Source organism: Olivibacter ginsenosidimutans, assembly GCF_039542865.1.
Taxonomy (GTDB): domain Bacteria; phylum Bacteroidota; class Bacteroidia; order Sphingobacteriales; family Sphingobacteriaceae; genus Olivibacter; species Olivibacter ginsenosidimutans.
Genome location: NZ_BAABIQ010000008.1, coordinates 230686 through 288356, shown reverse-complemented (window position 1 = coordinate 288356; position 57671 = coordinate 230686). Strand labels below are relative to the sequence as shown.

The following is a 57671-nucleotide window of genomic DNA, read 5'->3' as shown; positions in this document are numbered from 1 at the left end:
GTTTTTCCGGCTCCGTTAGGGCCTAGCAAGCCAAAAATTGTTCCCTTATCAACAGTTAACGATACATGATCTAACGCGCAATGAGCCGCATATTGTTTGACAATATTGTTAATTTTTAGCATGTAGGTTATTCTTTCACATTAGATGGTCTTTGAAATGTTTTGTTACATCTGATTTAAGATTATCCCATAAAAAAGAAAGGCCCGCCAATTCGGCAGGCCTTTCTTATAAAATAGATATGGATAAATTTTAGAAATAAAACTGAACACCAAGTTGGGGTGCGAAGAAATCGCTAGCCAACCCGAAAGAATTCGTAATGACTTTATGGCCAGTAGCTTCATCTTTTACGCGGTCATTTCCATAGTATAGACCACGAACACTAAGTTCAATTCCTACATTTCTGTGTGGGAAGAAAGCTAATCCGGGAGATAATTGTACCCCATAATGGGCTACTGATTGTGTTTTCGTTCCATCTTCTTTTTCACTGCTCCAGGCCATAGGTACAGAGAGCTGTCCGAAGAATTTAAATAGTTCGTTGCCTTTATACGCACGGGCGAAAGGAGATACAACAAAAGCATTATCTTTTATCTTAACATCAGATCCGGTATAGTGTTGGCTATATTGATAACCTATGCCTGTACCAATCGCTACGTTATCACTTATAAAATAACCAATATTAGGTACTACATTGAAGCTTTGGGCAGCATGATCGGTACCATTCACTTTTTCATAGTTGTATCCTACGGAACCTCCTAAAAATAATCGTCCTTGTTCAGTTTGGGCTTGTGCGGCAAAGGTTAAGGCTAGGGCTGCGGTAAGGGTTAAAAATAATTTTTTCATGTTTAATAGTGTAATAAAGTTAACATTTTTCTGTCAGTTATGATGCTGACTTTTTTAACTATTTAGTCAATATATGTGCCGTTGTTGATCAAGTGGCAATTAAAAAGAGTAAAAACCAATCAATATGGAATTTGCATGACATTTAAAAAATAAAGGATATTGTGCTTTAAATGGTATAAAATGTAACAATTTAAGTAGATGAGTGAAATAGATTCTTGATGACCGAGGTTTAGGTTTATTAGTATGCTGACTATTTGTCTAATAATGTCAGTTTTAGACAAATAGTCATGACGAAAAAAAGCATCGATACCCTATAGGTCGATGCTTTTTATCTATTGCTATCGTTTTTTATGTTATTCAAAAAATTCCTTTACACGTTCAAAGAAACTTTTTTCATGTTTGCCGGGTTGCGGTTTAAAATTAGGAGATTCTCGCAATGCTTCTAATTGATCCCTTTCTGTTTGTGAAACAGCTTTTGGAGTCCATACATTGACATAAACCAATTGATCTCCCTTGTGGTAAGAATTAATTTCAGGGATACCCTTTCCTTTCAAACGGAGGATTTTTCCACCTTGTGTTCCAGGATCTATTTTGATTTTGGCTTTACCATCAATGGTAGGCACTTCGATACTGGCACCTAAAACAGCGTCGATAAAGCTTATGTATAAATCATATATAACATTATTTCCATCGCGCTTTAATACTTCATGGGGGAGTTCTTCAACGAGAATAATTAGATCGCCGGGAACGCCACCCCTAGGTGCGGCATTTCCTTTGCCACTCATTGAAAGTTGCATCCCTTCGCTCACGCCAGCAGGAATGTTGATGCTAATGGTTTCTTCACCACGTACTAATCCTTCTCCATGGCATGTAGTACACTTAGCCGTAATTTCAACACCTTCACCGTTACAAGTAGGGCAAGTACTCGTCGTTTGCATTTGTCCTAATATCGTATTGGTAACCCGCCTTACACTTCCCGTTCCGCCACAGGTGCGGCAAGTAGATGTCGAAGAGCGATCTTTAGCCCCGGTACCGTCGCAGGTTTTACAAATGACTTGTTTATTGACCTTTATCTTTTTCTCTGTACCGTTGGCTATTTCATCTAGGGTTAATTTTACCTTGATCCTTAAGTTTGTGCCTTTAGATTGGCGCCTTCCACCTCTGGATTGACCACCTCCGCCAAAGAAACTTTCAAAGGGATTCCCTCCTCCAAAGATATCACCAAAGTTGCTGAAGATGTCTTCCATATTCATGCCACCGCCAAAACCGCCGCCGGCACTGTTACCCGCATGGCCGAATCGGTCATAACGTTGGCGTTTTTCCGGATTACTCAATATCTCATAAGCTTCGGCTGCTTCTTTAAATTTTTCTTCCGCTTCTTTATTATTCGGATTTTTATCCGGGTGATATTTAATCGCAAGCTTCCGGTAAGCAGATTTAATTTCTACCTGTTCCGCATTTCTTGATACACCTAATATATCGTAATAATCTCTTTTTGCCATTTTTATACAGATTCGCTTCCTACAACTACTTTTGCATAACGCAATACTTTGTCATGCAGAAAATAACCCTTTTCCACTTCATCAATAACTTTTCCTGCAAGTTCTGGCGTAGGTGCCGGAATACGGGTGATCGCTTCATGTAAATCCGGATTAAAATCTTGCCCAATAGATTCCATTTCTTTTAAACCTTTTTTAGAAAGGATAGATTTTAGTTTTTGATAAACGAGCTCTATACCTTCTTTTATAGAAGCGACATCTTGCGTATTTTCCATAGCCTTGCGCGCACGCTCAAAATCATCGAGAACGGTTAATAAATCGCTGATCACTTCTTTTCCAGCCGTTTGTAAAAATTCTACACGTTCTTTCGATGTGCGACGTTTATAATTATCGAACTCAGCATACAAACGAAGATATTTATTATTGGCTTCGGTTAATTCTTGCTGTAATTTTTCCTCTGCCGTGGCTGTTTCATCAACAGCCGTTTCATCTGCATCATCGCTTAAACCGGTCTTGTTATGTATGCGCGCTTCATTTACAGATTCAAGCTCTTCCGCGATATCCTTGTTTTCCAAATTTTGGTTTTCTTCGGTATTTTCGTTCTTGTGTTGTTCTTCCATAACTCTAAAAGCAATTCAAAATAATCATGCCACCTCAAATTTTTTGCCAAGGCATAATTAACGCCACTATGTCAGTGTTTATCAGAAACGACTAACATAATGACGGTTCAATAGTTGCTTTGTCAGAAAACGAGACTTCCTTCTTAAGCAATAGTTACATTATCATGTAGAATGCCTGATTCGGTTTTTACGATCCGGGAAGGCATATTGCGGATAATTTGATAATCGTGCGTAGCCATTAATACGGCTGTGCCTGCACGGCTAATTTCTTTCAGCAATAAGACAATTTCTTCTGAAGTATTTGGATCAAGGTTTCCGGTTGGCTCATCAGCTAAAATAACTTCTGGATCGTTTAATAAGGCCCTGGCAATAACAACACGTTGTTGTTCGCCTCCAGACAATTCATGGGGCATTTTTTTTAGTTTAGATCGCAATCCCACTTTATCTAATACGTCAAACATTCGTTCTCTAATCAGGCTCTTATCCTTCCAACCCGTTGCACGCATAACAAACTCTAGGTTTTTCTCAACCGTACGGTCTGTCAGCAGATGAAAATCTTGAAAAACAATGCCTAACTTTCTGCGCAAATAAGGGATATCCCGATCGTGTAGTTTCTTTAGGTCAAAACCAGCAACCAACCCATCGCCTGTGGCAATAGGCAAATCTCCATAAATGACTTTTAATAAACTACTTTTTCCTGAACCTGTTTGGCCAATCATAAAAACAAATTCTCCCGAATCGATCTGTAAATTTACATTAGAAAGTACGAGATGTTTTTGTTGATAGATGTCTATATTCTTAAGTTTAATGACGGTACTTGCAATCATGTTAAATGCTTATTTTTTTTATTTGTCCAAACGGTAGCTCATTTACGATACCCATAATATGTTCTTGTAGGTGGCCTAGCCCAATTTTCTCTAAAGATTTATCCGGTCTATCCACTCTAAAATAGGCCAATAGCGTAAAGTTTTCATCACGCAATTGTACGTAATCTGGAATTTTAGCTACGCCCTTAACCTTTATAATGTACATATATGCCAAAGTTAGTACATTCTGCGAAATATTATCTTTTTCAACGTAGATTTTCCCGTTATCGTATGTTATATCGTTTATTGCGTTTCCCCTTTCTTTGTAAATAGTAGTCAATCGATAGTTTTCCTGCACCGCTAAAAAATAGGGAAAGAGATGAAGCTAACATAAAGAGGGCAGGGAAGGTGTTCGCATATACGTCTCCTATATGTACAAATAAAATGGCAAAAATAAAATTGATGATCATTAAGAGGGCGGCAATCCGCTGATAATAGCCTGCTATAAATAAACAGCCGCAGATAAACTGTGTATATACAGATAGATAAGCTAAAGTAGGATAAGGCAGTTGATGCTCACGTAAAAATGAAATAAATTCTTGCATATGGAGCCGATAGAGGATGTTATCCATTACCCCTTGTATGAGATGGTAACCGGCAACAAGTCTTATAAAAAGAGGGCCCCACTGCCCGTATTTTTTTGAGAAGATATTAGGTCTATTCTCGAACATAATCATTATGTTGCTAGTGGTAACAAGAACCAAACATACTGAAAATTATGCTTTTATGAAAACGAACGCAGCAAACCCTTTGCCTTCATCTGTTGTCAGGAGAAGTTCGGACCCCTGGCCGCGCTTCGGTTCTCATCCCTTCTAAAAAAAGAAAAACCTTTCGAAAGAAAGGTTTATTTGTTCACCCGAAGGGATTGTTGGCGTCCCACTTACCACTTACACCAAGCTGCCAAGAAAAAGTTCGAACCCCTGGCCGCGCTTCGGTTCTCATCCCTTCTAAAAAAAGAAAAACCTTTCGAAAGAAAGGTTTATTTGTTCACCCGAAGGGATTCGAACCCCCATCATCAGAACCGGAATCTGACATTCTATCCATTGAACTACGGGTGAGAAATCTTCGGCAAAGATAACATTAATATTCGCCTTAGCAATACCTAAACGTTAAATCTGAAATGCATGATGTCCCCATCTTCCACCAGATAGGTTTTACCCTCGACGTTTAATTTGCCTGCCTCTTTGCATGCATTTTCCGATCCATACGTAATGAAGTCTTGGTATTTGATGACTTCCGCCCGTATAAACCCTTTTTCAAAATCGGTATGTATTACCCCGGCTGCTTGTGGAGCAGTGAAACCCTTATTGATTGTCCATGCCCTTACCTCTTGCACACCCGCTGTAAAATAGGTGGCCAGGTTAAGTAATTTATAGGCAGCACGGATCAATTTGTGTACCCCTGATTCAGTAAGACCCAAATCCTCTAAAAATAACTGCCGTTCTTCATAGCGCTCTAGTTGACTGATTTCGGATTCAATTTGTGCAGAAATAACCAGCACTTCTGCATTTTCATCTTTAACAGCATCCTTTACGCGAGCTACATAATCATTGCCATTTATGACAGATGCCTCGTCAACATTGCATACATATAAAACAGGTTTTACGGTGAGTAGACTTAAGTCACTGATATACTGAAAGTCTTCCTCTGATATTGGGGCGGTTCGTGCGGATTTGCCGGATTCGAGATGATTTTTTACAATAGATAACAGATCAAAAGTTTTTTTGGCATCCTTATCTCCTCCTGTTTTCGCCATCTTTTCAACCTTTTGGATACGCTTGGTTACTGTATCTAAATCTTTTAGTTGTAATTCCGTGTCGATGATTTCCTTATCCCGTATAGGATCAACGGAGCCATCTACATGGATGACATTTCCGTTATCAAAACATCGAAGTACATGGATAATAGCGTTGGTGGTACGAATATTACCTAAAAATTGATTACCTAAGCCCTCACCTTTACTTGCTCCTTTTACTAGCCCCGCTATATCAACGATTTCAATGGTGTTGGGTACCACTCGTTGCGGTTTTACCAACTCTGCTAATTTATTCAACCGTTCGTCGGGTACTGAAATAACACCCACATTGGGTTCAATCGTACAGAAAGGAAAGTTAGCCGCTTGTGCTTTGGCATTTGATAAACAGTTAAATAAGGTAGATTTTCCTACGTTGGGTAAACCAACGATCCCACATTGAAGTGCCATTAATTTTGTTTTATTCGTTTTGTTACAATTGCCGCAAAGATAGGAAATAAAAAGATTTTGTAGTACACGAGTTTTTATTACTGAAAAAGCTTTTGTCGAGTAAAAAATAAAAAATATTTCAAAACTTTTTAAAAAAATATAATAAGTATATTGATTTTATTAAAATAGTTTTTATGTTTGCTCAAATAGTCTAAATTATTGTGGAAGAAAAACCTAATAAGCAAAACTTGCTCCAACTGGATGTTTTGAGGTATCTCTATTATAAGGAAGCGCTTTCCATTAATGAGCTCAGTAAGCTTACGGGTAAAAGTTTACCATTAGTTACTTCAGTTATCAATAATTTGAAAGAGGCATCTATCATTGTAAGCAATCATCTTGCACCTTCTACCGGAGGGCGAAGAGCACTCGAATATCAATTAAATAAAGCATCGGAGCGTTATATTATTGCTGTTGCGGTTGATCAACTGGTTACTCGAATAGTTGCCTTTAATTTGGCAAACGAACCAATTTTACAGCCTGAAGAACGGACTATTGACCTGACAAAGGGTATGATAGCCTTAGACCAATTAATAGATTTCATTAGCAGTTACTTATGCAATCCTATACTACCCGTAATGGGAGTTATAGGTATCGGAATTGCCATGCCTGGCTTTGTGAACGCTGAAAAAGGAATGAATAGAACCTATTTTGGAAATCAACATATCGCACAGTATATCAAATCAAAGTTAGATTATGACGTATTCATTGACAACGATTCCAGCACCATAGCATTGGCTGAATTAAATTTTGGCGCTGCTAAGGGTATGGAAGATGTAATGGTTGTCAATGTGGGATGGGGTATTGGTTTGGGAATGATCGTAAATGGTAAGCTGTTTAGGGGGCATAATGGTTACGCAGGAGAATTTAGCCATATTCCTTTAGCGGATAGCAATAACCTTTGTTCCTGTGGGAAAAGAGGATGTCTGGAAGTAGATGCATCTTTATTAGTACTTACTCAGAAAGCGCAGTGTGAAATGAAAAATGGTTTTGCTTCTAAAATGACTGAAATGCTTTCGGATGACGGTGCTCTTTCAAGTGAAGCGATGCTAGATGCCGCTAATATGGGTGATCAATTAGCCATTAATCAACTATCGAAAGCGGGCTTCTTAATTGGGAAAGGGATTGCAACCCTCATTCATATCATGAACCCGCAGGGAGTGGTCATCAGTGGAAGGGGCGCTATTGCATCTAAAATATTGATGGCGCCAATACAGCAGGCTGTCAACGAGTTCAGCATCCCAATGCTGGCCGAACAATGTGTCATTTTACCTTCTGAATTAAATAAGGATGCCGAATTACTGGGTGCGGCAACCTTAGTTATGGAGCGGACACAGAAATTCTTTTGAGCAGATGAAATTATGTTTAACCTAAATTGTTCGCCTATGAAGTAAAGAAAATAACGAAAACGAACAGATACTAAATCTCAAATCGAATCAATTCAAACAACTTAGTAAATTTTATTAAACCAAACTAATCATGAAAGAAATGTATTCACGGGCATTAGCTGTGCTGTTATTTTGCATGATAACCATCAGCAGCTTTGCTCAAAAGACGGTTTCTGGAGTTATTTCCGATGCGAAAGGACCATTACCAGGAGTCAGCATCTTAATTAAGGGAAGTAACCGAGGGACGACCACGGATGTCCAGGGGAGATTTTCTATTGCTGCGGCATCATCCGATGTGTTGGTGTTTTCTATGATCGGCTATACAGCACAAGAGATACCAGTAGGTGATCAAGCAACGATAAAAATTACGTTGCAAGAAGACGCGGCTCAGTTGGATGAAGTTGTGGTAACTTCCTTTGGTATTCAAAGACAACAACGTTCGTTGGGTTATGCGTCAAGTACCGTTACCGCGAAAGAAATTACCCAAGCTGGTGCAACCAATTTTGCTTCTGCTTTGTATGGAAAGGCTGCAGGTGTTAAAATTACGACCGCACCAGGCGGTGCAACCAGTGCCGTAAATGTGCAAATACGTGGTATCAACTCCATTAACTATCAGTCCCAACCCCTTTACGTTGTTGATGGGGTAATTATCAGAAACAACGGTGAGGCTGGCGCTACAGGAGCAAATAATGATGGCTTTTGGAGTGATCAGCGTATCCGTGGAAATGGTATCTTGGATATCAACCCATCAGACATTGAAAGTCTAACGGTTTTGAAAGGAGCTAGCGCAACCGCTCTTTATGGTTCAGATGCAGCAAGTGGTGCTATTGTCATTACTACCAAAAAAGGTTCGAAAGCAAAGGGTTTAGGGGTAGATTTCAATTATGTTGGAACGATTGAAAACGTAGCCTTTACGCCCAAATTTCAAAATGTATACGGTCCTGGATATGATCGGGAAACAAATTTATCTGTAGGAGCTACTGGCGAGGGTTGGATTCCCGACGAAAATTCACCAAGCGGATATCGCCCCAATTTCCGCGCTTATGCAAACTTTGGACCAAGAATGGACGGACAACAAGTGCGATGGTGGGATGGCTCTATCCGCTCTTTTGTCGCACAACCCGATAACTATAAAACAATTTTTCGCACCGGTTTGAGTTCCAATGCCAACGTTGCTATTTCGAATCAGACAGAAAAAGTAAATTACCGTCTATCCTATACTCGATTAGATTATAATGGCATCCAACGTGGTAGTAATCTGCAGAAGAACACCTTTAATCTGAACAGTTCGGTGAAATTAAATGATAAGGTTAGTACGGATATCGTAGTTAACTATATTAACACCAAAACAAAAAATAGACCCTATCAGATGAATCGTATTTTATCGGGCTATGATGGCTTTTTTAGCAGAGCAGAGGATATGAATCTTATCTTGGACAAGTATGAGACAAGTGAAGGGTTCAAATGGGTGCCTTATGATCAAACTGTGAGAAATCCTGACGAAGCACTTGTTTATAATGTGCGACCTGACTTACTCAATTACTTTTGGAGCACCATAAAAAATCAGGAATTGGAAAACGAGAATCGTTTAATCACTAGCGCATCACTAAACTGGGATATCGTTAAAAATCTTAAATTTAAAGGGCGATTCGGAAACGATTTGACATCCAGAAATGTCGACGGTATGGAATATAGTGAATACCCAGTCGAATTTAACGGACAAACAAGTACGGGCGGATATCGAACAAGTAAAGGAATTTATGCTATTGTTTATGGGGATGCCTTATTAAGTTATAGTAATACGATAGGAGAAGACTTCGGTTTGACATTAAGTGGCGGATTTACCGGTCGCTCTGAAAACTATAAAGATCAATCAACCAGCACTTTTCAAGGCCTCGTTAGTGAGAATTGGTTCTCTTTGAATAATTCTTATGGCACATTAACCGCTTCGGCAACTCGTAAAGAGTTATTAAAATATGGTTTTATGGGGATTTTAAATCTCTCCTATAAAGATTATCTGTTTTTAGAAGGGACAGCCCGTCAGGAATATGCATCGTCATTACCTCCTAAAAATAACAGCTATTTTTATCCATCGGTTAATACGAGTTTCGTGTTTTCGGAATTGATGGCTAATAAACCTGCTTTTTTTGATTTCGGGAAATTGAGGGCTTCTTATGGTGTTGTAGGGAATGCACCCCCAGCATATGAAGCCAATATTCTTTATGCACAAAAATCCTTACAGGCCATTACGGGATCGGTTCCTGCATTATCGATTGGAAGTAAGTATGGTAATCTTGAGCTGAAACCAGAGATGAAATACGAAATGGAATTTGGTCTTGAAGCCCGATTTTTGAATGGTCGTTTAGGTTTTGATGCTAGCTATTATAATAATCGCATCGAAAACGTTATCTTAAATCTTGACGTCGCTCCATCCAATGGCGCTGTTAACCAAATCATGAATATCGGTGAATTGAGAAATACGGGCTTTGAACTGGCTTTAGATGGAACACCGGTAGTAGGGGCATTTAGGTGGGATGCACGTGTTAATTTTGCAATAAATCGGTCTAAACTGGAAAGTCTTAGTACAGGTTCACCTCAGCTTACTTTCTATAATGGTGAAGCAAGTGCCATCCGGCTCACTGCCGAACCTGGAGAAAGCTTAGGTAATATCTATATCTACGACCGCCAAAAAGATGAAAATGGTAATTTTTTGGTGAACGATGATGGTTATTATATTATCGATAAGACTCAGTATGTAAAAGCGGGTAACATACTTCCTAAAATAATAGGCGGATTGTCCAATACATTCTCTTATAAAAATTTCTCATTGGATGTGTTAACTGATTTTCGGTTTGGCGGACAGTTGGTGTCAACGCCTTTGAAATATGGAATTGGCGCCGGTTTGTACGAAAGTACCATGCAATACCGCGATGCAGAGCATGGAGGTTTAACCTATCAGGTAGGTGACGTCACTTATCATGATGGTGTGATTCTCCCTGGTGTTAATGTAAACACAGGTGAAGCAAACGATAAAATTTTATCTGCAGGTGCTTATTATTTTAACAGCTATCAATGGGGTGCTGATGCGTTGAATGGAAAAGATGCAGCAATTTTTGACAATAGCTATATTAAAGTAAGGGAAGTAGCTTTAAGCTACCGTATTCCAGATTCATTTACCAAACGTCTGAAATTGAACAATTTACGTTTGGGCATCGTCGGAAGAAACTTATTTTACATTTGGAGAACGTTAGAAAATCTGGATCCGGAAGCTCCTGTTGGTGCGATGTGGTACCGTCAAGGCATCGATGAAGGTACTTCGGCCGCCACCAGAAGTTTTGGTTTTTCCCTAAATGCTAATTTTTAATCTTCGTTTAGTGATGGATATGAAAAGAAAATATGTATATATTACACTGACGATCTGCAGTGTAATTTTTGCTTCCTGTAAAAAAGAACTGGAAGAAAAGTTTAATAATCCTGAAAACACCAGTGAAACAAGTATTGCTGGTTTTTTTACCTCCATGTTGAATAATGAAAAAGTAAGACCATCTTATTACAATGTCCGTACTTTTTTGTTACAAGAACCCGGTAAGTTTAGCCAGACGAACTTCTTTTATAATGCAAATGATATATATCGACATGATGATGGCTATATAGGAACGTATTGGAAAGAATTCTATCATACATCTTATGACAATGACAGACAAATTACCTTAAATGGCGTAATGGCTCTTTACAGATTGATGGAAAAGGCTTATCGTGAAACGAGTGAAGCTGATCAAGCCAAATACGATCTATTTATGCAAGCCGGCCGTATTATTCTGATTTATCATGCTTCTCAATTGGTTGATTTATGGGGTGACATTCCTTATTCGGAAACGGGTAGCTTGGAAACGAGTAGTACCGTAAATAACGCCAAATTTGACGATCAGAAGGAGCTTTATATGGAGTTTATAAGTGATCTTACCGCCGCGGCAACTTATTTTTCGGACGCTACGGCTACAGCTCAATTTAATAGTTACGATATCATGTTGGGTGGAGATACACATAAATGGAGAAAATTTGCTAATGCACTAAAATTACGTCTATTGATGCGGATATCTTTTTATGATGAAAGTTCTGCGAAGCAAAGTGTTATGGAGATGTTGAGTAACGCAGCACAATATCCTCTGGTTGATGGAGATAATGTAGGTAGTTACAATCCGCAAACTGAAGATATTATCATTCAGCCATTGACAGACTATACCGGCAATTTAAATAATGCCATTATGGAAGGTGGTACTTATGCTGCACCCGACTATCTATTAAATAAGGTATTATTGCCCGTAAATGATCCCAGAATTCCTGTATTGTTCGATCGTTATGGCAAAACGGAAAATGGCGTGTTTAAACCTAATAAAGAATATAAAGCGCTTGCAGTGAACGCTACTGTCAATGATCAGGAAACAAATTGGAGCTCTTATTCTACTTGGGATTCGGTTACATTTCTGGTGAATTCAAAATTACCTGGAATTATGATAACGGCCTCTGAGGTTAATTTTTTAAAGGCAGAAGCAGAACAACGCTGGGGTAACGAATCAAATGCAAAAACCGATTATGAAACGGCATTGAGGCAATCCATTGTTTTTTATTATTATCTGAATAGTACCAATACTGCTTATGCAAACAGAAGAGAGACAGTACCTACCGATGCTGCCATTACGGCGTTTATCCGTAATGAACAAGTTGCTTATACAGGTTCTTCTAATGATAAATTGGCTAAAATTTGGACTCAAAAATGGGCTCACTTCGGTTTTCTTCAATCACCACAAGCGTGGGCAGAATACCGTAGAACCAAATATCCTCTATTGAATTTCCCGACGGAAGGTAAGCTGCAAGGATATCGTACACCTCCTAATCGCTTGGTATATCCGAGCTCCGAAACAGGCTATAACCCGAATTATCAAGCCGTTCAGAGTAAAGATACTCGAGATAACAAGATCTTTTGGGATGTGAAATAAGTTGATTGTAATCAAGAGCAAATTAAAAGGCGACCGATTGCCCCCGATTTGATCATTTCGGGGGCAATTTAGGTGCTAATGAATAGGATGATAGTCTTTCTGAAGAACGACTTCACTATGGAGCTGTATATGATCTGAAGAGGATCCAACGAGAATACTAAATTTACCTTTTTCGGTCAGCCATTTCATGTTTGCATCCATCAGCTTGAGGTCGCTTGCACGGAGCACAAAGTTGACCGTGGTCTCTTCATCCTTCTTCAAATGAACACGCCGAAAATCTTTTAACTGTTTAATAGGAGTAACCACGCTGGATACTTCATCTCGTACGTAAAGTTGTACAACTTCATCACCGGCATAGGCGCCGGTATTTTTGATTTTAAAGCTGACTGTTAGCTTGAAATCCTCTGCCTCTTCGTTTAATTGAATATTTAGATCGGCATAAGCAAAAGTGGTATAACTTAATCCGTAACCAAAAGGATAGAGGGGTTTGGCATCCACTTCGACATAATCGTGCTTAGTAGGATTTTTATAATTGTAGTAAACTGGAAGTTGCCCAATAGCCTTAGGTACGGACACGGTTAATCGACCTGCGGGATTATAATCGCCAAATAATACGTCTGCAATAGCATTTCCGCCTTCTTGCCCTGGATACCAGGCATCGACGATAGCGTCTATATGCGCTTGTGCCCAGTTGAGATCGAGCGGCCTACCTTTGATGGCGACAAGCACAATTGGTTTGCCCGTTTGTTGTATTGCTTTTAATAGTTCCAGCTGTTTGCCAAGCATGTTTAGTGTAGAACGATCAAACCCTTCCCCACTTTCCATATCACTGACAACGCCCTCAGCAGCTTTTACTTCGGCCGCACCGGTTTCTTGATAGGACGTTTTGAAATCGCGGGCACTGGATCCACCAAGCACTACAATAACGGCTTCCGCTTTTTCGGCAGCAGCTACTGCACCTTTGATATCGGCATTGCTGGTGTCACGTATAGCACAACCTTTTACATAATGAATATTGCTGGAAGTGCCTAACTTAGCCTTTATTCCCTCTAAAACGGTGACAATATTGTCTTCCGACTGTGGAGCGGTATAATCTCCTAATTGGTTGTATAGGTTATCTGCATTCGGACCGATCACAGCAATATTTTTTAAAGATTTGGAAAGGGGAAGAAGCTGGTTCTGATTTTTTAGCAGTATAATAGATTCTTGGGCCACTTTACGTGCTAGCGCAATGTGTGTTGGTGTCCGTACGATGCTTTTTATTTTTTTTTCATCAACATAAGGATTTTCAAATAAACCTAATGCAAATTTTTGATACAAAACTCTGCTAACAGCCGTGTCTATCGTTGATTCGGTTACCCATCCGTCTTTTAGCGCCTTCAATAGGGAAGGTCCGTAACCATAACCACTTAAATCTGCATCTAACCCTGCATGAATTGCTTGGGCAGCGGCTTGAACAGCCGTTTCGGCAGTATGGTGACTATCCTTTAAACCAGAAATGCTGCCTAGATCGGACACAACGAACCCTTTAAAATGCCACTGATTTCGAAGAATTTCTTTTAATAATAAGGGATTGGCAGAACATGGAATGCCATCAATAGAATTATAGGCAGTCATTACGGATAGCGCTCCGGCTTGAATCGCTGCCTGAAATGGTGGGAGATAAGATTGGTATAATTCTCTTAAACCAATGCTTACACTGCTACCATTATGCCCTCCTTCCGGCATACCATAAGCAGTAAAATGTTTTAAGGTGGATAGAATATTTTTTCCACTCTTCAAATCCGTTCCTTGAAAGCCTCTTACCATGGCAGCTCCCATTTTGGCGCTGAGCACAGGATCTTCGCCGTAGGTTTCTTCGAGTCGCGACCAACGGGGTTCCCGCGCGAGGTCTAAAATGGGACCATAACCGATATGGCCTCCTACGGCACGAGTTTCTAAGGCTATTGTTTGTGCCATTTGCTGAATAAGCATAGGATTCCAAGTGCTCGACTGACCAATGGCAGTGGGAAATACCGTAGTACCAATAGCCATATGACCATGAGGACACTCTTCAGCAAGTAGTAAAGGAATGCCCAAGCGCGTACTATCCAACATATACCGTTGCAAAGCATTGGTGGCTTTTGCTGCTTCTTCAGGTGATAGCCCTGTTTCGAGTGTTTTCTTTGTCCAAGGATCGGCTCTTAAGGTAGCCCACAACATACCGATATGTCCGGTTTTTACAGCGTTTTTAAAACGATCGCTGGCGGTAATGTGTCCCGATTCTTTCGCATACATCTCCCAGCCTAATAACGTAGAGAGTTGCCCAACCTTCTCTTCAATGGTCATTCTACTTAACAAGTCTCTTACACGTTTATCGATAGGTTGTTTAGGGTTTTTGTAAAGTGGCGGGAAGTATGAAGGGTTAAAAGCGAATAGGAGAGAGGTGATAAATAATCCTAAAATATGGTAGAAAAAGTAACGCATAAGCTTGAATAGAAGAATCTTTTATAATGGATTAAAGATACTAAAATGTGTTTAAAAGTGTTCATATGACTTTTATAAATAGCAAGCATAAAAAATGCCGCCCTTTAGGGGGGCGGCACGCTAATTATTTAAGAAAGAAAGAGGGCTATTATTTAGATTTCTTCGCGCCTTCTTCGCCTTCCATTTGCTCTTTTAATTGAGCTAATACATCTAAATCTCCTAAAGTAGATTTTTCAACAGAATCTTTCACTTTCTTCACCGCATTGGAAGCTGCTTTAGCTTCTTTTTTACGGTTATTGAATTCTTCAACCCGTGCTTCTGCCCGTTGGTCTTCCCAAATGCGAGAATGTGAAATAACGATGCGTTTAGCCTCTTTGTTAAATTCAATGATTTTGAATTCTGCAGATTCTTCTGCTTTTAATGGTTTACCATCTTCCTTAATACTGTGTTTGCTAGGGCAGAAGCCTTCAACACCGTAAGGAAGGGCGACGATATCACCTTTATCGGTTACTTTTAGCACCGTACCATCATGAATAGAATCAACCGTGAAAATGGTTTCGAAAGTATCCCATGGATTTTCTTCTAATTGTTTGTGACCTAAGCTTAATTTGCGATTCTCTTCGTCAAGCTCTAAAACAACCACATCTAATTCTTCACCAACTTTAGTAAATTCATTTGGATGATTGATTTTCTTAGACCAAGATAAATCAGAAATGTGGATTAAGCCGTCAACGCCTTCTTCAATTTCAACAAACACACCAAAGTTGGTCATATTTTTAACAATGGCTTTGTGTTTACTTCCGATCGGATAGCGCTCAGCAATATTTTTCCATGGATCTGGAGTCAATTGTTTGATACCCAAGCTCATTTTACGCTCATCGCGATCCAAGGTTAATACTTCAGCCTCAATTTCATCACCCACTTTCAAGAATTCCTGAGGGCTACGTAAATTTTGAGACCAAGACATTTCCGATACGTGAATCAAACCTTCTACACCAGGTGTAATTTCTAAGAACGCACCATAATCAGCAACGGTTACGATCTTACCTTTTACTTTAGAACCAACCGCTAAGTTCGGATCTAATGATTCCCATGGATGAGGAGTTAATTGTTTCAAGCCCAATGCAATCCGTTTTTTCTCATCATCAAAATCAAGAACAACAACATTGATCTTTTCATCTAGTGACAATACTTCTTTTGGATGCTCAATGCGGCCCCATGAAATATCGGTAATGTGTAATAAACCGTCAACGCCACCAAGATCGATAAATACACCAAAATCGGTGATGTTTTTAACCGTACCTTCAAGTACCTGACCTTTTTCAAGCTTGGCAACGATTTCTGATTTTTGGTTTTCTAAGTCGTCTTCGATTAATACTTTATGGGAAACAACTACATTCTTGAATTCATGGTTGATTTTAACCACCTTAAATTCCATTGTTTTGCCCACATAAATATCGTAATCACGAATAGGTTTGATGTCAATTTGTGAACCAGGTAAGAAAGCTTCAACTCCTTTAATGTCAACGATTAAACCACCTTTAGTACGGCTCTTGACAAAACCATTTATGATCGTGTCGTTTTCTAGCGCTTCATTGATAGCTTCCCATGATTTTTGGGTTTTGGCACGTTTACGGGAAAGAACCAATTGTCCGTTCTCGTCTTCACGTGACTCAACAAATACGTCTACCTTATCGCCTACTTTCAAGTCGGGTAGATCGCGGAATTCAGAAAGAGATACCAAGCCATCTGATTTAAAACCGATGTTAAGTACCACATCTTTGTTGTTGATAGAAACAACCGTTCCTTCAACGATTTCTCCTTTGTTAACGGAGTTAAACGTACCAGCGTACTGCTCTTCTAATTTAGCACGCTCGTCTGCGCTGTAGTTTCCGAAACCTTTATCATCTTGGTCCCAATCAAAGTCACCTTCGGGAGTGATCCAAGTGTTCGATTTGATTTCGTCAATAAACTTCGAATCAGCTTCTGATTCTATGTTTTCTTTTTCCTTAACCGATTTGATATCAGTGTCTTGGATTTCAGCTTGCTTAGCTTTTAATTCTTTTTCTGCTTCTTGTTTTTTTGCCATTAATTAATTTGTCTCCTTTGTCCTGAAATTTATCAGGACTGCAAAGGTGCAAAAATTATTTTTAAATAAAGCAAGAAAGGCTAGTTTTTTGATAAAAAGTGGTGATTATCAGGTGTAAAGGCAATAAGGTGTAAGGTATGAGGTGTGAGGTTTAAGGGGTAAGTTGTGCGTTATGAGTTGCGGGTTGTGAGTATGCACTGTAAAGTGTCGTGCATAAGTTTTGAGCGTGGTGATATACGTTTGTTAAGGAAGTAACAATCATCCTATTCGGTTGTTAGTTGTCGGTTATAGCTTATAGCATACAGCTTATAGCATACAGCTTATAGCATACAGCTTATAGCATACAGCTTATAGCATACAGCTTATAGCATACAGCTTATAGCATACAGCTTATAGCATACAGCTTATAGCATACAGCTTATAGCATACAGCTTATAGCATACAGCTTATAGCATACAGCTTATAGCATACAGCCTTTACCGTCTACCTTTTCCACTTTAGCCAGTACAAAATTTAGCTGTTCTGCCTCATTCATTTCGGTGTTATCTAAGATAATGGCATCTTCGGCTCTTACCAACGGACTTTCTTTCCGAGTGGTGTCTTGGTAATCACGATGAGCAATGTTTTCGAAAACTTCTTCTAGGGTGATGTTTTGTCCCTTATTTGTTAATTCCAAATAACGACGCTCAGCACGAACCTTTGGGTCGGCCGTCATAAATATTTTTACCGCTGCTTCCGGAAACACCGCTGTACCAATATCACGTCCATCCATGACAAGGTTTTTACGTTCGCCCATTTTCTGCTGTTGGGCCACCATGGCCTGTCTAACAGCTTTCAGTGCACTTACGGCACTTACCTGCTCTGATACAGGCATTTGTCGGATTTCCTCCGAAACATCTTCATCATTGAGCAATACTCTAGTACTTCCCTGTTCTTTGTGAAAATCAATATAGATATGTTTTAACGCCTCATTAACCGCCTGTTCGTCATCTAAACGGATTCCATTTCTTAAAAAATAAAGGGTTACAGCTCTATACATTGCCCCACTATCTACATATACATAATGCAATTGATTGGCTAAGGCTTTGGCTACCGTACTCTTTCCGCAGGAAGAATATCCGTCAATGGCAACAATAATATTTTTCTTTGTCATGAAGGTACAAACATAGCGAAACAATCCCATTCCCACAATTTCATGCCCTCCTTATCCCTGTGTCGCTATTGTCGGCTACCTTCTTATTACCAAAACATATCCTAAATCTTATGTGATTCTATACTACTTCTACATTTGATCGTCTTTTTATCGTCTTATGACCGTCTTTTCATCGTCTTTAAGACGATGAAAAGACAACTAAATGACTAATAAATGATCTTAAAAGCTAATGTTAAATAATAATTAAATAAAACTTTTGTAAATTTTAAGAGATAAATTGATACCTTGCAGGTGATAAGCAGGTATAGCGCGATGGCCTTCACTTATAAACGAATAACCATATGGGTACATTTAAAAAAGGAATAAACGGATCGTTCAGTGGCAAAACGGGAAGTATAATTGGTAGCAAATGGAAGAGCATTCCTTATATGAAGGGCTTACCCCGTTTAAAAAAACATGCAACATTTTCCGAAGCCCAGTTGAAACAGCAGGAAAAGTTCAAATTACTGCTCGATTTTTTAATGCCCATCCATCGCCTTTTAGCGATAGGGTTCCGGCAATACCTGAATCGGCAAACCCAGCTGAATGCTGCCATGAAAGGCAACTATGATCTGGCGCTGTATGAGGAAGAGGGAAAAACCTATGTCAACTTTCGCAAAGTGCAATTCAGTCAAGGAGTGCTTTTTACGCCAGGTAATGAGCAAGCCAAATATACCCCCGAAGGGATAGAAGTGAGCTGGCATACCAAGACTTATGGTGTTCGAGGGGATAATGATGATCAGGTATATATCGTTTTTTATCAGGAGGATGAGGCACGTCTCTACATGCCTGGGTCTGCTATACGTAGTGATGGTCATTACCTGATCAAGATTGACAAGCAATGGGGACCGATACAGCATGTATGGCTTTTTTTATGCAGTACCCGTGGAAAAGAGGTTTCGCGAACGGTCTATGTGCCGATAACAGATAGCAGACAGTAAAAAGGAATAACGATATGGAATATTTTTACGACGGAACGAAACCTAAAAAGAAAGAAAAATCGCATGGCAAACTGGTTGTCCAGCAGCGCATGCGGCTGGCAATGGGCTTTTTGCATCCTTTACGACCCATCATCGCCGAAACCTGGTTGCTGCAGGGCGATGGAAATAAAAGTAAAGCTTTTGGGCGGGCGCTGAAGAAGCTGATGCAAGATGGTATTGAAGGGCAGTACCCTGAACAATACATTCTGCCCGATCGGGTTGCCATCAGCTTAGGGCTTTTACCCGGAGTGACTATTGAAGAGGTGGCTATATCCGAGCAGCTGGTTGAGGTTTATTTTTCGAGCAATGAGAATCCCTTAAGCCGAAATACGGATGAAGTTGTGCTCATTGCCTATAGTCCGGAACTGCAAATGGCCGGTAAGAATGAGCGGACCTATTACCGTAAGGAAGAGTATCTGGCGATGGAACTGCCGGTTCATTTTGCGGATGGCTTTTTTCATCTTTACCTCTATGTGCGAAGCGCTAAAGGAAATCAATATAGTAAAAGCATTTACTTAGGAGGTTTTGAAGGGTATCGGGGGAGTAATAGGCAATAGGCAATAGGCAGTAAGCTATATGCGTTAAGCTGAATTTTTACTTTTTACTTTTGAATTTGAAATGTATAACATAGACGACTTAAAACCTTTTATTCATTATAAGACATCACGTAGCGGAGGTAGCGGCGGACAACATGTCAATAAAGTTGCCACGAAAGTGGAGTTATTGTTTGATATTTCTGCCAGCACGCTAAATGAACAGGAAAAACAACTGGTGAAAACTCGTTTGACTAAACGCATACAACGCGATGGAGCATTACAAATTATCTGCCAGCAAGATCGATCCCAATTGAAAAATAAGGAATTAGCGCAACAAAAATTATTATCATTAATTAATCAGGCATTAAAAATCCCTAAAATACGTAGGAAAACGAAACCAAGTAAAAAATCTAATGAAAAACGGTTGGCAGATAAAAGACACCAAGCACTTTTGAAAATAGGAAGAAGCGTATCTGAATAATTAATTAGAATGTTTCTTAATAATAAGTGTCGCTTGTATTTTACATCGCGACTGTACAGTATTTTGTATTTTTGTACCAAATTTATAAAAAATTGCCTTTTATATGCATTATAATCTGGTTACATATAAAAGCATTTTATCGGTTTCTCCTCTGCCATTGAAAATTTATTTTATAGAGGAACCGCCCATGTTTAAAATTTCATTTTAGTCGCATGAGGCAATGTAAATTTTAAAGCATGATAAGCTCCATCCGGCCAATAGAAAAATTATTTACGGATGAAATGTATTAAACTTATGGTGCCAGGGGTTTTACTTGGTAACCACTATCGAGGAGATAAAACGTATTATAGATGAAGAAGGGAGCTATACTGGGTATCATTATTATCGCCATAGCGATCGCCATGATTATCAGTATCTATACAGATTCAAGTACCTATGCTACATTTACGGACGCGCAAAAGACGACCGCTGAAATCCATGTAGTGGGTGAGTTGAATAAAACGAAGGCGCTCTACTATAAACCTACCGAGAACGCAAATTACTTTGCGTTTTATATGATTGATAAAGAGGGTAAAGAATGTAAGGTTGTCTTCAGTGGCTCAAAACCGCAGGATTTTGAGCGTTCTGAACAAATTGTACTAACTGGTAAAATGATAGGAAAGGAATTCCACGCTTCTAAAATATTAATGAAATGTCCTTCAAAATACAATAAGGATCAAGTAGAAGTAACAGAAACAAAGGCTACCTAGGGATGAGTTTAAACCCCCAAGCTTCATCATAAATTTTAGAAAATCTAATGGAGATTCAATTTCAAGGCGAACATCTTCTTCCGGGCCAGCTTGGTCAATTTTTTATCATTCTATCTTTCGGTACTGCTTTGTTGGCTTGCATCAGCTATTTTTTTGCCACCAAACATAAAGAAGATACTTCTTGGCATAAACTAGCGCGAATCAGCTTCTTCCTGAATATCATTGCGGTAATCGGCATTGGTAGTAGCCTTTTCTATATTATATATAATCATTTATTCGAATACCATTACGCATGGTCGCATTCATCACGTACCTTGCCAGTCTATTATATTATTTCTAGTTTTTGGGAAGGACAAGAAGGAAGCTTTTGGTTATGGATGTTTTGGCAAGCCATGTTATCCATTGTTGTTGTTTGGCGAAGTAAAAATTGGGAAAATCCAGTAATGACATCTATTATGCTTTGTCAAACTGTTTTGGCTTCCATGTTATTGGGTATAGAGGTTTTGGGTGAGCGTGTAGGAAGTTCTCCTTTTATTCTTCTTCGGCAAGCACTAGAGGCCCCCATTTTTTCTAATCCCAATTACCTCAGCATGATCGCCGACGGTAATGGATTAAATCCTTTATTGCAGAATTATTGGATGGTTATTCATCCGCCTACTTTGTTCTTAGGCTTTGCATCGATGGTTGTACCATTTGCGTATGGGATAGCCGGTTTATGGCAACGCCGATACCAAGAATGGTTACGGCCTGCACTTCCATGGTCGCTTTTTGCAGTGATGGTTTTAGGTGCTGGGATTATAATGGGTTCCTTTTGGGCTTATGAGGCCTTGAATTTTGGTGGTTTCTGGGCCTGGGATCCGGTAGAAAATGCATCCATTATTCCATGGTTTACTTTGATTGCTGCGGTACATGTGATCATTGCCTATAAAAATTCTGGGCACTCCTATTTTACGGCTACTTTCTTAGTATTGATCAGTTTTGTATTGGTTATTTATGCTTCTTTCTTAACACGAAGCGGGGTCTTAGGAGAAACATCTGTCCATGCTTTTACCGATTTAGGGATGTACTGGCAGTTGGTGGCTTTTAATGTCTTGTTTCTAGTGATGATGATTTACTTTTTGGCTTCTCGCTGGAAAGAACTTCCGATAACTAAAAAAGATGAAGACACCTATTCCAGAGAGTTTTGGCTGTTTATAGGTGCATTGATTTTAGTGGTGGCCTGTGTGCAGATTATTGCTACGACATCTATTCCCGTATTTAATGCCTTGTTTGGAACGAAAGTAGCTCCTCCTGTGGATGTAATAGCACATTACAATAAATGGCAGGCAGCCTTTGCTATCGTTGTATTAGTTCTTTCAGCTATCGCGCAGTTTTTAAAATATAAGAAAACGACTCCAAAAGTATTTTATGCTAATTTATTGGTTTCCTTCATACTTTCCATTGTGCTAACAGCGGTTTTGGTTTATGTTACGAAAGTGTATACCCAAGTGATGTTTATTGTTTTGTCTTTTGCCGCTATTTTTTCGTTGGTGGCAAATGCTAGGGTTCTTGGAGACGCACTTAAAGGCAAATGGAAATTGGCGGGGTCGTCCATCGCACATATCGGATTTGCTTTGTTGATTATTGGTGCTTTAGTGGCAGCAGCTACGAATAAAGTGGTATCCTTAAATGCCGGAGGCTCTATTCCGATTGCAGGTTTTGAAGAACAGGAAAAGCCTGGTGAAAACTTATTCCTTTATATGAATCAACCCGTAGAAATGGGAGGCTATACCATAACTTATGTGGGAGATAGTATGGTAAGTCCGAATATTTACTATAAGGTAAATTACGAGAAAAAAGACAATACCGGAAAAATAACAGAACGTTTTCAACTCCAGCCAAATGCGCAACAAAACCCTAAGATGGGCCTTATTGGTACGCCAAGTACTCGGCATTATCTGACTAAAGATATTTACACCATCGTCACATCAGCTCCTAAAATGGATGATCCGATGGGGGAAGAACATACTCATGAAGGCGGTGACACAGCTGATGGCTATGAAGAACCTACCACTCAATTGGTTAATATCGGCGATACACTTCGTTATAAAAATGGATTCATCGTGGTTAAAGGAGTTGATCGGAATGCAAAGCTTCAAAATATCCCACTGGCCAATGGCGATTTGTTATTTGCCCTGCAATTGGAAGTCCATGCGGTTACGGGCGAAGTGTTTACAGCTGATCCGAAATATTTAATTAAGAATGGTAATAGTTTTGACTTTGCCAAAGATGTTGAAGAGCAGGGCTTACGCATGCGTTTTACACGGATTGTTCCTAATGAAGGGATGGAGCTCATGCTTTATCAGAAACCGTTGCCAGAAAAGAAATGGATTGTAATGAAGGCTATTGAATTTCCATATATTAATTTCTTTTGGTGTGGAACAATCATTATGACGATTGGCTTCCTGTTGTCTATCTTCAGAAGGAATAAAGACCTTAAAAGGAGAGTCACTTAAACTTTTTCGTCCTTTTATTGTTAATTTTACAGCACGGGGCTATGGTGCTCACCATTAGTTTCCGTGTTTTTTTATGAATTTATGAATATTGTACTATTAGGAAGCGGAAATGTAGCTACACATCTAGCCTATGCTTTAAAGAAAGCAGGTTATCATATCAAACAGGTATTTAGCCGGAATATAGCCCATGCTAAGCATTTAGCGGAGGGAATAGGAGCAGAGCCTATTGATAATTTATTTTATATTACGACCGAAGCTGATGTTTATATTATTGCGGTAAAAGATGAGGCAATAGAGGAAGTGGCCGGCGCGCTGCGGTTGAGAAACAAGATTTTACTCCACACGTCAGGCAGTACGGATATTGCTGTTTTACAGCCTTATTCTACCGCTTATGGAGTGATTTATCCCTTACAGACCATTTCCAAAGAAGTGGCTTTAGACTTTTCAAAGGTTCCATTAATTTTGGAGTTTTCCGATGCCCAGACGAAAGCCGAAATCTTAAATCTAGCATTTAAATTATCACCGTTGATTCATGAATATAATTCTGAACAGCGTAAATGTCTGCATCTAGGAGCAGTATTAGCTTGTAACTTCAGTAATTACCTATATGCGGTTGCCCATGATTTTTTACAAGAAAAGAAGGTCGATTTTGGCTTATTAAAACCGTTAATTGCTGAAACAGCCAACAAAATACAAACGCATAATCCAAATGATGTGCAAACTGGCCCGGCAATTCGCAATGACGGCGTTATTCTGGACAGGCATCTTGCTTTACTGGATGCTCACCCCGATTGGCAACAAGTGTATCGCATATTAAGCGAGGGTATTGCCCGTCGCCATCTGGAAAATGGAAAGAAGATGTAAAACAAAATGACCAAAGAGTGTTATTAGAAAAGTTGAAAGCGGTAAAAGCATTTGCATTTGATGTAGATGGGGTGCTTACCAACGGAACGGTAATGGTTACCGAAGAAGGGCATCAATTGCGGACGTTTAACATTAAAGATGGTTATGCCATTCAATTAGCCATTAAAAAAGGTTACCCTATGATCGTATTGACGGGCGGCAAATCACAAGGGGTGCAACGGCGGATGGAAGGTTTGGGGGTAAAAGCTGTTCATTTAGGTGTTCAAGATAAGTTAAGTGTTTTTAATCGTTGGTTAGAGAACTTGGGTATAACAGCTAAAGAGGTGCTATATATGGGCGATGATATTCCAGATTTGGCTATCATGCAAAGGGTTGGAATGCCCGTATGTCCAGCGGATGCCGTTGAAGAAATTAAAGCCATTGCCGCCTATATCAGTCCGAAAAAAGGAGGCGATGGTGCGGTAAGGGATGTATTGGAGAAGGTGTTAAAATTGCAACAGGTGTGGGATAATGATACGAGCGTTAGGAGTGGTTAGTGGTTATTAGGTATCAAGACATCAGTATCAAGTATAAAGTATAAAGATATTCTTAGAGGCTCTTGGTTTTAGCTTTTCGCTTAAGGTCTTGTGTCTTGTTACTTGTTTCTTATGTCGTGTTTAGGTTGATGGTTAATTGGGAATAAGCTATAAGCTATAAGCCATAAAGACAACTAAGAACGCACAACTAACAACCAACAACTAAGAACTCGCAACGCGTAACCGGTAACGCACAACTTATTTATAATGTCATGGAAAATTTAGCAAATAAAAACATCATTCTTGCTTCTCAGTCGCCAAGGCGAAAAGAATTGCTGGCTTCATTGGGCTTAAATTTTAAAGTGGAAGTGAAAGAAGTTGATGAAAGCTATCCGGTTTCTATGCGGGGAGCTGCCGTAGCCCTATATATTGCTACAAAAAAGGCCGAAGCATTTCCTATTCATGCTGATAATGATTTGGTTATTACTGCAGATACCGTGGTTAGCATTGATGATATGATTTTAGGAAAGCCAGCAGACTATGAGGAAGCATTTAAGATGTTAAAGCAATTGTCTGATAAACGGCATGAAGTCATAACAGGTGTAGCTTTAAAAACTAAAGATAAGGTGCGGTCTTTTTACGAAGTTACAGCGGTTTATTTTAATAAGTTGAATGATGAGCAAATTGCTTATTACTTGAATACCTATAAACCTTTTGATAAAGCTGGCGCTTATGGAATCCAAGAGTGGATAGGCGCTGTTGCGGTAGACCATATTGAGGGATCTTATACAAATGTGATGGGCTTGCCTACCGCTAAACTCTATAAGGAACTTATCAAACTTTAATTACTATAATCCGCTAATCAAATGAAAATTGGCCTCCTTGCCGATACCCATGGTTATTTAGATCAGTCAATATTTAAACATTTTGCCGCATGTGACGAGATTTGGCATGCCGGAGATTTTGGAACATTGGAACTGGTTAATGAGCTGTCAGCGTTTAAACCGCTACGTGGGGTTTATGGAAATATTGACGACCAGCATATTCGAGCACTTTATCCGGAAGATTTGAGGTTCACTTGCGAATCAGTCGATGTTTGGATGACTCATATCGGTGGATATCCTGGAAAATATGCACCACGCATACGCCAACAACTTTATGCTGCTCCACCTAAGCTTTTCATTTCAGGTCATTCGCATATATTGAAGGTGATGTATGATAAAAAAATCAATTGTTTGCACCTTAATCCTGGAGCAGCGGGTAAACAAGGGTGGCATAAGGTAAGGACGCTTATGCGACTGGAAATTAACGGAACGGAAATTAAAAATTTAGAAGTCATTGAGTTACTTGGGAGGGGCTAATATCGCATAGGAAATTTGCTGTTGGCAGGTTGATGCACTACCTTGATAGCGAAGTTCCAAGTGATGAGCCTTTGGTTAATTTTTCATAATAGGTTTGTTTTTAAAGGTGTTCAAGCTAATTGCGGTCTGCGGAAAAAAGTAACATAAAAATTTACACTTAAAACTAATTTTGTTTCATTTTTAAATTTGCTAAATTGTTTTAATTCAGTATTATATAAAAATATTTGTGTGCGTTTTACACAATTGTATTTTTTGTTACTTTACACTAAGTATGTTTTTTATGTTATCTTTGCCGCCATCTAAACGAAATGGCTGTGAATGAACAAACCGATTTAAAAACAAAAAACATGCAAGCTGTAAAAACCCTTGGTCAATTTATTATTGAGAAGCAGGCTGATTTTCCTTATGCAAAGGGAGAGTTAAGCAGATTATTACGAGATATTGGCATTGCCGCTAAGATTGTTAACCGGGAAGTTAACAAAGCAGGACTTGTGGACATTCTAGGTGATGCCGGTACGATAAACATACAAGGTGAAGGGCAGAAGAAGTTGGATGTTTATGCAAATGAGCAATTTATTTCTGCACTAAGAAGTGGTGGGGAATGTTGTGTAGTGGCTTCTGAAGAACATGATGAATGTGTGTACATACAATCCGAAATTTCTAAAAACGCAAAATATATTGTGGCGATTGATCCATTAGATGGCTCCTCTAATATTGATGTTAACGTTGCGATTGGTACTATCTTTTCTATTTACCGTAGGCAAAGCTTGGAAGGCAAACCATTAATTGGCGATGTTTTGCAACGGGGGCGTTATCAGGTAGCAGCTGGATATGTTATTTATGGTTCGTCTACCATGTTAGTTTATACGACCGGTAAAGGAGTTAATGGTTTTACACTCGACCCTTCCATTGGCGAATTTTGTCTCTCACATCCGGATATGCGCATTCCTAAAGAGGGAAATATCTATTCCATCAACGAAGGTAATTATGTCCATTTCCCACAAGGTGTTAAAGACTACATCAAGTACTGTCAAGCAGAAGACTCTAATACTAACCGACCCTATACATCACGGTATATTGGATCCATGGTAGCAGACATCCATCGAAATTTAATTAAAGGTGGTATTTTTCTTTATCCGGTATCTGCTGCCTATCCTCAAGGAAAATTGAGGCTCGTATATGAATGCAATCCAATGGCCTTTATTTTGGAGCAGGCTGGCGGCGTCGCTACTAACGGTACCGATCGGATCTTAGATATCGTTCCAAGCCATTTACATCAGCGATCGGCAATTTTCCTGGGTTCAGAAAATATGGTTCATACATTAGTAGAATTTCTAAACCTAACGGGGAATCAAACGACTGCTGAACAGGCGACTATAAGCGTTCCTTAACTTCTATTAAAAATTGCTTCAGTCTTTCAAGAGAATCAATCACCCGTTGGTTCTCTTTCGCTTGGTTTTTATTGGCTTTTAAATAATCACGTGCTCCTTGTAAGGTATAACCTTTATCTTTTACTAAATTGAAAATGATTTTCAGATGCTCGATATCCTCAGGGGTAAATAGTCGATTTCCCTTTTTGTTTTTCTTGGGTTGAATGATATCAAATTCACGCTCATAAAATCTGATCTGAGAGGCATTTACGCCAAACATTTCCGTAACTTCACCCATGGTGTAGTAAAGCTTATTTATTTCTCGTTCTTTATACGGCATGTTTTTAGCTATTTGGATGTTAGCATTGTGGCCATTATATCCTTCAAAACTAACAGAAATACCTGATATGTTCAATAGTTAATTCTTTTTTTCATGAAGTGTTTGTTTTATAGGCATTCAAGCTATCTCGTAGTTGCCAAAGAAAGTTTAATTTTTAATGCGTGTTTTCAGGAAAAAAACTATATTTAGGATCATTCGTTTATTGATAGATTTCCTCTATAAAATAGCCCTTGATGGCTGAGGGGAATTGAATTTATCTAAGTTTGCGGTAAAGATATTTTATGAATAAAAGTTTTTTTGAACATATAGCCCACGCTTTTGATACTCCTTTAACTAATGCTGTACTGATCTTTTCGCTGATATTATTTATCATTCTACTTGCACCCATGCTATTGCGGAAAATAAAAATTCCCGGAATTATTGGTTTAATACTTTCTGGGGTACTTATTGGTCCGCATGGATTAAATATTCTAGCACAGAGCGATGCGGTAAAGTTATTTTCTACCATTGGCTTGCTATATATCATGTTCATTGCTGGTCTAGAATTGGATATGAACGAGTTTAGAAAAACCCGTCATAAAAGCATTGTATTTGGTATATATACATTTTTGGTCCCCATCATGATTGGGTATCCCGTGTGTTATTACCTCTTGGGCTTTGATGTTTGGGCAAGTATTTTGGTTTCCAGTATGTTTGCCACCCATACCTTAGTTGCCTATCCCGTAGTAAACAGCTATGGGATTTCCAAAAATCAAGCCGTTGCCATTACCATTGGTGGTACAATCTTAACCGATACAGCAGTATTGATTATTTTGGCGGTGATTGTTGGATCTTCCCAAGGGCATTTAGATCAGCAATTTTGGATGAGATTGGCTCTTTCATTTGCTATATTTTTAGGTATCATGTTCGGTATTGTTCCGAGGATTGCCAAGTGGTTTTTTCAGAAGGTGGAAAGTGAAAAAACGTCGCACTACATTTTCGTATTATTAATTGTGTTTTTCGCAGCCTTCATGGCAGAAATTGCTGGATTGGAGCCTATTATTGGAGCTTTTGTGGCCGGGTTAGCACTGAATAAATTTATTCCCCATTCGTCTGCCTTGATGAATAGGATCGAATTTATCGGTAATGCCATTTTTATTCCCTTCTTTTTAATCAGTGTAGGGATGATTGTGGATATAAACGTGTTATTTAAGGGGCCTGAAGCGCTCATTGTTGCAGGTACATTGACATTGGTAGCCGTTTGTGGAAAATGGATCGCCGCTTGGTTTACACAGCATACCTTTAAATATAGTACCGCACAAAGGCAGGTCATTTTTGGCCTTAGTAGCGCACATGCTGCAGCAACCCTAGCTATTGTGATGGTCGGTTACGAAAATGAAATAATAGATGAGGCCGTATTAAATGGAACGATTCTGCTGATCTTGGTTACCTGCATTATAGCTTCTATAGCCACGGAGAATGCTTCAAAGAAAGTGGTTTTGTCGGGAGAACAGGACGTGATTGTTGAAGAAAAAGATGTCATTCGTGATGAACATTTGCTGGTACCTATAGCCAATTTAAACAATATGGAAATGTTGTTGGATTTTGCCACAATGATCAAAAACAAAAAGTCGCCCCATCCGGTTACTATATTGTCTGTTGTGCCAAATAACGAATTGGCGGAGGCCAATTTAAAGAAGGCACGGAAAAATCTTGATTCCACGGCAAAATATGCGTCGGGTAGTGAAATTGAAGTGAATATGATGGCTACAATTGACTATAACATTGCAGGCGGCATTAGTCGGGCATCCAGGGAAGTATTGGCCGATAGCATCTTGTTGGGTTGGCCAAGTCAAACGGGTATCATCGAAAAAATGGTGGGCGAAAAGACGGAAAGTATATTGAATAGAACAGACATCAATATTTTCATGTGCCACTTTGGCAAACCTTTTATTAGTGATAATCGCATTACACTGATTTGCCCACCTATGGCGGAAGACGAGAAAGGTTTTTCTTATTGGTTGAATAAGGTTGGGCAGCTGGCAGTAGAGCTTACCTTACCTATACAGGGGATCGCCAATCACCGTTCTATGGAAGCGATTAAAAACTACCTGAAAAAGAACAAGATCAATTGCACCATTAAATTCGTCGAATGGAACGATTGGGATGAATTGGCGAATTTAACTGCTTATGTTAAAGATAATGATTTGTTAATCTTTATTTCAGCTAGGGTAGGAGAGGTCTCTTATCATCGAGCATTTAATGGCATTCCGAAAAAGTTAGCACGCCAATATACGCGTAACAATCGGATACTCATTTATCCAAGCAGGCGACCTACCAGTGTTTTTGATAATTATGATGAGGTAAGCGCGATGTCTGCCAATGGCGGATACACCCGTTTACAAAGAGTAGGGAAGAGCCTGGGAAGCGTGTTAACCATGAAGAATAAAAAATTTTCTAACGTAAAAAGGGAAAAATAGTTATGGCAGATAAAATAAGAACGAATGCAGCAGGTGGACTCCTTGTTCCTGATCAACCGATCATTCCTTTTATTATTGGGGATGGTATTGGACCAGACATATGGCATGCCGCTGTCAGGGTTTTTGATGAAGCGATCCGTAATGCTTACCATGGGAAAAGAGCCATTGTTTGGAAGGAAATTTTAGCGGGACAAAAGGCTTTTGATGAGGTTGGCGAATGGTTACCACAAGAAAGTATTGATGCCATGCGGGATTATATCGTTTCGATTAAAGGGCCCCTTACTACACCTGTTGGCGGAGGTATTCGTTCGTTGAATGTGACCATCCGACAAACACTTGATCTCTTTGTCTGCCAACGCCCACTTTCATGGATCGAAGGGGTACCATCACCGGTTAAACGCCCGGCAGATGTTGATATGGTTATCTTTCGGGAAAACACGGAAGATATCTATGCCGGAATTGAGTTTGAAGCCAACAGTGAGGCGGCACAATCCCTAAAACGCATTCTTGTTGATCAATTTCAGGTAGATTATCCTTTTCGGGAATTAACGGCCCTAGGAATTAAACCGGTATCAAAGGAAGGGTCGGTTCGATTAATTCGGGCAGCTATCCAATATGCGTTGGATCACAAGCGACCATCCGTTAGTCTGGTACACAAGGGGAATATTATGAAGTTTACAGAAGGCGCCTTTAAGAATTGGGGCTATGCCTTGGCAGAAACCGAATTTGCTGATCAGGTATTTACGTGGAATCAATGGGAGAAATGGAAGGCTGATCATAGCGAAGAAGAAGCAAATAGACAATTAAAGCAAGCGCAAGATGCCGGGAAAGTCATTATTAAAGACGTTATTGCAGATAATTTTCTGCAACAGATTCTTCTTAATCCTAAAGATTACTCGGTAATAGCAACATTGAATCTAAATGGTGATTATATTTCAGACGCACTAGCAGCAATCGTTGGCGGTATCGGTATAGCACCAGGTGCAAATATTAATTATCATACCGGGCACGCTGTCTTTGAAGCAACGCACGGTACTGCTCCACGTTTTGCTAATACCGACACGATGAACCCATCTTCGGTCATCTTGAGCGGCGTAATGCTATTCGATTATATTGGATGGCATGAAGTGTCGGCAATGATAACGAAGGCTTTGCAAAAGACCATCGCATCGAAAAGGGTAACCATAGATTTTTATAATCAAATGGAAAACGCCACCTTATTGAAAACAAGTGCATTTGGCGATGCGATTATCGGGTATATGGCAGATTAAAATGGCTAGTAAATAGTGAAGTCGCAAAGCGGATAGTCAATCTCCGCCAGAAAAATACTATTTTTGTAGACTAAAGAATATCGTATTCCAAAATAGCATGTCTATTTTGGAGGATAAAGAAAGATAATATATGGCTAAGATACTGCTTGTAGAAGATGATACTACGTTTTCCGCTATTCTAGAAGGTTTTTTAAAAAAGAATGGTCATGAGGTTGAAGTGCGTTATAACGTAAAGAGTAGTATCAAATCGCTAGACGACTCTATTCAGTTGATTTTATTAGATTATCGTTTAGGGGATGGCACCGGATTGGACGTGCTCCAAGAGGTACGTATAAGAGATTTACACATGCCGGTGATTATCATGACTAGTTTTAATGATGTACGTACCGCAGTTAAGGCCATGCGTTTGGGGGTATTTGATTATATCACCAAACCAGTGAATCCGGATGAGTTGCTCATGATTTTAAAGGATGCGCTCAGCGGCGATAAACAGGAAGTGGCAACTACTGGTAAAATAAAGAAAACAAATAAAAACGAAACGGTAGCCTTTGTTAAAGGCACAAGCCAGCCTTCCAAGAAATTACACGAATATATTGATTTGGTGGCACCAACCGATATGTCGGTGTTGGTTAGGGGAGAAAGTGGAACAGGTAAAGAATATGTGGCGCGGTCAATCCACTTGAAAAGTAAAAGGGCAGATAAACCTTTCGTTTCGATTGATTGTGGCACCTTGTCAAAGGAATTAGCCGCAAGTGAGCTTTTCGGCCATATTAAAGGTTCTTTTACGGGTGCTTTAACCGATAAGAAAGGCCAATTTGAAGAAGCTGATGGTGGTACGTTGTTTTTGGATGAGATTGGTAACCTATCTTATGATGTACAGATAAAATTGCTACGGGCATTACAGGAACGTGTAATACAACCTATTGGAGCTAATAAGTTGATTAAAGTGGATGTTCGGGTTATTGCTGCTACAAACGATGACTTACTGGGAAGTTTCTCGTCAGGAAATTTTAGGGAAGATTTATACCACCGTATCAATGAGTTTGAAATTATTGTACCAGCCTTGAGGGATCGTGGAAGTGATATGGATACCTTTGTTGATTTCTTCGTTAAACAAGCAAATCAAGAGTTAAACCGTAATGTAACCCATTTATCCGATGAAGTCAGAGCTATTTTTAAAGCCTATGATTGGCCGGGTAATTTGCGTGAACTGAAAAATGTAATCAAACGAATGGTTTTATTGACAGCTGGAGACACTGCCGAAGCTACTGCTTTGCCGGATGAAATGGTGCTAGCTATCAATCAGCATAAAAAGCATAAGCAAGCGCCAGGTGATGCCTTAGCACCAGATCTGAAGTCACAAAGTGAAGCCCATGAACGCCAACTTATTTTAGATGTATTGCAACAGGTAAAATATAATAAAAGTAAGGCTGCACAAGTATTGAATATCGACCGAAAAACCCTTTACAATAAGCTAGATAAATACGGCATTTCATAACCTTGCCATTATGGCATCTTTTTATACGATTGCACAGCTTTTGCTAATGTACCTGATGAGTAAAAGATAATACGTATGACAGTTCAGGTAACACAGGATAACAAATTGAAAAAGCTTATTGTGGTTGGTGATCGGGTATTGGTAAAACCTTCAACACCTAACGAAAGAACAGCAAGTGGCCTTTACCTTCCACTTGGTGTACAGGAAAAAGAAAAAGTGCAACAGGGTTATGTGATTAAGACCGGCCCTGGTTACGCGATCCCCTTGGTAACTGACGAAGATGATGCTTGGAAGTCAAAAGAAGAAAAGATTAAATATATTCCACTTCAAGCCCAAGAAGGAGACTTGGCTCTTTTTTTAGTGAGCGGATCTACTGAAATTGCTTATCAAGGCGAAAAGTATTTTATTGTTCCACAAGGAGCGATATTGATGCTGGAGCGGGAAGAGGAACTATAAGGCCTAGCCCTAACTAGGCTAAGGAGCTGCTGACAAATGATTTGGTATGCAGCTCTTCTTTTAAGTAATCCAATAGGCGATATAGCTGATCAATAACACCTTGAATTTCTAAAATATCAAATTCGTTGTTACGAATGTCTATTTCTAATTTTCTCAGTTTTGTAGCGATCTTTTGTCCGCCAATTTGAGAGGTCCTTCCAGCGAGTTTATGACAAATAAGGGCCAATTCTTCCCGTTCATTGCCCTGTAGGGCATTACGTAACTTGATAAGATCTTTAGCGGTATCTTTTAAAAAGATATGTAGAATTTTTATAATTTGCGTATTGTCGTTAAACGCTAACTTTTTAAGATTTGAAAAGTCGAAATCTTTTAAATCATTTCTGTTTTTGATCGTTAAAGTCTCTTCCAGATTTTTCTTTAATCCGAGAAGGTGCAATAAATCAATCTCTTTAAATGGCTTTAACAATAGGCCATCAAAGCCTTGCGAAAGAATTTGTTCCCGCTCTTCTGGGAGGGCTTGGGCCGTAAAGGCATAGACCTTTACTTCTTTCCCAATAATCGGTTTCAATTCATGGTTGAGCTCGACACCCGTTTTTCCAGGCATACGCATATCCATTAGTAAAATGCTAACCGATGGATCCCACGGCGTTTGCAAGAGCTCTTCCGGTGTGGAGAATGTACGATGGCGAATGTGGTATTTATTAAAGATATTATGGCACAGTTCAAGAATGAATTGATCGTCATCAATCACCCATATCGTACCCTGAAAATCTTTAATCGGAATCAGATTGGTGTCTTCCTGATTTTCTGCAACAAAGGTAGATGTTTTAAGGGGTATCGTTACGTCAAATACAGACCCTTTATTCAATTGACTTTGTATTTCAATGTGGCCACCCATGGCTTCACATAGGGTTTTTACGATGCTTAGTCCTAAGCCACTACCAAAATGGATGCCTGAATTAGAGTTTTCTGCTTGCTCAAACTCATTAAAAATGCGGTGAACATCACTTTCCGGAATCCCTTTTCCGGTATCTTGAACCTTTATTTGCAATAAAACGATTTCGTCATCAGTCGTTGTTTTTACCGTAAGATTAACTGAGCCTTTGTCCGTGAATTTGATGGCATTACTTAACAAATTGTAAAGTATTTGTTTAATACGGAAAGGATCTCCAAAAACGTATCCACTGTCCGCAATAGCAGTAATCAAATTTAAAGCCAGTGCCTTCTCTTCAGCCTGTAACTGCATGGCAGCGACCACCTCATCAATAAGTTGTGCGAGATAGAAATCTTGGTTGTTAAAGTGGAATTTTCCGGAATTAATGCGGTTATAGTCTAATACCTCATTTACAATTTGCAATAAATGTTCCGAAGATTGATAAATGATATTTACCTTGCGGCTATCTTCTGGATGTTCCTCTCGTAGTTGTTCTGCGTAACCAATAATCGATTGTAGGGGAGTACGCAGTTCATGGCTCATATTGGACAAGAATCGTTGTTTCGCAGCACTATGGTATTCTGCCTCTTCTTTGGCTACCTCCAGTTCTCGCCGATATCGATTACTTTTCCGGATATCTGCCAGGATCAAGGCAACCAAAACAGCAGTAATGCCAAAAAAACCTAATATGACTAAATTTATCCTGCTTAGACTATGGTTCATGACAAAACGGGCAACGGCATTTTCAGTTTCCATTTGCAACATCCCTTCTTTCTCCACTTCATTCAGGATGCTCAGCATTTTACTAACTAATAAATTCCCTGCGTAGGTTAATTCGACTTCCCGATCAATAAAGGAATCACTTTGCGCACGTTGTGTCTCTTCAATAACATGCAGGACGCTGTCTATAAGCCTAATGGCGCTGTCTTGTCTTGAGGTACTGATAGTGTCGATTAGTAATTCATCTAATTTCTCCTTCACTTTCCGGCTAGGTTGATTAATGGCTGCATTGATGGGAGATGTATTTTTTCGCTTCGAGCCAAACAATCTACCAAAGAAGGAACGGTCGTCTTTGCCTGAATCGATGGAAGCGATACTATCAGGTTCCGTAGTCGTGGTTTCCGTAATCTTTCTTTTCGTCACTACCGTCGTATCGGCAGCCGGAGTATTCTGTAAAATATCACCGATAGTTTGGAGCTGTTGGGAAAACTCGTGGCTATCGACCATCTTTCCCCGAACTTGAACATAGGCTTTGAAGAGCTTATCCCGTTCCTTCAGTAATATTTTAATGGAATCAATACGGACAATCTGGCTGCTATCTTCTGCATAGAGGTCTTTTAGGGAATCCAGAGCAGAAGAAACAAGCTTTGACTCTTTTAGAAAGCTTTCATAGGTACTATTGTCTGCAGTTAACACCTGTGCTCTTTGAAGTTGATCCAGCTGCATAATATCTCTGGAAACTTGACTAACCAAATGCATTTTTTTATTTGGCTTAGCAATGTTGTCTACGGCGGTAATAACTTGGTTAAACGCATCCTTACTAATTGTCCAAGCTAAACCTAGCGCGATGCAACAGCAGATGAAAACGAATATTACCTTTCGCCTAACACTCTTGTTCGATAGCTTTTTCTGATCAGACATTACGTAAAGTTACAAAATTTGTTACTTTCTTTTTACCGAAAAAGAAAGGTAACCAAAGAAAACTCGCCACTTCAAAATTTACAGGAACAGTAGTGCATCCCAGTGCAACATGTAAATTTTGGATGTGGCTATTTCGGTGAACAACAGTTGTTGCTTTAAACCAGGCGTGTTAAGCTAAATAAAAAATGCCGAATGGTTTAGATTCGGCATTTTTATAGCTATATAGATGATTAATTTTCATCCTGATTTTGCAGGAACACAAATTTATGATCAAACATATCCAATTTAATCTTGCTATCCTTGTCAATTTTACCGGAAAGGATTTCCTTGGATAATTCATTAAGGATTTTCTTTTGAATCACCCGTTTTAATGGCCGTGCACCAAACTGCGGGTCGTAACCTAATTGGGCTAACCAATCCAAGGCCTCTTCTGACGCTTCGATGGTGATGCCCATTTCTGCCAGTTGTTGCTGTACCCCATTAAATTGTAAGCGTACAATATCACTGATCTCATCCCGACTTAATGGCGTAAACATAATCACCTCGTCAATACGGTTCAAGAATTCAGGTCTGATGGATTTTTTTAGTAATTCGAATACCTCATTTTTTGTTTTGGCAATGATCTCCTCTTTATTGGTCTCATTAAGCTGACTGAAGTTTTCCTGAATCAGTGGAGAACCAATATTGGATGTCATAATAATGATGGTATTTTTAAAGTTTACGACACGACCTTTATTGTCTGTTAAATGCCCGTCGTCCAATACCTGTAATAATATATTGAATACATCTGGATGGGCTTTCTCTATCTCATCCAAGAGTACAACAGAGTAGGGCCTACGTCTAATGGCCTCGGTTAACTGGCCACCTTCATCATAACCTACATATCCAGGAGGAGCACCTATTAATCTGGATACGGCATGACGTTCTTGGTATTCACTCATATCAATACGGACCATAGCATGCTCGTCATTGAATAGATATTCAGCCAAAGCTTTTGCCAGCTCCGTTTTACCAACACCAGTAGTACCTAGGAAGATAAAGGATCCAATAGGCCTTCTTTTATCACTTAACCCAGCCCTTGAACGGCGAATAGCATCTGAAATAGCTTCAATAGCCTCATTTTGTCCGGCTACACGCTTATGTAATTCTTCTTCCAGATGGAGCAATTTCTCTCGTTCACTTTGTACCATCTTACTAACCGGAATGCCTGTCCAACGGGCTACTACATCGGCTATATCTTCTGCTGTAACTTCTTCCTTGAGCATTCGGGCTGGCCCTTGCTTGGCTTCCAGTTCTTTTTTGAGTTGATCTAATTCATCTTGGGCCTGTTTAATGCGACCGTAACGGATTTCGGCAACCTTTCCATAATCGCCAGCACGTTCAGCTTGCTCGGCTTCTAACTTAAAATCTTCAATCTGCTGTACATGATGGTTAAGATTATCGACCAAAGATTTTTCACTCTGCCAAGCGGCCCGCAGCGAATCTCGTTCGGTAGCAAGATTGGCAATTTCGCGACTTAGTTCTTCTACCTTTTGTTTATCATTTTCGCGTTTAATAGCCTCACGCTCAATTTCTAATTGCATGATTTTACGTTCAATCTCATCTACCGCTTCGGGTACAGAGTCCATTTCTAAACGGAGCTTCGAAGCCGCTTCATCCATCAAGTCGATGGCTTTATCGGGTAAGAAACGATCAGCAATGTAACGTTGGGAAAGTTCAACGGCTGCAATGATCGCTTCATCCTTAATCCTAACTTTATGGTGCGTTTCATACCGTTCTTTGATTCCGCGTAAAATCGAAATGGCATCCTGGGTGTCGGGTTCATCAACCATAACTTTTTGGAAGCGGCGCTCTAGCGCTTTATCTTTTTCAAAATACTTTTGAAATTCATTCAGCGTAGTTGCTCCAATGGCCCTAAGTTCCCCACGGGCTAGGGCCGGTTTCAAAATATTGGCTGCATCCATAGCCCCTTCACCACCGCCTGCACCAACTAGCGTATGAATCTCATCAATAAAGAGAATGATTTCCCCATCACTATCCGTAACTTCTTTTACAACGGCTTTTAGCCGCTCTTCAAACTCACCTTTATACTTTGCCCCAGCAACCAATGCGCCCATATCCAAGGAAAATACGGTTTTGCTTTTCAAGTTTTCCGGAACATCTCCTTTGATAATCCGATGTGCTATACCTTCAGCTATTGCTGTTTTACCGACACCGGGCTCACCCACAAGAATAGGATTGTTCTTCGTGCGCCTAGACAAAATTTGGATCACCCGTCGGATTTCTTCATCGCGTCCAATGACGGGATCGAGTTTGCCCGATTCGGCAAATTCGTTGAGATTACGGGCGTATTTATTTAATGCATTATAGGTGGCTTCTGCATTTTGATCGGTAACACGTGTGTTGCCTCTTAAGTCGATAATGGCCTTCTTTAAGTCTTTCTCCGTAACACCCTGATCTTTTAATAAGGCAGCGGTTTTATCACCCGCATTTAAGATGCCTAAAAGTAGATGCTCAACAGATACGAATTCGTCTTTAAAATCTTTCAGGTAGCTTTGTGCCTTTTGCAAAGCGGTATTCGTTGAAGAAGATAAATAAATATCGCTTCCGCTTACTTTTGGAAAACTGTTGATTTGCTGATCTAACGATTCATTTAGTCGATTAATGTTGACGTTTAATTTTTTTAATAGGTGGCTAACAACATTTTCATCTACTAAAAGTAAGGCCTTGAGTAAGTGTGCGTTCTCAATAGCCTGCTGTTGATTGCCTCCAGCTATTTCAGAAGCTTTTTGTATAGCTTCCTGCGCTTTAATGGTAAAATTATTTAAATTCATTTTGATGCAATTATATTGAATAGGTTATGCTTAAAAATAAAGCATTTGCAACTATAACATCAAAACGAATACCAGTACGATAGGTTTTAGGAAAATGGACATTTTGTCGTACTAATAATGGTTGGTATGACTAACTGTCTGTTTTTTAGTGAATTATACTGAAAAAATGACGGATTTTGTAATTGTGAGTTGTGTTATTACTTACAACTTAAATGCGTTCCAGTTCTTCTTTTAGTTTAGTTGTCTGGAAATCAGCTAATTTCTTTAAGGGCCCACTGGCTAACATTTTCATCATCATGTTTAAATCAGCCGCTATGGTAAAAAAGGCTTCAGTGGCCAATTCGTTTACGGCTTGTAGTTTCCAAGATAGCTTCAGTTCAAAGGGGGCACTTTCGGCGGGAACAATGATGATTTCCTGATCGGGTATTCGTGTTTGTATTTTTAGGACTAACTTTCCCATATTGGGTATGGTGAAGCTAGATTCATCAGCGTTAGAAGACCAGTTCGTGATATTTTCTGGCATTAATTTTTCGTGGTTATTATAATCAGCCAAGAAAGCATACACGCGTTCTAGTGGCTGATTAACGGTAGACTTGCTTTCTATAATCGTCATACGATAACCGTTTTAAACCGTTTTGGGTTCCCAGTTGGCCGGATCTCTTCTCCATTCGCGTAGCAATTCTTCATCTTCGTGGTGGATGAAACCATTTTCCGCTGCATACTTAATTAAGGCATTGTAATTGGAAAGCGTTGTATATCGGCATTTGGCTGCCTTAAAATTTTCATCTGCTACGTCGAAGCCATAACTAAAGATCGCTACCAAGCCTACTACATCGCAACCAGCTTCGCGTAATGCTTCAACAGCTTTTAAGCTACTTTTTCCAGTAGAAATTAGGTCTTCAATAACCACTACTCGTTGGCCGTCGATAATTTCGCCTTCAATCATATTTTGTCTACCGTGTTCCTTAGCACTGGAACGTACATATGAAAAGGGTAAACCAAGATCTTGAGCAACCAACACACCCTGTGGAATGCCCGCTGTAGCCACGCCGGCAATCATACCAATAGATCCAAATTCTTCCTGAATGACCTCTGAAAGTTTTTGGCGGATATACGTTCTAACTGTTGGATGGGATAGCGATATACGATTATCGCAATAAATTGGAGACTTCCAACCAGATGCCCATGTAAAAGGTTTGGAAGGTTGTAATTTAATTGCTTTAATTTGTAATAAAAATTCAGCAACTTTTTGTTCAATCTCACTCTTGTGATTCATGACGCAAATTTATAAAATTTATATGAACGAATCGGCCCTAATTTTGGCTGATTTTACCCCAGATGGGTTAACAGAATTTCAACAAATTGATTTACAGACTTTTGATTTGGAGAAACTTTTTAAGAAAAGTATGTCAACAACCCAATCGGCCATTTATCTGCTAACAGTAGCTGATCCAAAAGCGACACTGAAGCAGATCAAGAAGTCGGTTAAATGCATTGGGGCGGCTGGTGGACTAGTTAAGAATGGAAATGGGCAGCTCCTGTTTATCCATCGCTTAGGAAAATGGGATTTACCTAAAGGAAAAATAGATCCAGGTGAAAAGCCCAAAAAAACGGCTATTAGGGAGGTTGAAGAGGAGTGTGGGATAAAAGTGGATTACTTGGGCCCCAAAATATTATCCTCCTATCATGTTTATGAAATGAAGGGAGAAATGGTACTAAAAAAAACAAATTGGTACGAAATGGGAGTTAACAAGCGCCCAAAGTTAATTCCTCAAACAGCCGAAAACATTACGGAAGCTAAATGGATTGATCCGGAACAACTGGAAGAAGTTTTAAAAAACACCTATGGACTTATTAAAGACGTATTGGCAAAAAATGCCTATATATGATCCAAAACCTCTTTCGGTACTAAATGTGCTATCGATCCATTGTTTTTGAGGATATCCCGAACAATGGTAGAGCTGATGTGACTGTAGCTCGGACTGCTGAAAAAAAGCACTGTCTCAACGGATGGGGCTAGCTGTAAATTGTTTTGGGCTATGGCATTTTCAAAATCGAAATCGGTTCCATTACGTAAGCCTCTTAGAATATAATGAGCTTGTATTTTTTTACAGTAATCAACGGTCAAGCCTTCATAGGTGCCCACCTTAATTTGGTGGTTTGCGTGGAAAATTTCCTGTAATATGGTCAGGCGTTGTTGCAGGGTCAGGAGTGGTGTTTTGGCACTGTTCATACCTATAGCAATATGGATCTCATCAAAAAGGGATAGGGCCCTTGTAATAACATCGACATGAGCGTTAGTTATGGGATCAAAAGACCCTGGAAATAATGCTATTTTTTTTTTCATTTATCGTACAACTTGACTAATCTCAAAACTATTCAAAATTAAGTGTATACACAAGGGTACAAGGAGACTTAACGCTGAAAGATACTAAAAGAAGAATACCCGTATTGCCGCTGTTCTACCAAATTTGGGTGTGAACTGATTTTCCTTGTTGATGGGTGTTCGAGTACGAAAATGCCTGCTGGTTTGAGCAAATCCCGTTCCCATATGGTGTTTGGCAATAAAGGTAGTTGTGGTAAATCATAAGGAGGATCTGCAAAAATAAAATCAAACTGTTGTTTGCAAGAGGCGAGAAACTTAAAAACGTTTGCCTTAACCACTTTAAGTTGATCTATATGGAGTTTTTCTTGCTGCTGCTTAATATAGGCACAGCACTTAACATGCTGATCAACCGCAATAATGGCTTTAGCGCCCCGCGAAGCAGATTCAAAGGCAATATTTCCGGTACCACTAAATAAATCCAATACCTCGGTTTCTTCCCATAATATGCGGTACTCCAAAATCGTAAATAAAGCTTCCTTTGCGAGATCTGTCGTAGGTCTTACCGGCAGATTTGCCGGGGGCGAAAGTCTGATTCCCTTCAATGCTCCACCTATGATACGCATAATAATCCAAACAAAGGTAACTGTTGGTGCATACGTTGATGCACATCATCATGGCTACAGGTAATTAGATTTGAAAGCGCTAATGTCTGTACGTGTTTACTGTATTTTGTAAGTCGGTCATAATAAGGATGTCCTTCCTGTGCCGTTCCGGAGACGAAAATGGGCGTATTGCTAAAATCAAAGGCAAGCTCTTCTGCAATGGCCAACAGAAAATAATTAAATTCATCCGCATGTTCGCTTGGTTGTGTTTGGTGATAGCGTAGTTTCCCTTCGGTAATATAAGTGAAGTCGGTAAATCCAGCGTCGCTACTATTCACAGACAGATAGGTGCTCGATGGTTCCAATTTTTGTAAAGCACTTAAAATGCTGGTGTTCCGCGATAGGAAATGAAATTCCGGAAAATTTTGATTGATTGTTGTCGAATCCTTCTTTGCCAATGGATAGACGTTGTAAATCGCTAAATCAGCTAAACTATCGGTTAACAATATATGGTCATCTTGATCCAAGGCGAGCATATTGAAGTAATGCGATTCTTGAGAAGAATCATATAAGTCGCTAGGAATAAGTATGATATTTTTATTATCTATTGCTATTTTTTTGGATTGATACGTTAATCCCAATAATTGATTAACACGTGCTTCGTTGGCACCTTTTTTCCAAGAAAGTAATAATAATAACTGATTATCCGCGGTAACAATAGCCATTTGATGCCTTAACCTTTCCTCACTGATCAATAGTTGATAGTTATTACTGTTATCAACCGAGAAGTTATCATCAATAAATGCAATCTGTAATAATTCACTCATGGATAGCAAAAATACCCTTTACAACCGATATTGCAAAAAGCATTTTTTTTATTAGGTTTGGGCGTGGAAGTCATACAGTTATTTAAACGCTATTTTCCTGCTATTCCGACCCCGCAACAGCAAGAAGCCTTCAACACGATTTCCGTTTTTCTAACACGGGCACAGCCAGAGAGCTGTTTTGTGCTGAAGGGCTACGCAGGTACGGGAAAAACGACTATTTTAAGTACCTTGGTTCATATTTTACCGATGCTCCACCAACGTGCTGTTTTGCTGGCACCAACGGGAAGGGCAGCCAAAGTAATGGCCGCTTATTCCGGAAAACCCGCCTCAACCATTCACAAAAAGATTTATAGAAAAAATGTAGCTGGAACACCAGAACTCGCTTTTACACTGTCGGATAACTTACACAAAAATACGCTTTTTATTATAGATGAGGCCTCTATGATTTCAAATGAGCGGGTAGGGTTTGGAGGAAAAAGTTTGTTGGAAGATTTGGTCAATTATGTGATGGCTGGCGATCATTGTCGTTTATTGTTTGTTGGTGATGTGGCGCAATTACCTCCTATTGGTTTGGAAGAGAGTCCGGCCTTAAATAAGGCATATTTGCGAACTCATTTTAATGTTGAGGTAATGACTTACGAGTTAACGGATGTCGTGCGACAAGAAAGTAACTCAGGTATTTTAGTTAATGCTACACGCATTCGTGAACAATTGAGGTTAGACAAGAAACCCTTGGTACAGGTGAAATTTCCAAAATTAGTCGTCAAAGGATTTCCAGATATTTTCCGAATGACGGGAGAACATTTAATGGAAGGTTTACATTATGCCTATGATAAATTTGGCTTGGAAAATACGTTAGTGATTTGTCGGTCGAATAAAAGTGCTAATTTATATAACCAACATATTCGTCATCAAATCTTATATCGCGAAGAAGAATTAACAGGAGGGGATCAAGTCATGGTGGTGCGTAACAATTATTATTGGACTACGGAGGAAGGGCAGGACCAACGCTTTATTGCCAACGGTGATATGGCAGTAGTAAAGCGGGTACGGAATGTACACGAGCAGTATGGTTTTCGCTTTGCCGACGTAACGTTGAGCTTTATCGACCAAATGGACGCAGAACCCCTTTCTTGTCGAATATTATTGGATGTCTTGCATGCAGATGCGCCTCATTTGCCTTTGGCTGATCAAAGACGGTTATTTGAAGCAGTTATGGAAGATTATCAGGATTTACCCACAAAAAGGGCTAGGCTAGAGGCCATAAAAAAAGATGCTTATTATAACGCGTTGCAAATTAAGTTTTCTATGGCAGTGACTTGCCATAAAGCGCAGGGCGGCCAGTGGGATGCCGTATTTGTTGACCAAGGTTTTTTAACGGAAGAAATGCTGACAACAGACTTTTTACGTTGGTTATATACCGCGTGTACAAGGGCTACTCAAGAGCTTTTCCTGGTAAATTTCAATCCTAAGTTTTTTGTTGGCTAATCGTTGCTAACGCAATTACATGTTTGTAAATTAATTTGCAGTTTGCAAGTTGATACATTACCCTTGTAGCAAAGTTCCAAGCGATGAGTTTACTCACATTGTGTTTGTCTTTTAAGGTGTTGGTGAGCTTCCTATGGTCGGTTCTTTGAATACTCTTTTCTTTGCGGAAAAGAAAGTATTATCTATCACACCAGCTCCAATTGCATCGCTTGGACGTGGGCTCCATAAAAAAGTGCTGCTTTTTCATCGAAATTTTCCGGTTTCTCGGTGGTAAAAAATTGAGTTGTTCCATTAGTAGTGCACAGCGCTTCCATTTCTGGATGTCTGTGTAGATAGTCTGCTAAACTTTTGGCGACAATTGGGCCTTGGGACACAACTTGAATATGGGAAGGGATACGTGCTTTGATTAAGGGCAATAGTAAGGGGTAATGGGTACAGGCTAAAATCAGCGTATCAATCGCAGGAGCTCGCGTCAACAGCCGTTGAATAGATTGTTGAACAAAGTATCGCGCTCCTTCCGAATCTATTTCATTATTTTCTACTAGCGGCACCCACATCGGACAAGCTTCCTGGTAAACTTCAATTGTGGGAAAGAATTTATGGATTTCGATGCTGTACGATTGCGAATTTACGGTACCTGATGTGGCTAATATACCGACCTGTTTGCTGACGGTAAATTGATCAATGATTTCTGTTGTTGGCCGAATAACACCCAGTACTCTCCTGAGGTCAGGATACAAGGGTAAATCCCGTTGTTGTATGGTACGTAACGCTTTAGCAGAAGCCGTATTGCAAGCCAATATGACTAAGCGACAGCCTTTATCAAAAAGGTGATGAACACATTCCAACGTGTAGTGATATACGGTTTCGTACGATCGGGTTCCATAGGGTACACGTGCATTGTCGCCCAGATAAATATAATCATACTGTGGCAGGAGTGCTTTTATCTCTTTAAAAACAGTTAATCCACCGAATCCGGAATCAAAAATGCCTATTGGTCCCATACGTTGTTAAGTAAAAACACCGCCAGTTGGCGGATCTATTGATCCGTTTAAAAAACGAACAAAATATCAATATTCAAAAGTAAAAATTAAAAAAATCAGAATGGATATCTCCATCTACTGTTAAATCTCACTAGTTAGTCATCGGTTTTCTTGCCCATTCCAATTCTTCCCAATTTAGATTGTTGAAATTCGGTGAAAACGAGGAGGGGTCGCTAATCGTCATGAGTAATTCAAACTGTTTAGCATAGGGTTTTTTCAATAATGATCCCTTGGGAATATAAGGATAACTATCCAAATAAGTTAAAATCCTATCGGGAGAAATCCTACGATGAATGTATACGCGGTGGATATCATCAGGATGTTTAATTCCTGCTGCTGCCATCAGTTCAGCTGCACTTTTTAAGGTTTGCTTATGGTAATTCGCAACACGTGTTTTTTTGTCTTCTACAACGAGTCCGCGCACTAAATTTGGATCTTGCGTAGCAACCCCTGTTGGACATCTATTGGTGTTGCATTCAAGCGCTTGGATACAGCCCAAGGCCATCATCATCCCACGGGCACTATTACATAAGTCGGCTCCCAAAGCAAAATTTTTGACTAGATCGAAACCGGTGGCAATTTTGCCGGAAGCGATAATCTTAATGTATTGTTTTAAATCAAATCCGGTTAGTGCATCATAAACAAAAGCTAATGCATCTCGCAAAGGCATACCTACATGGTTGGAAAATTCGAGCGGAGCGGCGCCAGTGCCTCCTTCACCACCATCGACGGTGACAAAATCTGGGTAAATTTTTGTTTGGACCATCGCCTTACAAATGGCAATAAACTCACTTCTGTGACCTATACATAGCTTAAAACCAACGGGTTTACCATTAGATAATTCACGTAGCTGTTTAATAAAAGTTAATAACGTTAATGGCGTGTCAAATGCACGATGATAGGGAGGAGATGCGACATCTTGACCTAACTCTACTAAACGAATACGGGCAATCTCTTCCGTTACTTTGGCTGCCGGCAATATACCACCATGCCCCGGTTTTGCTCCTTGCGAAAGTTTAATTTCAATCATTTTCACTTGGGGAAGATTTGCTTTTTTCTGAAAAGATTCCGGGTCAAAGTTTCCGTCTAAGGTACGACAACCAAAATAGCCAGTTCCAATTTGCCAGATGATATCACCGCCACCATTTAAGTGATAATCACTTAAGCCACCTTCACCAGTATTATGGGCAAAATTGCCTATTTTAGCGCCTTGATTTAGAGCAAGAATGGCATTTTTACTTAAAGCTCCATAACTCATAGCCGAGATATTTAATACACTGGCAGAATAAGGTTGGCTGCATGCCGGTCCGCCTATGACAACCCTCGGGTCGTAATTGGCCGCATTGAAGGGTAAGGCATTAATGCTGTGGTTTAGCCATTCATAATCGTTGTCGTATACATTAAGTTGAGTACCAAAAGGTGTGGTGTCTTCTTCTTTCTTGGCCCGTTGGTAAATGACATTACGATGGATTCTACTAAAGGGCCGGCCATCAGTGTCACTTTCAATAAAGTACTGTTGTATCTTCGGTCTTAAGTCTTCCATGATATACCGCAAGCGTCCAAAAAGCGGGAAATTGCGGCGAATAGCACGTTTGGATTGGTAAACGTCAAATAAGCCAAGTAGAAAGAGTGGTAAAAGAAGAATAAGTGACCAGTAAATTGGAGGCCACCAAATGCCGGTCAGTACTACTCCTGCAAACAGTAAAGCGGAAATAACAAAAAAAAGGGTTTTCATAGGTGAACTATTTTATCGCGAATTCGGTATCTTTGTGTGCCCAACAGCAACAAAATTCCAAATTAAAACAAAATATTGAATTAATGAAGCTTTTAATCATTAACGGACCTAATTTAAATTTATTAGGAATAAGGGAGCCTTCTATTTATGGTGATCAAGGGTTTGATCGTTATTTTAATGAGCTGGTTGCACAGTTTCCTACTGTTGAATTGACGTATTTTCAAAGTAATCACGAAGGAGAGCTTATTGATAAGCTACATGAAATGGGGTTTACCTACGATGGGATTATTTTAAACGCGGGGGCATATACGCACACATCACTTGCACTAGCAGATGCTATCGCTTCTATCACAACACCAGTTATTGAAGTGCATATTTCCAACGTGCATGCCCGGGAAGCCTTTAGACACCATTCTTATTTAGCTAAAAACTGCAAAGGGGTTATTGCTGGCCTGGGTTTGGATAGTTATCGTTTGGCGGTTTTACATTTGTTGGGTGTCACTACCCATTCAACTTAATCCAAATTTCATAGATGGGATCACCTTTGGAACTTAATCCGCTATGATGCCATTGACCGTTTTCTACCTTTCCCTCAAAGCTTAACTGCGTACCAACACGTTTATTATCCCTGGAAAAAAATTCAATATTTTCGGTGTATGTATTGTTTGAGAAGGTGTATGTTCCACCACCGGTGCCCGAAAATTCACCGGTTTTGATGTTTATGGCGACCCACTGAAACCTCGTGCCCGAAAGGATTTTTAATGTACGACGATCACCTAAGGGCATGTCATTGAATTTGTCGTCTACTTTTCTACCGCTGATTCGCCAAACACCTACTAGTGGACCTTGGTTGTGATCCAGATTATTCCAAGTTGCCTTTTTCCCAGAAATGGCCGTTACCAATGCTTTTCCCATTGCTATGGTAAACGTACGCTGTTGCTGTACCTCTTTCGGTTGTTCGGCATTAAATTGTATGTCGATTTTAACCTGTTTACCATCAAAGGTATAGGGACCACCCCACGTATTGATAAACTGTTTATGATCGAGATCAAAGGTACTATAGACCAGGTAATGGTCTACCATGACTAACGTATGTTGAATCGTTCCTTCCTGAAAACGCCAAGCACCTTCTATGGAAGGATTTTGCCCATAGATAGGTGTGAAAAAGATGATGGATAAACACCAAAGCGTGAACAATCTTTTCTTGAGTATCATCAGTAGGTTTTTTAAGCGTTAAAGAATACGTATCATCAGCATCTAATAAATCATAAACATTCGAAAAGGATTTTTGGTTTAAATTTTCTGGTTTAACTGAATTTTTTAGGGTTCAATTGGGTGAATTTTTTTCTGCCTAACACAAAATAAGCCCAAATAATACTGGCTTTGTAAACGCCTGTAATATTGGTTTGTTGCTTGATCAATTTTCGTTTCTTCATCGTCTTGCCGAAATTTCTGAAAAAACTGATATGTGCCTTGCTGATTGCCAGTGCATCTTTTCTTTTTCCACTCAGTAGAAAGCGCAAGAGTGCTATAAAATCTAACCAAAAGCGGATAAATATCACGCACACTGCTTTACCAAAAGGCAGATTTTTTTGGAGCATAAATAGATTATTCCTGAAATTAAGGTAGGTTTTAAAAGGATTTTCTTTCTGAAGCGTACCACCTCCAATGTGGTAAACACACGACGCTGCACAATAAACTATTTTATAACCTCTTTGTTTCAAGCGCCAGCATAAATCGATCTCTTCCATATGTGCGAAGAAATCGGGATCGAAACCACCTGCTTCCTCCCAAGCCTTTCTTTTAATAAATAACGCTGCACCACTAGCCCAGAAAATCTCTTTATCGTGCTGGTATTGCTGCTGATCAGTTTCTACCTGGTCTAAAATCCGTCCGGCACAAAATGGATAGCCCAGCCAATCAATATAACCACCAGCAGCACCGGCATGCTCAAATATATGCCTTTGTTGGTAAGCTAAGATTTTGGGTTGTGCTGCAGCAATTGTTGGTTCGCTTTCCATTACTTGTATAATAGGCTCAATCCACCGGCTGCTCACTTCAACATCTGAATTTAACAGCACAAAATAATCTGCTTTTACCTGTTGAAGCGTCCGGTTATAGCCTTCGGCGAAACCGTAATTCACTTTATGCTCAATGAGCGTTACCTGTGGAAAATGTGTTCGGATGAAGGCAACAGAAGTGTCTGTAGAAGCATTGTCCCCAACGATGATCGTGATGTTTGGATAGGTGCTTGCACAAACTAAAGGAAGGAATTGCTCTAAGTAAGCCCTACCATTCCAATTTAATATCACAACAGCTACTTGTTTGTTCATGAGGCGGGCTTGTGTTTCCATCGGCGATGAGACCATAACCAAAGTTCGGGTTTGGCATTAATGTGCTGTTCTAAAATTTTATGATAGGTTAACGTGATTTCGAGTTTCTCTGTAAGCTGTGGTTTTTCAAATAAGGTGCTGAATGTACAGCTATAATAACCACGCTTTATACGGTCAATATGACAATACACTACGGGAAATCCAGTGCTTCTTGCAATCTTTTCCATTCCTAAAAAAACCAAGGTCGGCTGTCCCATAAAGGGTATAAAACAATCCGCTTCTGATCTTACGGGCGTCTGATCGGATAAAAACATACTAATATGCGGTTCGTTTTTATGCGTTAATATTTGTCGTATAGTCTGTCGCATTGGAATCATTTTGGCATGAAATCGGGATCGTATGGTGTTATATATTTTTTCAAAACCTTTATTGTTTAGTGGTTTATAAATGATAAGCACCGGATTTTCTGTCATGAGTGATAAACGATGAATACCTAATTCCCAATTACCATAATGTGCGGTAGTGCCAATGACTGGACTCCCTTGGTTAAAATGGCGTTGAACTTCATCTTCATTGGTTAATACGATGCGTTTTTTTACCTCCTTTGCGCTAATACTTCTCATTTTGATGGTTTCGACCAGCATATCGGTTAAAAAGACATAAAATTTTTTGGCTATTTTCTTTTTCTCGGCTATGGTTTTTTCAGGAAAAGCGATATCGAGATTGGAGTAAACCACTTTTTTTCGATAGCCAATGAGGTAATATAGCACCAAAAACATGAGGTCGCTAATGGCATACAATACCCAAAAAGGGAGCAATGAAGCTAACAGAATCAGGAACGAGAGGATGCGATTACCTATGCTTAACTTCATACGCGCAAACTTAGATAAAATGCCCCTTATATACAACGTTCCTTTTCCAATACCCAAGCGTTTGGCAGAAGACAGTCAACGTTCTCCTCACTCCATCCACATACGATCTATTTACCTGCATTCCGTATGACCTAAGCCCTAAAGGAAAAATGGAAATACGGAGGAAAGGAGAAGGACAATAAAAGGATAGGTGGATATGACGTGGATAAAAGGTGGACTTGACGTGGATTTCACGTGGATTTGAACGCTGGAATTTAGAGGGAAATATGGGAAATTATTCAGGTTGCTGCTCTTCGTAACACAGCTGAAGGAGATTAATATCATTGATTACAAAGGTAGCAAAAAATATGTCTTTTTAATACCATCGCGCTGATTATTTAAACGTATGGTAAAAATAAGACAGAAAACGTATTTTTGCAGCTGATTTTTTTGATAGCATCGAATACGCGTGTAATGGAACAACATAAATTATTTTCCTGTTTTTATTTGCCGCCAATCCAAGCGGTGGCGGAAATGTTAAGTGCTCCAGGTACTGAGGTGCTTATAGAGAAATTTGAACATTTTCCAAAACAAACGTACAGAACCAGAGCTAGCATTTATTCACCAAACGGTATCTTGGATTTGATTATCCCAGTGAAGAAGGGATCACGTGTGCATACGGTTATGAAAGATGTACGCATCAGTTATGAAAGCGATTGGCAGCGGTTACACTGGATGAGCATACAAACTTCTTATCGGCGCTCGGCCTATTTTGAGTTTTATGAAGACGACTTTGCTCCATTCTATCATAAAAAATACGATTTCTTGTTTGATTTCAATATTGCTTTATTAGAGCAATGTTTCCAACTACTTAAGGTGAAGAAAACCTTCAGTTTTACGTCGTCTTATGTAGAAGATTACACCGATCGCATAGATTTCCGGAATAAAATACATCCGAAACACGCCACTGATTTTACTGCAACACCTTATTTTCAGGTTTTTGAACCCAAACATGGGTTTCTTCCCAATTTAAGTATCATAGACTTATTGTTTAATCAAGGTCCTAATAGTTTGCGCTTTTTGTAAAACCTAAACATTTTATAGTAGTGCTTGTTTATACAAAACATGTTGTTTTTTATGAACAAAAGCCTATTCTTAGTCGCTATAGGTATCAGCTTATGGATGAGTGGTCTTGCGCAACAGCAACGGTTTCGGTTGTTGGCAAAGGATAGTACACAAACAAAGGTTAGAAAGTATACGGATACTATTCATAATAGTAAAGTCTACATTGTGAGCGGAAGCTTAGGTTATGGGATTCCTATTGGCAGTGTACGGGACGTGCTGACTGCTCGTTTAGCCAGCAGCTGGGGGATGGATATTTCCTTGCCTAATCGGCACTATGTGCTTTACCCGTCTATTGATTATTGGACTTTTGGTTATAATCAGAAAAATAAAAACGATGAGTCAGCTTATCTGATAGAAAATGGTAGAGCCAATTATTACAATGTGAATCTATCTATCGGTACCCGGAGGCAATTTCAGAAGTTGAACACCTATATTACGATAGGACCATCGGTAGGCATTTTTTTTGAACCACGAGCAGATATCCTGCCCGGTAACATTTTGCGCAATGATTACGATGGGCGATTGATGGGAGGAGCAAAGCTGAATGCCGGTGCAGACTATAAACTAAAAGGCTTTTTTATATATACCGATTTTGGATTGATGCATGCTTTTGCAAAGATTCAAGATAAGCCCTTGACTATTTTTTCTTTTTACATTGGACTAAAAACAGACATCACGCAAATGGCAGATCAAGTGGTAACTGTTTTTGAAAAGAAAAATAAAAAATAACCCTTAACTGATTAAGAGTTCCATCTTTTCGCATATCTTATTTAAATCATTGGTGATTTTATTAATAAAAGAAAGCTGTTCGGTTAATAATCGAGCGTCTTCATTTTCATCGGGAAGTCCCTCAGGCATTGTTGCAGGCGTTTTGACATCTAGTTCGTTAAACGTTTGGTCTTGCGCTTCAGATTTAAATTGTAAAATAGTTTGCGCCAATTGTTTTAATGATTTACGTATGATTTTGACATGTTCCGTTGTTAACGAAGCCCGATCCATGTTTACCACTACGTTGACCAAAGCCACAGAATAAGAAGAAAGGATATGGTTATAGATTAAAAATCTATTGAGATCTTTAACGTTTTTTTGTTTACTCTTGGGCTCAGTAATCATCCGTTGAAATATCGAGGTCATATTAGCCATGTTGACATATACGTCTTTTCGAACGAGTTTATAATCTGTTTGGCTAACGGGGGAACCCACGATATATTCTAGTGCTTTAGCTAGGTAATTGTAATTCGCAATAAGTAATTTACGCATACCAGACTGCACATTTTCACTTTCCCAACTCGGAAAAATGATATAGCTTGATGAAAAGGCTAGCAAACTTCCCGTAATGGTATCCACGATCCGCTCTTTCAAAATCGCTAGGGTGCCTACTCCCAAGAAACTATATAACAATAGAAGGTATGGTGTCAAAAACATTACTCCGAGAATGTAATTTATCCGAATAAAGCTGTAAGCCAAAACCATAAATACCATTAAGCAAATGAATTTTACGATCTCTTGGTCTACCACCAAGAGAATACCAACACCCGCTAAACCACCAATAATTGTCCCCGCCATACGTTGGTAATTTCGCTGTTTCGTTAAGCTCCAACCAGGTTTGAGAATAACCAAAATGGTCATTAATATCCAATAGCTGTGATTGCCAAAGAAAAAGAAACGAGTAATCAAATAGGCAATTAACATCACGATAACCATGCGCAGGGCATGCCTAAAGGTAGAGGAGCGCAAGGTTAGATTGTCTTTCAATATTTTGGGATTGAAGGACTGATGAGAAAGAAATTTAGTAAGGTCTGTCTCATCGTTTTTAAAATCGGTTCTGTTTGTATTGAAATATTGATAGATGTTATGTAACTTATTCGTCAAATCCCGGATATTAACCAGTATTTTTTTTAAAACCATGGTGTTCTTTCCTTTCGCATCCGCTTGATCTATCGCTGTTTTAATATGCTCAAGGTCTGTTTTAAAATCGTAAAGCGCTTTGGGTCTGCTATTGGCATAAATATGATACGCTATATTGTCCATTTCATTGGCCATTCTGTTTATCGTTAACCGAATTGCTCTTAATACATCCGTTTCTTCGAAATTTTTACGGATGGCTTGATAATCATGGTGGGTAGCCATGCTCTTCTCAAAAATATCCACCATATCCGTAAAAATGATCACTAACAAGCGACCAAGTTTTGTAGAATCTTTTACAATTGCTTTACTTTTAAAAAGTAATTCCCGAACAATATCCTGATGTTGATGGATGGTTACCTGTTGGTCAATGAGCTTCTGGTAATTTTTGTCGCTATCAACCTTGGGGTCGTAAAAATTTGCTTTTAATCGGAGATATTCAGCCGTATTTTCGATTGATTCCGCTAAGGCTTGCTGAGGGAGTCTAAAAGGTCTGAATTGGGTAAGTATAAGACTTAGTGCCATGTACCATGCGCCACCTAAGGTTGTATAAAAGGCATGCAAAAGAGAACTATTGGTTGTCATCCTCAAGTCATCCATATTTAAAATCATAATCAGCAAGGTAGCAGTGCCCAAAGAGGCCGCACGTGTACCGTATACCGCGATCATACACATGGAAAAACTTAATGAGGATAATAAGACAATGGTACTGATGACAGTTGGATTAGCCGTTTTGGTGAGGAAGGATACTAAAAATGACATCCCCACTAACACGGCCATGGCATTTCTTCTGTCCTTTGTCGGCCCAGGTGTGTCGACAATGCTGGTGATTACTGCACCCAATGATACGGCTATTCCGGTGTGGATATCCCCTAAATAGGAGAAAATAAGAGCTGGTACTAGCGCGCCAAAAGCGATTCTTAATCCATCGGCAAAATATTGACTATAAAAAAATGTTTTAATCTCTTGTGTTTGCTTCACTGGAAAAATCAGAATTAATACGAACCGATATGATTCAATTGACTATTGAAAAAATTACGTAGCCTAGAATATACCCGTCCATCACATTAAGCGTTCCCTACTCTTGATTCGACTTGGATGCACTATGATATCTACCAGTAGTTTATCCGATAGTCATTAAAATAATAGCTGACATACAAGTTAAGTATTATTTTAATCATCAAAGGTTTCATCCGACAAATTAAAACAAAAATGAACAGGAAAGCGTATTTAAAAGTACGTTAAAATCCTTGTACGAAGATACAAATAATTACATGGACTTGTTTAACAACTGTCAAACACACTTTCAACTTTTCTTTGTTTATGTTTAATAGCAGTAGGCAAAAAACACTACCTTACTGCAAATCACTTGTTGGTTATGTTAATCAGATGAGTTTAGTGTGAATTGTCAAAAATTATTAAGAAAAAGAACTTTTTTGTAATGTTTAATAATAACTGTGCAATCTTTTTAGGATTATTTGTATTTTGTGCCGATTTGTTAAAAAAACAGTAAATCATGAAGCCGCCAATGGTGTTACAATATAAGCTTATTGGTAGGTAAGACCTTATTAAAAACAATTTGTATACATATGAAATTAAGTCAGAAAGAAGCTATTTACGAGAATGAGGTACTTACGCGTTTTGAGTTATATAATAGCCTTTTTTTAACATTACCATTTTATCAGGTTAAACATACCGGAACTTTATTACCCTTTTTTTCCACTCATATCGAGAAAGGGGTGGCCGATCGTTTAGATCCAGAAGAAATTATCGAAAGTTTTTTTGGACAATACGAGCAGTATATCCATAAATCGGATCGATTTGATTTACTTTTTCGCATTATACAATATATTGAACGACAAGTTGTTCTTTTTGATGCGATTGAGGATTCGGCCTTTGCTAAAACAGGTAAAGCGGATGATGCAGGATCATTGGAAGAACTATTTAAGCGCGCTGAAAATAACGGCGTATTACGTGAAAAGATTATCCAACGCTTAAAAGAGGTTTCCCTACGGTTGGTCTTAACGGCACATCCTACCCAGTTTTACCCGGGTGAAGTCTTAGGAATCATCACCGATTTGACCCTTGCGTTGAAAAATAATGATATTAACGATATTCATCTGTTGCTGCAACAATTAGGGAAAACTCCATTTTTACAGAAAAACAAACCTACACCAGTAGATGAGGCTAGAAGCTTAGCTTGGTTTCTGGAACATGTGTTTTACCCCGTGGTTTCCGATATACAACGTATCGTAGACAATGATTTTGATATTTTACCGGAAGAGGAAAAGCAAGTTGTAGAATTGGGGTTTTGGCCAGGAGGCGACCGGGATGGGAACCCTAATGTGACTGTGGAAAGCACAAAGGAAGTCGCTTCCATGTTGCGTACGATCTTGTTTAGGTGTTATTATCGTGATTTTCGGGTTATTAAACGCCGAATCACCTTCAAGGGTGTTGAGAAATATATGGCGATCTTACAGGATTTATTCTATGAGAATAGTTTTAATCCAATCGAGCATCCACAGAATGTTAAGGACACCATTATATTTAATTTAAATGAGGTTAAACGGGTTTTGACCGACTACCATGATGGTTTATTTGTGAACCTTATTGAAGATCTGTTAAGAAAAATTAAGCTGTTCGGAACGTATTTCGCCACCCTGGATATCCGTCAGGATAGTAGCATTCTTCGAAAAACCTATCATTATCTGATTAATCGATTTACGGAAACTAAGGTGGCTGGAGACTTCAAAACCTTAAGTGAAGAGGGTAAAATCGCTGCAGTGCGTTTTGAAGAACTGGATTTAGCTGCAGAAGGTATTGATGATGCCTTGATTGAGGATACACTAGATACCATCGCTTACATACAGCAAATGCAGCAATCTGGCGGCGAAAAGGCCTGTCACCGTTTTATTATCAGTAACTGTCAACAAGCCTCGGATATTTTGTGTTTAATGGAGCTTTTTCTTTGGAAAGGCTGGAAGAAAAATACGCTTGCTATTGATTTTGTTCCTTTGTTCGAAACGGTCGACGATTTGAAACGGGCGGCGACGGTTATGGAATTATTATATAATAATCCGGCCTATCAGCAACATCTAAAATATCGCGGTAATAAGCAAACCATCATGTTAGGATTTTCGGATAGCACAAAGGATGGTGGTTATTTGATGGCGAACTGGTCAATTTATAAAGCGAAAATAGAATTAACTGCAATGGCGCGGAAATACGATATCGATTTGACGTTTTTTGATGGTAGAGGAGGCCCCCCTGCCCGAGGAGGTGGAAAAACGCAACGATTTTATGCTTCCATGGGTGAAGAAATCGCTAATGATCATATTCAATTGACCATTCAAGGCCAGACAATCAGTAGTCAATATGGCTCTTTTGATACGGCACATTATAACATGGAACAATTGCTTAATGCCGGAATGACATCTGGAATTGAACAAAAATCTGGTGACACGCTATCAGCAGAGAAGAAAGCTTTGATTGATCGGATGGCAGAAGCGAGCTATAATAAATTTATGGAATTGAGGCGCCATCCTTTATTTATGACTTATTTAGAAGAACTTAGTCCGCTTAAATTCTTGTCATCGTTGAATATTAGCAGTCGACCCGTAAAACGAAACTCCAATGCAAAGTTAAAACTAGAGGATTTACGAGCCATTAGTTTTGTGACGGCTTGGAGTCAATTGAAACAAAGCGTGCCGGGGTGTTATGGGGTGGGAACAGCATTGAAAACCATAGATGATGCCGGTGAATGGGGAAAAGTGGAAGAGCTTTATCGTACTTCGGGCATGTTTAAGACGATAATTGATAATAGCGTGATGTCGATGACCAAATCTAATTTCAACATTACCGCTTATTTAAAGGATGATAAAACGTTTGGTGCATTTTGGAATACCTTACGAGAAGAATTTGAGTTAACCAAGGCTTATTTTCTTAAATTGACGGGCACAAAATTCTTGATGGAAAGGTATCCTGTTGAGCGAAAATCTATTGCTATCCGGGAAAAGATCGTGCTTCCCCTGGTTATCATTCAACATTATGCGGTTAAAAAAATGCATGATTTAGATACCCATGATCCGAACTATGAAATTTATAGTAAATTGTTGACGCGTACTGTTTACGGTATTGTGAATGCCGGTAGAAACTTAGTATAAGTTTGGGAAAAGGTTGCTTGGATTGCATCAGGATTTTGCAATTTAATTGATAAAAGAAAAATTTTGTGGTAGGTTTGTAGCATAAAACTTCATAATAATTGATTCAAAAAAATGAATAAAAAAATAGCTTTAGTTGGCTTGCCCGCCCTTGCTTGTGTTTTATCGATGAGTTCGTGTACTACCGTTGGAGAGCATAAATCCAGTGCCGAACTTTATTATACGAATTATACCAAGGCCGATACGCAGGAATATGAGTTTTTACGTGAGGTATACCAGTTAGCTAATGACGAGAT

Annotated in this window: 49 protein-coding genes and 1 tRNA gene (2 of these 50 only partly in view); 24 read left to right on the top strand and 26 right to left on the bottom strand. The window is 39.3% G+C overall.

Going from position 1 to position 57671, the window contains the following annotated elements; translation table 11 throughout:
- From ABD930_RS08505 to ychF, 9 genes are all read right to left on the bottom strand, one after another.
- Positions 1–122: the 5' end (the start) of an ABC transporter ATP-binding protein gene (locus ABD930_RS08505; protein ID WP_345231291.1), read on the bottom strand. Its footprint begins 793 nt before the window's first position; 122 of the gene's 915 nt are visible here — the first part of the coding sequence; its start codon is at positions 120–122; its stop codon lies off the left edge, out of view.
- Between the two features lie 127 nt (positions 123–249).
- Positions 250–840: an outer membrane beta-barrel protein gene (locus tag ABD930_RS08500; RefSeq protein WP_345231290.1), complete on the bottom strand. Its 591-nt coding sequence runs from the start codon at positions 838–840 to the stop codon at positions 250–252.
- A 353-nt stretch (positions 841–1193) separates the two neighbouring features.
- A complete protein-coding gene (gene dnaJ / locus ABD930_RS08495) occupies positions 1194–2342 on the bottom strand; it encodes a molecular chaperone DnaJ (protein ID WP_345231289.1) in 1149 nt (382 codons plus the stop codon).
- Positions 2343–2344: 2 nt separating this feature from the next.
- Positions 2345–2959 (bottom strand): nucleotide exchange factor GrpE, encoded by a 615-nt coding sequence (locus ABD930_RS08490; RefSeq protein WP_345231288.1) that lies wholly within the window; start codon positions 2957–2959, stop codon positions 2345–2347.
- Positions 2960–3102: 143 nt separating this feature from the next.
- Complete coding sequence (locus ABD930_RS08485) at positions 3103–3786, bottom strand: cell division ATP-binding protein FtsE (protein WP_345231287.1); 684 nt, start codon at positions 3784–3786, stop codon at positions 3103–3105.
- A gap of 1 nt (position 3787) precedes the next feature.
- Complete coding sequence (locus ABD930_RS08480) at positions 3788–3991, bottom strand: fructose-6-phosphate aldolase (protein ID WP_345231286.1); 204 nt, start codon at positions 3989–3991, stop codon at positions 3788–3790.
- A 58-nt stretch (positions 3992–4049) separates the two neighbouring features.
- Positions 4050–4496, bottom strand: a complete 447-nt coding sequence (locus tag ABD930_RS08475) for a DoxX family protein (RefSeq protein ID WP_345231285.1) — start codon at positions 4494–4496, stop codon at positions 4050–4052.
- A gap of 315 nt (positions 4497–4811) precedes the next feature.
- Positions 4812–4883: transfer RNA gene (locus ABD930_RS08470), tRNA-Arg, on the bottom strand.
- 44 nt (positions 4884–4927) lie between these two features.
- Positions 4928–6028: a redox-regulated ATPase YchF gene (ychF, locus tag ABD930_RS08465; protein ID WP_345231284.1), complete on the bottom strand. Its 1101-nt coding sequence runs from the start codon at positions 6026–6028 to the stop codon at positions 4928–4930.
- Positions 6029–6228: 200 nt separating this feature from the next.
- Between ychF and ABD930_RS08460 the strand changes: the two genes are divergently transcribed.
- The 3 genes from ABD930_RS08460 to ABD930_RS08450 all read left to right on the top strand — a co-directional run bounded on the left by ABD930_RS08460 (position 6229) and on the right by ABD930_RS08450 (position 12449).
- Positions 6229–7413, top strand: coding sequence for an ROK family transcriptional regulator (locus tag ABD930_RS08460; protein WP_345231283.1), 1185 nt, complete (start codon positions 6229–6231; stop codon positions 7411–7413).
- Between the two features lie 130 nt (positions 7414–7543).
- Positions 7544–10816, top strand: coding sequence for a SusC/RagA family TonB-linked outer membrane protein (locus ABD930_RS08455; protein ID WP_345231282.1), 3273 nt, complete (start codon positions 7544–7546; stop codon positions 10814–10816).
- A gap of 19 nt (positions 10817–10835) precedes the next feature.
- The gene (locus tag ABD930_RS08450) at positions 10836–12449 is read left to right on the top strand and encodes a SusD/RagB family nutrient-binding outer membrane lipoprotein (protein WP_345231281.1); all 1614 of its coding nucleotides are present in this window, start codon (positions 10836–10838) and stop codon (positions 12447–12449) included.
- A gap of 75 nt (positions 12450–12524) precedes the next feature.
- Here the strand turns inward: ABD930_RS08450 and ABD930_RS08445 are convergent, their stop codons facing one another.
- The 3 genes from ABD930_RS08445 to cmk form a co-directional block, all read right to left on the bottom strand.
- Positions 12525–14915: a glycoside hydrolase family 3 N-terminal domain-containing protein gene (locus tag ABD930_RS08445; protein ID WP_345231280.1), complete on the bottom strand. Its 2391-nt coding sequence runs from the start codon at positions 14913–14915 to the stop codon at positions 12525–12527.
- Between the two features lie 148 nt (positions 14916–15063).
- Positions 15064–17004, bottom strand: coding sequence for a 30S ribosomal protein S1 (rpsA, locus tag ABD930_RS08440; protein WP_345231279.1), 1941 nt, complete (start codon positions 17002–17004; stop codon positions 15064–15066).
- A 460-nt stretch (positions 17005–17464) separates the two neighbouring features.
- Positions 17465–18157: a (d)CMP kinase gene (gene cmk, locus ABD930_RS08435; protein ID WP_345231278.1), complete on the bottom strand. Its 693-nt coding sequence runs from the start codon at positions 18155–18157 to the stop codon at positions 17465–17467.
- A gap of 341 nt (positions 18158–18498) precedes the next feature.
- Here cmk and ABD930_RS08430 point away from each other — a divergent pair, with 341 nt between their 5' ends.
- The 10 genes from ABD930_RS08430 (at position 18499) to fbp (ending at position 27568) form a co-directional block, all read left to right on the top strand.
- Positions 18499–19137: a DUF6266 family protein gene (locus ABD930_RS08430; RefSeq protein WP_345231277.1), complete on the top strand. Its 639-nt coding sequence runs from the start codon at positions 18499–18501 to the stop codon at positions 19135–19137.
- Between the two features lie 14 nt (positions 19138–19151).
- Positions 19152–19733: a DUF6266 family protein gene (locus ABD930_RS08425; RefSeq protein WP_345231276.1), complete on the top strand. Its 582-nt coding sequence runs from the start codon at positions 19152–19154 to the stop codon at positions 19731–19733.
- Between the two features lie 61 nt (positions 19734–19794).
- Entirely contained in the window at positions 19795–20193 is a 399-nt protein-coding gene (gene arfB, locus ABD930_RS08420) for an alternative ribosome rescue aminoacyl-tRNA hydrolase ArfB (protein ID WP_345231275.1), read from the top strand.
- A 350-nt stretch (positions 20194–20543) separates the two neighbouring features.
- Positions 20544–20942 carry a cytochrome c maturation protein CcmE domain-containing protein gene (locus ABD930_RS08415; protein WP_345231274.1) on the top strand — a complete coding sequence of 133 codons (399 nt, stop codon included), beginning with the start codon at positions 20544–20546 and terminating at the stop codon, positions 20940–20942.
- A gap of 47 nt (positions 20943–20989) precedes the next feature.
- Complete coding sequence (locus tag ABD930_RS08410) at positions 20990–23437, top strand: heme lyase CcmF/NrfE family subunit (protein ID WP_345231273.1); 2448 nt, start codon at positions 20990–20992, stop codon at positions 23435–23437.
- An 81-nt stretch (positions 23438–23518) separates the two neighbouring features.
- The gene (locus tag ABD930_RS08405) at positions 23519–24301 is read left to right on the top strand and encodes a Rossmann-like and DUF2520 domain-containing protein (protein WP_345231272.1); all 783 of its coding nucleotides are present in this window, start codon (positions 23519–23521) and stop codon (positions 24299–24301) included.
- 17 nt (positions 24302–24318) lie between these two features.
- Positions 24319–24837 carry a KdsC family phosphatase gene (locus tag ABD930_RS08400; protein WP_345231271.1) on the top strand — a complete coding sequence of 173 codons (519 nt, stop codon included), beginning with the start codon at positions 24319–24321 and terminating at the stop codon, positions 24835–24837.
- Positions 24838–25088: 251 nt separating this feature from the next.
- Entirely contained in the window at positions 25089–25661 is a 573-nt protein-coding gene (locus ABD930_RS08395; RefSeq protein WP_345231270.1) for a Maf family nucleotide pyrophosphatase, read from the top strand.
- 21 nt (positions 25662–25682) lie between these two features.
- The gene (locus tag ABD930_RS08390; RefSeq protein WP_345231269.1) at positions 25683–26177 is read left to right on the top strand and encodes a metallophosphoesterase family protein; all 495 of its coding nucleotides are present in this window, start codon (positions 25683–25685) and stop codon (positions 26175–26177) included.
- A gap of 347 nt (positions 26178–26524) precedes the next feature.
- On the top strand, positions 26525–27568 hold the full coding sequence (gene fbp, locus ABD930_RS08385; RefSeq protein WP_345231268.1) for a class 1 fructose-bisphosphatase: 1044 nt from the start codon (positions 26525–26527) through the stop codon (positions 27566–27568).
- On the opposite strand, the gene ABD930_RS08380 is transcribed toward fbp, so the two are convergent.
- On the bottom strand, positions 27552–27887 hold the full coding sequence (locus ABD930_RS08380; protein WP_345231267.1) for a MerR family transcriptional regulator: 336 nt from the start codon (positions 27885–27887) through the stop codon (positions 27552–27554). The two genes, fbp and ABD930_RS08380, sit on opposite strands and share 17 nt — an antisense overlap.
- A 281-nt stretch (positions 27888–28168) precedes the next feature.
- Here ABD930_RS08380 and ABD930_RS08375 point away from each other — a divergent pair, with 281 nt between their 5' ends.
- The 4 genes from ABD930_RS08375 (at position 28169) to ABD930_RS08360 (ending at position 33571) form a co-directional block, all read left to right on the top strand.
- Positions 28169–30346 (top strand): cation:proton antiporter, encoded by a 2178-nt coding sequence (locus tag ABD930_RS08375; protein ID WP_345231266.1) that lies wholly within the window; start codon positions 28169–28171, stop codon positions 30344–30346.
- 2 nt (positions 30347–30348) lie between these two features.
- On the top strand, positions 30349–31617 hold the full coding sequence (icd, locus tag ABD930_RS08370; RefSeq protein WP_345231265.1) for an NADP-dependent isocitrate dehydrogenase: 1269 nt from the start codon (positions 30349–30351) through the stop codon (positions 31615–31617).
- Positions 31618–31747: 130 nt separating this feature from the next.
- Positions 31748–33115: a sigma-54-dependent transcriptional regulator gene (locus ABD930_RS08365; RefSeq protein ID WP_345231264.1), complete on the top strand. Its 1368-nt coding sequence runs from the start codon at positions 31748–31750 to the stop codon at positions 33113–33115.
- Positions 33116–33190: 75 nt separating this feature from the next.
- The gene (locus ABD930_RS08360; RefSeq protein WP_345231263.1) at positions 33191–33571 is read left to right on the top strand and encodes a co-chaperone GroES; all 381 of its coding nucleotides are present in this window, start codon (positions 33191–33193) and stop codon (positions 33569–33571) included.
- A gap of 13 nt (positions 33572–33584) precedes the next feature.
- Here ABD930_RS08360 and ABD930_RS08355 read toward each other — a convergent pair whose 3' ends face one another.
- The 4 genes from ABD930_RS08355 to pyrE all read right to left on the bottom strand — a co-directional run bounded on the left by ABD930_RS08355 (position 33585) and on the right by pyrE (position 40256).
- Positions 33585–36146 carry a hybrid sensor histidine kinase/response regulator gene (locus tag ABD930_RS08355; RefSeq protein WP_345231262.1) on the bottom strand — a complete coding sequence of 854 codons (2562 nt, stop codon included), beginning with the start codon at positions 36144–36146 and terminating at the stop codon, positions 33585–33587.
- 230 nt (positions 36147–36376) lie between these two features.
- Complete coding sequence (gene clpB / locus ABD930_RS08350) at positions 36377–38980, bottom strand: ATP-dependent chaperone ClpB (RefSeq protein ID WP_345231261.1); 2604 nt, start codon at positions 38978–38980, stop codon at positions 36377–36379.
- 208 nt (positions 38981–39188) lie between these two features.
- On the bottom strand, positions 39189–39593 hold the full coding sequence (locus ABD930_RS08345) for an SRPBCC family protein (RefSeq protein WP_345231260.1): 405 nt from the start codon (positions 39591–39593) through the stop codon (positions 39189–39191).
- A gap of 12 nt (positions 39594–39605) precedes the next feature.
- On the bottom strand, positions 39606–40256 hold the full coding sequence (gene pyrE, locus ABD930_RS08340; RefSeq protein WP_345231259.1) for an orotate phosphoribosyltransferase: 651 nt from the start codon (positions 40254–40256) through the stop codon (positions 39606–39608).
- Between the two features lie 22 nt (positions 40257–40278).
- On the opposite strand from pyrE, the gene ABD930_RS08335 reads away from it, so the two are divergent.
- Entirely contained in the window at positions 40279–40869 is a 591-nt protein-coding gene (locus ABD930_RS08335; RefSeq protein ID WP_345231258.1) for an NUDIX hydrolase, read from the top strand.
- Here ABD930_RS08335 and coaD read toward each other — a convergent pair.
- From coaD to ABD930_RS08320, 3 genes are all read right to left on the bottom strand, one after another.
- Positions 40860–41327 carry a pantetheine-phosphate adenylyltransferase gene (gene coaD, locus ABD930_RS08330; RefSeq protein WP_345231257.1) on the bottom strand — a complete coding sequence of 156 codons (468 nt, stop codon included), beginning with the start codon at positions 41325–41327 and terminating at the stop codon, positions 40860–40862. The genes ABD930_RS08335 and coaD overlap by 10 nt on opposite strands.
- A 68-nt stretch (positions 41328–41395) precedes the next feature.
- Positions 41396–41929, bottom strand: coding sequence for an RsmD family RNA methyltransferase (locus ABD930_RS08325; RefSeq protein WP_345231256.1), 534 nt, complete (start codon positions 41927–41929; stop codon positions 41396–41398).
- Positions 41917–42735 (bottom strand): DUF3822 family protein, encoded by an 819-nt coding sequence (locus tag ABD930_RS08320; protein WP_345231255.1) that lies wholly within the window; start codon positions 42733–42735, stop codon positions 41917–41919. The genes ABD930_RS08325 and ABD930_RS08320 overlap by 13 nt, the downstream gene beginning before the upstream one ends.
- A gap of 63 nt (positions 42736–42798) precedes the next feature.
- On the opposite strand from ABD930_RS08320, the gene ABD930_RS08315 reads away from it, so the two are divergent.
- Positions 42799–44223 carry an ATP-dependent DNA helicase gene (locus ABD930_RS08315; RefSeq protein ID WP_425571117.1) on the top strand — a complete coding sequence of 475 codons (1425 nt, stop codon included), beginning with the start codon at positions 42799–42801 and terminating at the stop codon, positions 44221–44223.
- Positions 44224–44408: 185 nt separating this feature from the next.
- Here the strand turns inward: ABD930_RS08315 and murI are convergent, their stop codons facing one another.
- Both murI and ABD930_RS08305 read right to left on the bottom strand, forming a co-directional pair.
- Positions 44409–45227 (bottom strand): glutamate racemase, encoded by an 819-nt coding sequence (gene murI, locus ABD930_RS08310; RefSeq protein WP_345231253.1) that lies wholly within the window; start codon positions 45225–45227, stop codon positions 44409–44411.
- Between the two features lie 130 nt (positions 45228–45357).
- Positions 45358–47001, bottom strand: a complete 1644-nt coding sequence (locus ABD930_RS08305) for an FMN-binding glutamate synthase family protein (protein ID WP_345231252.1) — start codon at positions 46999–47001, stop codon at positions 45358–45360.
- An 83-nt stretch (positions 47002–47084) separates the two neighbouring features.
- Here ABD930_RS08305 and aroQ point away from each other — a divergent pair, with 83 nt between their 5' ends.
- Entirely contained in the window at positions 47085–47519 is a 435-nt protein-coding gene (aroQ, locus tag ABD930_RS08300; protein ID WP_345231251.1) for a type II 3-dehydroquinate dehydratase, read from the top strand.
- Here aroQ and ABD930_RS08295 read toward each other — a convergent pair.
- The 3 genes from ABD930_RS08295 to ABD930_RS08285 all read right to left on the bottom strand — a co-directional run bounded on the left by ABD930_RS08295 (position 47503) and on the right by ABD930_RS08285 (position 50206).
- Positions 47503–48216, bottom strand: a complete 714-nt coding sequence (locus tag ABD930_RS08295; protein WP_345231250.1) for a hypothetical protein — start codon at positions 48214–48216, stop codon at positions 47503–47505. The two genes, aroQ and ABD930_RS08295, sit on opposite strands and share 17 nt — an antisense overlap.
- Positions 48217–48308: 92 nt before the next feature.
- Positions 48309–49334, bottom strand: coding sequence for a glycosyltransferase family 2 protein (locus ABD930_RS08290; protein WP_345231249.1), 1026 nt, complete (start codon positions 49332–49334; stop codon positions 48309–48311).
- Positions 49331–50206, bottom strand: coding sequence for a lysophospholipid acyltransferase family protein (locus tag ABD930_RS08285; protein WP_345231248.1), 876 nt, complete (start codon positions 50204–50206; stop codon positions 49331–49333). The genes ABD930_RS08290 and ABD930_RS08285 overlap by 4 nt, the downstream gene beginning before the upstream one ends.
- Positions 50207–50659: 453 nt before the next feature.
- Between ABD930_RS08285 and ABD930_RS08280 the strand changes: the two genes are divergently transcribed.
- Positions 50660–51271: a WbqC family protein gene (locus ABD930_RS08280; RefSeq protein WP_345231247.1), complete on the top strand. Its 612-nt coding sequence runs from the start codon at positions 50660–50662 to the stop codon at positions 51269–51271.
- Between the two features lie 51 nt (positions 51272–51322).
- On the top strand, positions 51323–52039 hold the full coding sequence (locus ABD930_RS08275) for a hypothetical protein (protein ID WP_345231246.1): 717 nt from the start codon (positions 51323–51325) through the stop codon (positions 52037–52039).
- Positions 52040–52042: 3 nt separating this feature from the next.
- Here ABD930_RS08275 and ABD930_RS08270 read toward each other — a convergent pair whose 3' ends face one another.
- Positions 52043–54196, bottom strand: a complete 2154-nt coding sequence (locus tag ABD930_RS08270) for an FUSC family protein (RefSeq protein ID WP_345231245.1) — start codon at positions 54194–54196, stop codon at positions 52043–52045.
- A gap of 608 nt (positions 54197–54804) precedes the next feature.
- Between ABD930_RS08270 and ABD930_RS08265 the strand changes: the two genes are divergently transcribed.
- Both ABD930_RS08265 and ABD930_RS08260 read left to right on the top strand, forming a co-directional pair.
- Positions 54805–57378, top strand: coding sequence for a phosphoenolpyruvate carboxylase (locus tag ABD930_RS08265; protein ID WP_345231244.1), 2574 nt, complete (start codon positions 54805–54807; stop codon positions 57376–57378).
- Between the two features lie 111 nt (positions 57379–57489).
- On the top strand, positions 57490–57671 hold the 5' end (the start) of the coding sequence (locus ABD930_RS08260; protein ID WP_345231243.1) for a DUF4142 domain-containing protein. 358 nt of this gene lie beyond the right edge of the window; the window shows 182 of its 540 coding nt (coding positions 1–182); its start codon is at positions 57490–57492; its stop codon lies beyond the right edge, outside the window.

What these genes read in the sequence shown, in the direction of transcription:
- ABD930_RS08320 (WP_345231255.1), bottom strand. Translation starts at nt 42,735, where the DNA reads ATGAGTGAATTATTACAGATTGCATTTATTGATGATAACTTCTCGGTT.
- pyrE (WP_345231259.1), bottom strand. Translation starts at nt 40,256, where the DNA reads ATGAATCACAAGAGTGAGATTGAACAAAAAGTTGCTGAATTTTTATTA.
- ABD930_RS08450 (WP_345231281.1), top strand. Translation starts at nt 10,836, where the DNA reads ATGAAAAGAAAATATGTATATATTACACTGACGATCTGCAGTGTAATT.
- ABD930_RS08345 (WP_345231260.1), bottom strand. Translation starts at nt 39,593, where the DNA reads ATGACGATTATAGAAAGCAAGTCTACCGTTAATCAGCCACTAGAACGC.
- ABD930_RS08290 (WP_345231249.1), bottom strand. Translation starts at nt 49,334, where the DNA reads ATGAACAAACAAGTAGCTGTTGTGATATTAAATTGGAATGGTAGGGCT.
- ABD930_RS08405 (WP_345231272.1), top strand. Translation starts at nt 23,519, where the DNA reads ATGAATATTGTACTATTAGGAAGCGGAAATGTAGCTACACATCTAGCC.
- ABD930_RS08390 (WP_345231269.1), top strand. Translation starts at nt 25,683, where the DNA reads ATGAAAATTGGCCTCCTTGCCGATACCCATGGTTATTTAGATCAGTCA.
- rpsA (WP_345231279.1), bottom strand. Translation starts at nt 17,004, where the DNA reads ATGGCAAAAAAACAAGAAGCAGAAAAAGAATTAAAAGCTAAGCAAGCT.
- fbp (WP_345231268.1), top strand. Translation starts at nt 26,525, where the DNA reads ATGCAAGCTGTAAAAACCCTTGGTCAATTTATTATTGAGAAGCAGGCT.
- ABD930_RS08285 (WP_345231248.1), bottom strand. Translation starts at nt 50,206, where the DNA reads ATGAAGTTAAGCATAGGTAATCGCATCCTCTCGTTCCTGATTCTGTTA.
- dnaJ (WP_345231289.1), bottom strand. Translation starts at nt 2,342, where the DNA reads ATGGCAAAAAGAGATTATTACGATATATTAGGTGTATCAAGAAATGCG.
- ABD930_RS08380 (WP_345231267.1), bottom strand. Translation starts at nt 27,887, where the DNA reads ATGCCGTATAAAGAACGAGAAATAAATAAGCTTTACTACACCATGGGT.
- ABD930_RS08275 (WP_345231246.1), top strand. Translation starts at nt 51,323, where the DNA reads ATGAACAAAAGCCTATTCTTAGTCGCTATAGGTATCAGCTTATGGATG.
- ABD930_RS08265 (WP_345231244.1), top strand. Translation starts at nt 54,805, where the DNA reads ATGAAATTAAGTCAGAAAGAAGCTATTTACGAGAATGAGGTACTTACG.
- ABD930_RS08280 (WP_345231247.1), top strand. Translation starts at nt 50,660, where the DNA reads ATGGAACAACATAAATTATTTTCCTGTTTTTATTTGCCGCCAATCCAA.
- ABD930_RS08485 (WP_345231287.1), bottom strand. Translation starts at nt 3,786, where the DNA reads ATGATTGCAAGTACCGTCATTAAACTTAAGAATATAGACATCTATCAA.
- ABD930_RS08475 (WP_345231285.1), bottom strand. Translation starts at nt 4,496, where the DNA reads ATGTTCGAGAATAGACCTAATATCTTCTCAAAAAAATACGGGCAGTGG.
- ABD930_RS08455 (WP_345231282.1), top strand. Translation starts at nt 7,544, where the DNA reads ATGAAAGAAATGTATTCACGGGCATTAGCTGTGCTGTTATTTTGCATG.
- ABD930_RS08325 (WP_345231256.1), bottom strand. Translation starts at nt 41,929, where the DNA reads ATGCGTATCATAGGTGGAGCATTGAAGGGAATCAGACTTTCGCCCCCG.
- ABD930_RS08395 (WP_345231270.1), top strand. Translation starts at nt 25,089, where the DNA reads ATGGAAAATTTAGCAAATAAAAACATCATTCTTGCTTCTCAGTCGCCA.
- ABD930_RS08430 (WP_345231277.1), top strand. Translation starts at nt 18,499, where the DNA reads ATGGGTACATTTAAAAAAGGAATAAACGGATCGTTCAGTGGCAAAACG.
- arfB (WP_345231275.1), top strand. Translation starts at nt 19,795, where the DNA reads ATGTATAACATAGACGACTTAAAACCTTTTATTCATTATAAGACATCA.
- ABD930_RS08375 (WP_345231266.1), top strand. Translation starts at nt 28,169, where the DNA reads ATGAATAAAAGTTTTTTTGAACATATAGCCCACGCTTTTGATACTCCT.
- ABD930_RS08445 (WP_345231280.1), bottom strand. Translation starts at nt 14,915, where the DNA reads ATGCGTTACTTTTTCTACCATATTTTAGGATTATTTATCACCTCTCTC.
- coaD (WP_345231257.1), bottom strand. Translation starts at nt 41,327, where the DNA reads ATGAAAAAAAAAATAGCATTATTTCCAGGGTCTTTTGATCCCATAACT.
- clpB (WP_345231261.1), bottom strand. Translation starts at nt 38,980, where the DNA reads ATGAATTTAAATAATTTTACCATTAAAGCGCAGGAAGCTATACAAAAA.
- ABD930_RS08365 (WP_345231264.1), top strand. Translation starts at nt 31,748, where the DNA reads ATGGCTAAGATACTGCTTGTAGAAGATGATACTACGTTTTCCGCTATT.
- ABD930_RS08305 (WP_345231252.1), bottom strand. Translation starts at nt 47,001, where the DNA reads ATGAAAACCCTTTTTTTTGTTATTTCCGCTTTACTGTTTGCAGGAGTA.
- ABD930_RS08490 (WP_345231288.1), bottom strand. Translation starts at nt 2,959, where the DNA reads ATGGAAGAACAACACAAGAACGAAAATACCGAAGAAAACCAAAATTTG.
- ABD930_RS08425 (WP_345231276.1), top strand. Translation starts at nt 19,152, where the DNA reads ATGGAATATTTTTACGACGGAACGAAACCTAAAAAGAAAGAAAAATCG.
- aroQ (WP_345231251.1), top strand. Translation starts at nt 47,085, where the DNA reads ATGAAGCTTTTAATCATTAACGGACCTAATTTAAATTTATTAGGAATA.
- ABD930_RS08355 (WP_345231262.1), bottom strand. Translation starts at nt 36,146, where the DNA reads ATGTCTGATCAGAAAAAGCTATCGAACAAGAGTGTTAGGCGAAAGGTA.
- ABD930_RS08360 (WP_345231263.1), top strand. Translation starts at nt 33,191, where the DNA reads ATGACAGTTCAGGTAACACAGGATAACAAATTGAAAAAGCTTATTGTG.
- ychF (WP_345231284.1), bottom strand. Translation starts at nt 6,028, where the DNA reads ATGGCACTTCAATGTGGGATCGTTGGTTTACCCAACGTAGGAAAATCT.
- icd (WP_345231265.1), top strand. Translation starts at nt 30,349, where the DNA reads ATGGCAGATAAAATAAGAACGAATGCAGCAGGTGGACTCCTTGTTCCT.
- murI (WP_345231253.1), bottom strand. Translation starts at nt 45,227, where the DNA reads ATGGGACCAATAGGCATTTTTGATTCCGGATTCGGTGGATTAACTGTT.
- ABD930_RS08295 (WP_345231250.1), bottom strand. Translation starts at nt 48,216, where the DNA reads ATGATACTCAAGAAAAGATTGTTCACGCTTTGGTGTTTATCCATCATC.
- ABD930_RS08480 (WP_345231286.1), bottom strand. Translation starts at nt 3,991, where the DNA reads ATGTACATTATAAAGGTTAAGGGCGTAGCTAAAATTCCAGATTACGTA.
- ABD930_RS08415 (WP_345231274.1), top strand. Translation starts at nt 20,544, where the DNA reads ATGAAGAAGGGAGCTATACTGGGTATCATTATTATCGCCATAGCGATC.
- ABD930_RS08500 (WP_345231290.1), bottom strand. Translation starts at nt 840, where the DNA reads ATGAAAAAATTATTTTTAACCCTTACCGCAGCCCTAGCCTTAACCTTT.
- cmk (WP_345231278.1), bottom strand. Translation starts at nt 18,157, where the DNA reads ATGACAAAGAAAAATATTATTGTTGCCATTGACGGATATTCTTCCTGC.
- ABD930_RS08410 (WP_345231273.1), top strand. Translation starts at nt 20,990, where the DNA reads ATGGAGATTCAATTTCAAGGCGAACATCTTCTTCCGGGCCAGCTTGGT.
- ABD930_RS08335 (WP_345231258.1), top strand. Translation starts at nt 40,279, where the DNA reads ATGAACGAATCGGCCCTAATTTTGGCTGATTTTACCCCAGATGGGTTA.